This is a genomic window from Amycolatopsis sp. NPDC058278 (assembly GCF_042881395.1).
Taxonomy (GTDB): Bacteria; Actinomycetota; Actinomycetes; order Mycobacteriales; family Pseudonocardiaceae; genus Amycolatopsis.
In genome coordinates, this window is sequence record NZ_JBHVXZ010000023.1 from 1 (window position 1) to 56,123 (window position 56,123).

Annotated in this window: 51 protein-coding genes; 29 read left to right on the top strand and 22 right to left on the bottom strand. The window is 71.8% G+C overall.

Features of this window, described 5'->3' with window-relative positions; genetic code table 11:
- Positions 1-118: 118 nt before the first annotated feature.
- Positions 119-997 (bottom strand): dihydropteroate synthase, encoded by an 879-nt coding sequence (gene folP / locus ACFVYA_RS14460; RefSeq protein ID WP_387045127.1) that lies wholly within the window; start codon positions 995-997, stop codon positions 119-121.
- 94 nt (positions 998-1,091) lie between these two features.
- Here folP and ACFVYA_RS14465 point away from each other — a divergent pair, with 94 nt between their 5' ends.
- The gene (locus ACFVYA_RS14465; protein WP_387045129.1) at positions 1,092-1,739 is read left to right on the top strand and encodes a rhomboid family intramembrane serine protease; all 648 of its coding nucleotides are present in this window, start codon (positions 1,092-1,094) and stop codon (positions 1,737-1,739) included.
- Here the strand turns inward: ACFVYA_RS14465 and ACFVYA_RS14470 are convergent.
- The gene (locus ACFVYA_RS14470) at positions 1,732-2,235 is read right to left on the bottom strand and encodes a YceI family protein (protein ID WP_387045130.1); all 504 of its coding nucleotides are present in this window, start codon (positions 2,233-2,235) and stop codon (positions 1,732-1,734) included. The two genes, ACFVYA_RS14465 and ACFVYA_RS14470, sit on opposite strands and share 8 nt — an antisense overlap.
- A complete protein-coding gene (locus ACFVYA_RS14475) occupies positions 2,232-2,789 on the bottom strand; it encodes a hypothetical protein (RefSeq protein ID WP_387045132.1) in 558 nt (185 codons plus the stop codon). The genes ACFVYA_RS14470 and ACFVYA_RS14475 overlap by 4 nt, the downstream gene beginning before the upstream one ends.
- Before the next feature lie 121 nt (positions 2,790-2,910).
- On the opposite strand from ACFVYA_RS14475, the gene ACFVYA_RS14480 reads away from it, so the two are divergent.
- Complete coding sequence (locus tag ACFVYA_RS14480) at positions 2,911-5,688, top strand: ATP-binding protein (protein ID WP_387045133.1); 2,778 nt, start codon at positions 2,911-2,913, stop codon at positions 5,686-5,688.
- Between the two features lie 87 nt (positions 5,689-5,775).
- Complete coding sequence (locus tag ACFVYA_RS14485; RefSeq protein ID WP_387045135.1) at positions 5,776-6,567, top strand: trypsin-like serine peptidase; 792 nt, start codon at positions 5,776-5,778, stop codon at positions 6,565-6,567.
- A gap of 88 nt (positions 6,568-6,655) precedes the next feature.
- Here the strand turns inward: ACFVYA_RS14485 and ACFVYA_RS14490 are convergent, their stop codons facing one another.
- Complete coding sequence (locus ACFVYA_RS14490) at positions 6,656-7,483, bottom strand: DUF11 domain-containing protein (protein ID WP_387045136.1); 828 nt, start codon at positions 7,481-7,483, stop codon at positions 6,656-6,658.
- A 177-nt stretch (positions 7,484-7,660) separates the two neighbouring features.
- Positions 7,661-8,302 carry a TetR/AcrR family transcriptional regulator gene (locus ACFVYA_RS14495; protein WP_387045138.1) on the bottom strand — a complete coding sequence of 214 codons (642 nt, stop codon included), beginning with the start codon at positions 8,300-8,302 and terminating at the stop codon, positions 7,661-7,663.
- Positions 8,303-8,387: 85 nt separating this feature from the next.
- Here ACFVYA_RS14495 and ACFVYA_RS14500 point away from each other — a divergent pair, with 85 nt between their 5' ends.
- From ACFVYA_RS14500 to ACFVYA_RS14515, 4 genes are all read left to right on the top strand, one after another.
- Positions 8,388-10,094, top strand: coding sequence for a TIGR03086 family metal-binding protein (locus ACFVYA_RS14500; RefSeq protein ID WP_387045139.1), 1,707 nt, complete (start codon positions 8,388-8,390; stop codon positions 10,092-10,094).
- 173 nt (positions 10,095-10,267) lie between these two features.
- Positions 10,268-10,849 carry a TetR/AcrR family transcriptional regulator gene (locus ACFVYA_RS14505; RefSeq protein WP_387045141.1) on the top strand — a complete coding sequence of 194 codons (582 nt, stop codon included), beginning with the start codon at positions 10,268-10,270 and terminating at the stop codon, positions 10,847-10,849.
- Positions 10,850-10,869: 20 nt separating this feature from the next.
- Positions 10,870-12,042 carry a Glu/Leu/Phe/Val dehydrogenase dimerization domain-containing protein gene (locus ACFVYA_RS14510; RefSeq protein ID WP_285988691.1) on the top strand — a complete coding sequence of 391 codons (1,173 nt, stop codon included), beginning with the start codon at positions 10,870-10,872 and terminating at the stop codon, positions 12,040-12,042.
- A gap of 58 nt (positions 12,043-12,100) precedes the next feature.
- The gene (locus tag ACFVYA_RS14515) at positions 12,101-13,129 is read left to right on the top strand and encodes an LLM class flavin-dependent oxidoreductase (protein WP_387045143.1); all 1,029 of its coding nucleotides are present in this window, start codon (positions 12,101-12,103) and stop codon (positions 13,127-13,129) included.
- On the opposite strand, the gene kstD is transcribed toward ACFVYA_RS14515, so the two are convergent.
- Positions 13,126-14,850 carry a 3-oxosteroid 1-dehydrogenase gene (gene kstD / locus ACFVYA_RS14520; RefSeq protein WP_387045145.1) on the bottom strand — a complete coding sequence of 575 codons (1,725 nt, stop codon included), beginning with the start codon at positions 14,848-14,850 and terminating at the stop codon, positions 13,126-13,128. The genes ACFVYA_RS14515 and kstD overlap by 4 nt on opposite strands.
- Positions 14,851-15,131: 281 nt before the next feature.
- Positions 15,132-15,626 (bottom strand): cytochrome P450, encoded by a 495-nt coding sequence (locus tag ACFVYA_RS14525; RefSeq protein ID WP_387045147.1) that lies wholly within the window; start codon positions 15,624-15,626, stop codon positions 15,132-15,134.
- Between the two features lie 190 nt (positions 15,627-15,816).
- On the opposite strand from ACFVYA_RS14525, the gene ACFVYA_RS14530 reads away from it, so the two are divergent.
- Entirely contained in the window at positions 15,817-16,518 is a 702-nt protein-coding gene (locus ACFVYA_RS14530) for an SDR family NAD(P)-dependent oxidoreductase (RefSeq protein ID WP_387045276.1), read from the top strand.
- On the opposite strand, the gene ACFVYA_RS14535 is transcribed toward ACFVYA_RS14530, so the two are convergent.
- Positions 16,515-17,795, bottom strand: coding sequence for a 6-phospho-beta-glucosidase (locus ACFVYA_RS14535; protein ID WP_387045149.1), 1,281 nt, complete (start codon positions 17,793-17,795; stop codon positions 16,515-16,517). The two genes, ACFVYA_RS14530 and ACFVYA_RS14535, sit on opposite strands and share 4 nt — an antisense overlap.
- Before the next feature lie 220 nt (positions 17,796-18,015).
- On the opposite strand from ACFVYA_RS14535, the gene ACFVYA_RS14540 reads away from it, so the two are divergent.
- Positions 18,016-19,041, top strand: coding sequence for a carbohydrate kinase family protein (locus ACFVYA_RS14540; protein WP_285988686.1), 1,026 nt, complete (start codon positions 18,016-18,018; stop codon positions 19,039-19,041).
- A gap of 41 nt (positions 19,042-19,082) precedes the next feature.
- On the opposite strand, the gene ACFVYA_RS14545 is transcribed toward ACFVYA_RS14540, so the two are convergent.
- Both ACFVYA_RS14545 and ACFVYA_RS14550 read right to left on the bottom strand, forming a co-directional pair.
- Positions 19,083-21,134, bottom strand: a complete 2,052-nt coding sequence (locus ACFVYA_RS14545; protein WP_387045151.1) for a PQQ-dependent sugar dehydrogenase — start codon at positions 21,132-21,134, stop codon at positions 19,083-19,085.
- Positions 21,135-21,201: 67 nt separating this feature from the next.
- Positions 21,202-22,071: an alpha/beta fold hydrolase gene (locus ACFVYA_RS14550; protein ID WP_285988684.1), complete on the bottom strand. Its 870-nt coding sequence runs from the start codon at positions 22,069-22,071 to the stop codon at positions 21,202-21,204.
- Positions 22,072-22,145: 74 nt separating this feature from the next.
- On the opposite strand from ACFVYA_RS14550, the gene ACFVYA_RS14555 reads away from it, so the two are divergent.
- On the top strand, positions 22,146-22,736 hold the full coding sequence (locus ACFVYA_RS14555; RefSeq protein ID WP_387045153.1) for a CGNR zinc finger domain-containing protein: 591 nt from the start codon (positions 22,146-22,148) through the stop codon (positions 22,734-22,736).
- Between the two features lie 22 nt (positions 22,737-22,758).
- Here the strand turns inward: ACFVYA_RS14555 and ACFVYA_RS14560 are convergent, their stop codons facing one another.
- From ACFVYA_RS14560 to ACFVYA_RS14580, 5 genes are all read right to left on the bottom strand, one after another.
- Complete coding sequence (locus tag ACFVYA_RS14560; protein WP_387045155.1) at positions 22,759-23,514, bottom strand: SDR family NAD(P)-dependent oxidoreductase; 756 nt, start codon at positions 23,512-23,514, stop codon at positions 22,759-22,761.
- Between the two features lie 57 nt (positions 23,515-23,571).
- Positions 23,572-24,399: a hypothetical protein gene (locus ACFVYA_RS14565; protein WP_387045156.1), complete on the bottom strand. Its 828-nt coding sequence runs from the start codon at positions 24,397-24,399 to the stop codon at positions 23,572-23,574.
- Positions 24,400-24,408: 9 nt separating this feature from the next.
- Positions 24,409-25,392: an aspartate--tRNA(Asn) ligase gene (gene aspS, locus ACFVYA_RS14570; RefSeq protein ID WP_387045277.1), complete on the bottom strand. Its 984-nt coding sequence runs from the start codon at positions 25,390-25,392 to the stop codon at positions 24,409-24,411.
- A gap of 224 nt (positions 25,393-25,616) precedes the next feature.
- Entirely contained in the window at positions 25,617-26,816 is a 1,200-nt protein-coding gene (locus tag ACFVYA_RS14575; RefSeq protein ID WP_387045159.1) for a cytochrome P450, read from the bottom strand.
- A 96-nt stretch (positions 26,817-26,912) separates the two neighbouring features.
- Positions 26,913-27,641, bottom strand: a complete 729-nt coding sequence (locus ACFVYA_RS14580) for an SDR family oxidoreductase (RefSeq protein ID WP_387045161.1) — start codon at positions 27,639-27,641, stop codon at positions 26,913-26,915.
- Between the two features lie 169 nt (positions 27,642-27,810).
- On the opposite strand from ACFVYA_RS14580, the gene ACFVYA_RS14585 reads away from it, so the two are divergent.
- Together ACFVYA_RS14585 and ACFVYA_RS14590 are read left to right on the top strand one after the other, a co-directional pair.
- Positions 27,811-29,382 carry a discoidin domain-containing protein gene (locus tag ACFVYA_RS14585; RefSeq protein ID WP_387045163.1) on the top strand — a complete coding sequence of 524 codons (1,572 nt, stop codon included), beginning with the start codon at positions 27,811-27,813 and terminating at the stop codon, positions 29,380-29,382.
- 77 nt (positions 29,383-29,459) lie between these two features.
- On the top strand, positions 29,460-30,083 hold the full coding sequence (locus ACFVYA_RS14590) for an SAM-dependent methyltransferase (RefSeq protein ID WP_387045164.1): 624 nt from the start codon (positions 29,460-29,462) through the stop codon (positions 30,081-30,083).
- Positions 30,084-30,139: 56 nt separating this feature from the next.
- Here ACFVYA_RS14590 and ACFVYA_RS14595 read toward each other — a convergent pair whose 3' ends face one another.
- Both ACFVYA_RS14595 and ACFVYA_RS14600 read right to left on the bottom strand, forming a co-directional pair.
- Positions 30,140-31,156, bottom strand: a complete 1,017-nt coding sequence (locus ACFVYA_RS14595) for a S1 family peptidase (protein ID WP_387045166.1) — start codon at positions 31,154-31,156, stop codon at positions 30,140-30,142.
- Between the two features lie 153 nt (positions 31,157-31,309).
- Complete coding sequence (locus ACFVYA_RS14600; RefSeq protein ID WP_387045168.1) at positions 31,310-31,606, bottom strand: GNAT family N-acetyltransferase; 297 nt, start codon at positions 31,604-31,606, stop codon at positions 31,310-31,312.
- A gap of 201 nt (positions 31,607-31,807) precedes the next feature.
- On the opposite strand from ACFVYA_RS14600, the gene ACFVYA_RS14605 reads away from it, so the two are divergent.
- Genes ACFVYA_RS14605 through ACFVYA_RS14630 form a run of 6 tightly spaced genes read left to right on the top strand, consistent with a single transcriptional unit; the run spans position 31,808 to position 38,532 of the window.
- Positions 31,808-33,985, top strand: a complete 2,178-nt coding sequence (locus ACFVYA_RS14605) for a germacradienol/geosmin synthase (RefSeq protein ID WP_387045279.1) — start codon at positions 31,808-31,810, stop codon at positions 33,983-33,985.
- 60 nt (positions 33,986-34,045) lie between these two features.
- On the top strand, positions 34,046-34,837 hold the full coding sequence (locus ACFVYA_RS14610) for an MBL fold metallo-hydrolase (RefSeq protein WP_387045170.1): 792 nt from the start codon (positions 34,046-34,048) through the stop codon (positions 34,835-34,837).
- A complete protein-coding gene (locus ACFVYA_RS14615) occupies positions 34,834-35,433 on the top strand; it encodes a DedA family protein (RefSeq protein WP_285988676.1) in 600 nt (199 codons plus the stop codon). The genes ACFVYA_RS14610 and ACFVYA_RS14615 overlap by 4 nt, the downstream gene beginning before the upstream one ends.
- The gene (locus ACFVYA_RS14620; protein WP_387045172.1) at positions 35,430-37,553 is read left to right on the top strand and encodes a phage holin family protein; all 2,124 of its coding nucleotides are present in this window, start codon (positions 35,430-35,432) and stop codon (positions 37,551-37,553) included. The genes ACFVYA_RS14615 and ACFVYA_RS14620 overlap by 4 nt, the downstream gene beginning before the upstream one ends.
- Complete coding sequence (locus ACFVYA_RS14625) at positions 37,550-37,780, top strand: ferrous iron transport protein A (RefSeq protein WP_285988675.1); 231 nt, start codon at positions 37,550-37,552, stop codon at positions 37,778-37,780. The genes ACFVYA_RS14620 and ACFVYA_RS14625 overlap by 4 nt, the downstream gene beginning before the upstream one ends.
- A complete protein-coding gene (locus ACFVYA_RS14630; protein ID WP_387045174.1) occupies positions 37,777-38,532 on the top strand; it encodes a methyltransferase domain-containing protein in 756 nt (251 codons plus the stop codon). The genes ACFVYA_RS14625 and ACFVYA_RS14630 overlap by 4 nt, the downstream gene beginning before the upstream one ends.
- 72 nt (positions 38,533-38,604) lie before the next feature.
- On the opposite strand, the gene ACFVYA_RS14635 is transcribed toward ACFVYA_RS14630, so the two are convergent.
- Together ACFVYA_RS14635 and ACFVYA_RS14640 are read right to left on the bottom strand one after the other, a co-directional pair.
- Positions 38,605-39,129, bottom strand: coding sequence for a hypothetical protein (locus tag ACFVYA_RS14635; RefSeq protein WP_387045176.1), 525 nt, complete (start codon positions 39,127-39,129; stop codon positions 38,605-38,607).
- A 99-nt stretch (positions 39,130-39,228) separates the two neighbouring features.
- Positions 39,229-40,023, bottom strand: a complete 795-nt coding sequence (locus tag ACFVYA_RS14640) for a TetR/AcrR family transcriptional regulator (RefSeq protein ID WP_387045178.1) — start codon at positions 40,021-40,023, stop codon at positions 39,229-39,231.
- Between the two features lie 76 nt (positions 40,024-40,099).
- Between ACFVYA_RS14640 and ACFVYA_RS14645 the strand changes: the two genes are divergently transcribed.
- From ACFVYA_RS14645 to ACFVYA_RS14660, 4 genes are read left to right on the top strand one after another with little or no spacing between them, the layout of a single operon-like run.
- Positions 40,100-42,373: an ATP-binding cassette domain-containing protein gene (locus ACFVYA_RS14645; RefSeq protein ID WP_387045181.1), complete on the top strand. Its 2,274-nt coding sequence runs from the start codon at positions 40,100-40,102 to the stop codon at positions 42,371-42,373.
- Positions 42,370-43,194 carry a siderophore-interacting protein gene (locus tag ACFVYA_RS14650; protein ID WP_387045183.1) on the top strand — a complete coding sequence of 275 codons (825 nt, stop codon included), beginning with the start codon at positions 42,370-42,372 and terminating at the stop codon, positions 43,192-43,194. The genes ACFVYA_RS14645 and ACFVYA_RS14650 overlap by 4 nt, the downstream gene beginning before the upstream one ends.
- Positions 43,179-44,051, top strand: coding sequence for a phosphotransferase family protein (locus ACFVYA_RS14655; RefSeq protein ID WP_387045185.1), 873 nt, complete (start codon positions 43,179-43,181; stop codon positions 44,049-44,051). Before ACFVYA_RS14650 ends, ACFVYA_RS14655 begins: the two co-directional genes overlap by 16 nt.
- Positions 44,052-44,105: 54 nt before the next feature.
- Positions 44,106-44,309, top strand: coding sequence for a hypothetical protein (locus ACFVYA_RS14660; RefSeq protein ID WP_387045187.1), 204 nt, complete (start codon positions 44,106-44,108; stop codon positions 44,307-44,309).
- A gap of 397 nt (positions 44,310-44,706) precedes the next feature.
- Here the strand turns inward: ACFVYA_RS14660 and ACFVYA_RS14665 are convergent, their stop codons facing one another.
- Both ACFVYA_RS14665 and ACFVYA_RS14670 read right to left on the bottom strand, forming a co-directional pair.
- Complete coding sequence (locus tag ACFVYA_RS14665) at positions 44,707-45,309, bottom strand: TetR/AcrR family transcriptional regulator (protein ID WP_285988669.1); 603 nt, start codon at positions 45,307-45,309, stop codon at positions 44,707-44,709.
- Positions 45,310-45,391: 82 nt separating this feature from the next.
- Positions 45,392-46,096: an SDR family oxidoreductase gene (locus ACFVYA_RS14670; protein ID WP_387045189.1), complete on the bottom strand. Its 705-nt coding sequence runs from the start codon at positions 46,094-46,096 to the stop codon at positions 45,392-45,394.
- Between the two features lie 101 nt (positions 46,097-46,197).
- On the opposite strand from ACFVYA_RS14670, the gene ACFVYA_RS14675 reads away from it, so the two are divergent.
- Together ACFVYA_RS14675 and ACFVYA_RS14680 are read left to right on the top strand one after the other, a co-directional pair.
- Positions 46,198-46,689: a winged helix-turn-helix transcriptional regulator gene (locus ACFVYA_RS14675; protein WP_387045191.1), complete on the top strand. Its 492-nt coding sequence runs from the start codon at positions 46,198-46,200 to the stop codon at positions 46,687-46,689.
- A gap of 53 nt (positions 46,690-46,742) precedes the next feature.
- Positions 46,743-47,900: an AAA family ATPase gene (locus ACFVYA_RS14680; RefSeq protein WP_285988666.1), complete on the top strand. Its 1,158-nt coding sequence runs from the start codon at positions 46,743-46,745 to the stop codon at positions 47,898-47,900.
- 4 nt (positions 47,901-47,904) lie between these two features.
- Here ACFVYA_RS14680 and ACFVYA_RS14685 read toward each other — a convergent pair whose 3' ends face one another.
- Positions 47,905-48,909: a LacI family DNA-binding transcriptional regulator gene (locus ACFVYA_RS14685; protein ID WP_387045193.1), complete on the bottom strand. Its 1,005-nt coding sequence runs from the start codon at positions 48,907-48,909 to the stop codon at positions 47,905-47,907.
- A 153-nt stretch (positions 48,910-49,062) separates the two neighbouring features.
- On the opposite strand from ACFVYA_RS14685, the gene ACFVYA_RS14690 reads away from it, so the two are divergent.
- The 5 genes from ACFVYA_RS14690 to ACFVYA_RS14710 are packed head-to-tail and all read left to right on the top strand — an operon-like array spanning position 49,063 to position 56,103.
- Positions 49,063-50,142 carry an ABC transporter substrate-binding protein gene (locus ACFVYA_RS14690; RefSeq protein WP_387045195.1) on the top strand — a complete coding sequence of 360 codons (1,080 nt, stop codon included), beginning with the start codon at positions 49,063-49,065 and terminating at the stop codon, positions 50,140-50,142.
- Positions 50,139-51,707 (top strand): sugar ABC transporter ATP-binding protein, encoded by a 1,569-nt coding sequence (locus tag ACFVYA_RS14695; protein WP_387045196.1) that lies wholly within the window; start codon positions 50,139-50,141, stop codon positions 51,705-51,707. Before ACFVYA_RS14690 ends, ACFVYA_RS14695 begins: the two co-directional genes overlap by 4 nt.
- Positions 51,688-52,638 carry an ABC transporter permease gene (locus ACFVYA_RS14700; protein ID WP_387045197.1) on the top strand — a complete coding sequence of 317 codons (951 nt, stop codon included), beginning with the start codon at positions 51,688-51,690 and terminating at the stop codon, positions 52,636-52,638. Before ACFVYA_RS14695 ends, ACFVYA_RS14700 begins: the two co-directional genes overlap by 20 nt.
- Positions 52,635-53,615 carry an ABC transporter permease gene (locus ACFVYA_RS14705; protein ID WP_285988661.1) on the top strand — a complete coding sequence of 327 codons (981 nt, stop codon included), beginning with the start codon at positions 52,635-52,637 and terminating at the stop codon, positions 53,613-53,615. Before ACFVYA_RS14700 ends, ACFVYA_RS14705 begins: the two co-directional genes overlap by 4 nt.
- Before the next feature lie 28 nt (positions 53,616-53,643).
- Positions 53,644-56,103 carry a LamG-like jellyroll fold domain-containing protein gene (locus ACFVYA_RS14710; RefSeq protein WP_387045200.1) on the top strand — a complete coding sequence of 820 codons (2,460 nt, stop codon included), beginning with the start codon at positions 53,644-53,646 and terminating at the stop codon, positions 56,101-56,103.
- Positions 56,104-56,123 lie beyond the last annotated feature (20 nt).

Here is a 56,123-nt window from a genome sequence, read left to right on the forward strand (position 1 = left end):
GGGCCCGCAAGCTTCCGCTGCCCCCCACGCTGCGCTGTGGGTTGCGGGCCCGGCTCAAAGTGATTTTTGGGCCTCAGGCGACGGGATGACCACCCGCTCCTTGGTTTGGGGTGCGGGCTCAATCCACTGTGGACGTCAGCTCCGCTACCGCTTCCACTGCTTCGCGGGTCTCGTGGATGTTGTGCGCGCGGAAGATCGCCGCGCCCGCGTGGGCCGCTATCGCCGTGGCCGCCAGGGTGCCCGATAGGCGGTCGTGGGCTTCGACGTCCAGGGTTTCGCCGATGAGGTCCTTGTTCGACAGCGCCACCAGTACTGGCCAGCCGGTCGCCACCAGGCGGTCGAAGTGGCGGAGGAGCTCGAGGCCGTGCCGGGTGCTCTTGCCGAAGTCGAAGGTCGGGTCGATGAGCACGCCGCCGCGCGGCACTCCGGCCGCGACCGTGCGCTCGGCCGCCGCCGTCAGCTCGGCGATCACGTCCGCGACGACGTCGTCGTAACGGGGCCAGAACGGCCGCTCGGGGGTCGGCGCCGGGTACGGGTCGGTGCGCACCGGCATGCCTCCGACGTGGGAGCAGACGTACCCCGTGCCGAACTCGGCCGCGACCTCGACCAGCTTCGGGTCGGCGCCCGCCCAGGTGTCGTTGAGCAGGTCGGCGCCCGCTTCGCAGACCTGGCGGCCGACCTCGTGGCGCCAGGTGTCGACGCTGATGACCAGGTCCGGGTGGCGGCGGCGGACCTCGGCGACGAACGGCACCACCCGCCTGCTCTCCTCGTCGACGTCGACCTCGGGGCCCTCGCCCGCCTTGACCCCGCCGATGTCCACGATGTCGGCGCCCGCGGCGACCGCCCGGTCCACCGCCTCCAGGGCCGCGGTGCCGGCGAAGGTCGCGCCCTTGTCGTAGAACGAGTCGGGCGTGCGGTTGACGATGGCCATGACCAGGGCGCGGTCGCCGGGCATGCGGCGGCCCCGGAAGACCATCTCCGGCCGGTGTGACGTCATGCTCCCAACCCTGCCAGGTCACGGCTGGGTCCGGAACGCCGCGTCCGGGCCGTGCACCGGGTTATCCTCGGGCACAACCGAGCAGGGGGACGCGATGAACGAGGGCCCGGTCCGCAGCGACGCCGAGGCGATGATCGCCGAGGCCAAGAAAGCCCTGTGGGTGATGGTCGGCCTGCTGGCCGTGCTGTGGGTGGTCCAGCTGGTCAACGCCCCCACCGGCTACGACCTGAGCCGGGAGTTCGGCATCGAGGCGCGCGACCCGGCGTCACTGCCGGAAATCCTCAGCTCGCCCTTCCTGCACTACGGCTGGAGCCACCTCGAAGGCAACTCCGGGCCCCTGTTCGTGTTCGGCTTCCTCGCCGCCTACCGCGGGGTGAAGAAGTGGCTCGGCGTCAGCCTGCTGATCATCCTCGCCAGCGGCCTCGGCGTCTGGTTCATCTCGCCGGCGAACTCGGTCACCGTCGGCGCCAGCGGCCTGGTCTTCGGCTACTTCGGCTACATCATCGTGCGCGGGCTCTTCGACCGGCACCTGATCGACATCGTGATCGGGCTGGTGATGGCGTTGTGCTTCGCCTACCAGTTCACGTCCCTGCTGCCGAGCCAGGAAGGGGTCAGCTGGCAGGGCCACCTCTTCGGGTTCGCCGGCGGCATCGTCGGCGGCTGGCTGTTCCGCGACCGGCGGCCCAAGGCGGTCGCCGCCCCCGACCCGGCGACCGCCCTGCTCCCCAAGGACTTCAGCTAGGCGGCTCGAGCTCCGCCTCGACGACGATCCGGACGTACCGGCCGATCATCGGCCGGGGCGCCCGCATGCCGAGCGGGGCGCGGTCCAGCGTCCCGGTGGCGCGGACCCGGGTGGCGCCCTCGGGGACAACGGTCAGCGTCAGCGGGCACGACGTCCCGCGCAGCCGCAGCTCGCCGGTCACTTCCCAGCCCGCGTCCTGCCGCCGGGCACCGGTGGCCGTGAAGGTCATGGCCGGCTGGGCGCCGCTGTCCAGGAGGTTCGGCTTGCGCAGGTCGGCGTCGCGGCGCGCGTTCCGCGTGTCGAGCGCGCCGAGGTCCAGCTCCGCCCGGACGGTGATCACCGCGCCGTCGCGCACCTCGACGGTGCCCGTGCGGACCGGAATCGTGCCGCGCACCCGGTTGAAGCCGAAGTTGCGGACCTCGAAGGCGGCCGTCGTCCGTCCACTGCGGACGGTCCAGGTGCCGGTGCGCAGCGCGGGAGCGGTGTGCGGGCTCATCGCGCACCCGCCGGGGCCGGCAGGGCCGCGTGCCGGACGCGGTGCAGGTCGACCCGGTCCGGGCCGGGCAGCAGCGCGGGGTCCTCGCCGGGCAGCAGCTCGGTGGCCATGATCGCCTCCTGGACGGCTTCGATCGTCGTCAGCGACGCGGTGAACGCCACGACGACCAGGGAGCGGTCTTCGGCGATCAGGGCGTAGGTCGTGCCGACGCCCTCGACGCCCCGGACGGCGGGCCAGATGCGGTCGCGCCCCGCACGCTGCTCGGCGGCCGACTGGTCGGCCCCGCGCGGCCCGTCGAACCAGGTGAGCTGGGCGTAGGCGGCGGCGTCCGACGCCGACTGCACGTCGGCAACCCGGTAGACGCCGGTGTCGAGCCAGGTGGTCCCGGCCGGCCGCCGGGCCGCGGCCTCGTCCGCGGCCGCGGCGTCGGGCCAGAAGGTGACGACGGCGCCGGCCTGGCCGCCGAGCTGGGTGAGCGTGGCGGCGCCGAGGGCGCCCTCCGCAAGGTCGTGGGTTCCGAGCGGACTCCGGAACTGGTGGATGGTGGCGTGCATGGGATGCTCCTTTTCGCAGGTCAGCGCGTTGGGAGTCACTTTCGTCCCGGTCGGCGTACCGGGCATCAGTGCCAGTACGGAGAACAACGCGCAAACCTGACGCGGAGGGGATACTGCTCGGGTGACGCGCAGCGAACCGTTCGTCGGGCGGGCCGGTGCCGTGGCCGACCTGCGCGCGTGGCTCGCGGCGGCGGACGGCGGCACCGGCGCGCTGGTGCTCGTCGGCGGCCCGGCGGGCATCGGCAAGACCCGCCTGGCCGAGACGGTCACCGGCCCGGCCGCGGTCTGGGGCCGGTGCGTCGACGACCCGGGCGCGCCGCCGCTGTGGCCGTGGCGGCGGGTGCTGCGGGCACTGCCCGCGGCGGGCGCGGAGGTGGACCGGTCGCTGGCCGACCTCGACGACCGCGCCGGCGCCGACCTGGTCGCCGCCCGGTTCCGGTTCGTCGCGCTGGCCGCCGACGCGCTGGTCGCGGCGGCCGAGCCGGACGGCCTCGTCGTGGTCCTCGAAGACCTGCACTGGGCCGACGAGGCGTCGCTGCGGCTGCTGCGGCACCTGGCCGGGGAGATCCGCCGGTCGCGGCTCGCCGTGGTCGCGACCTACCGGGACACCGACGCGGCCGGCCCGCTCTTCGAGGCCCTGCCGGAGCTGCTGGGCCGGCCGGGAACGGAAAGCCTGCGGCCGGCGCCGCTGACCGAGCCCGACGTCCGGGCCTACCTCGCCGAGGCCGGCCGGGTGGGCGTCGACGCGCGCGACGCGCTGCGGCGCTCGGGCGGGAACCCGCTCTACCTCAAGGCGGTGGCCCGGTCTTCGGCGACCGGCGGCGGCGAAGCCGAGCTGCGGCACCTCGTCCGCACCACCGTCGCCGGGCTGGACGCCGGGGCGCGGGAGCTGCTGGCGATCGCCTCGGTCCTCGGTGAGGAGGTCGACGCGCACGTCGTCGCCGAGGTGGCCGCGCGGCCGGACGGCGACGTCGTCACGGCGCTCGACCGCGCGGTGCGCGCCGGGGTCCTGCGGCCCGCCGTCGCCGGCTCGCGGCGGTTCGCCCACGCCGTCGTGCGCGACGGGATCTACGCCGACCTCGACCAGGGCGTCCGCGAGGAGCTGCACGCCCGGACGGCGGCCGCGCTGGAGCACCGGGCCGAGCCGGGGGTGGTGGCCGGGCACTGGCTGCGGGCCACGGCGACCCCGGACGCCCTCGCCCGGGCCGCGGAGTGGGCCGAAACAGCGGCGCGGGACGCGACCCGCTCGCTCGCCTTCACCGAAGCCGCCCGGTTCCTCGCCCTGGCACTCGACTGCCGCCGCCGCGCGGGCACCCGCGACGGGCTCGCCGCCCTGCTCGTCGACCTCGCGACCGCGGAGTACCGGGCGGGCCGGTTCGCGCGCAGCTTCGGCCACGCGCGCGAGGCCGCGGAGCTGACGTCCGATCCGGCGCTCGCCGCGGCCGCGGCGCTCGTCGTCCGGGACACCGCCGCGCCCGGCCTGCTGCCGGAGATGGCCGCGCTCACGGCGGCCGCGCTGGCCGCGATCGGCCCCGACGCCGATCCGGCGGTGCGGGCGAAGCTGCTGGCCCAGTCGGCCTCGGTCGCGGCCGACAGCGGGAAGACCGGCGAGGCGGTGAAGACCGCCGACGAAGCCCTGGCCCTCGCGGAGGCCTCGGGTGACCAGGAGGCGCGCCTGGACGCCGTCCGCGCCCGGCTGAAGACCCGCCCGCGCGAGCTGCCGCTGGCCGAACGGCTGCGGTTCGGCGCGCTCGCCGTGTCCCTCGGCGGCCCCGCCCGGCCGCTCGTGGCGCTGTGGGGGCACAAGTGGCGGATCGACGCGGCGTTCGAAGTCGGCACGATCCCGGTCGTCGAGACCGAGCTGACCGCGATCTCCGAGCTCGCGGCGACGACGCGGCTGCCGCTCGTCCGCTGGCACGAGCTGCGGCTGCGCGCGTCGGTGGCCGCCTACCGCGGCGCGTTCGCCGAGAGCCGCGAGCTGAACCGGCTCGCGGGCGAGCTCGCCGGGGCGGAACTGGCCGAGGACCGGTCCACGCTCGCGATGTCCTTCGCCTTCTCCCAGCAGCTGGCGGAGGTGGTCGGCGACCCGGCCGAGCTGCCCGACGGCTACGACGAGCTGCTGGCGATCGCGCCCCCGATCCCGATCACGATCGTCTCCCGGCCGCTCTGCGCCCTGGTCAGCGGCCGCCGCGACCAGGCGCGCGCCGGGTACGACGCCCTGCGCCCGCGCCTGCGTGACCCCGACTTCATCGGGCCCACACCGGGCATCGGCCCGAGCCTGCTGCCGCTGCTGGAGGCGTTCGAGGACCTCGAAACCGCGGAGTGGCTCGCGAACCGGTTGGCCGGCGAGCCGCCGTTCGGCTCGGGCGGGGCGGGCACCTTCTGCAGCGACTGCTCCAGCAGCTGGGCCGGCCGCCTGGCCGCGCTCCTGGGCCGGCACACCGAGGCCATCCCGCTGTTCGAGGCGGCGATCGCCTGGGACGCCCGGCTCGGCGCCCGGCCCTACGTCGTGCACAACCGGGTTCGCCTGGCGGCCGAGCTCGCCGCCTCGGGCGAGCCGGCCCGCGCGGAGCCCCTGGCCCGCCAGGCCGCCGACGAAGCCCGGCGGCTCGGCATGCCCGGCTGGCTCCGGGACGCCACCGCACTGCTCGACCGGGTGCGGACCGAGGCCGACCCGCTGACCGGCCGCGAGCGGGAGATCGTGGGCCTGGTGGCCGGCGCGCTGAGCAACCGCCAGATCGCCCACCGGCTGGTGCTGTCCGAGCGCACGGTGGAAAGCCACGTCCGCAGCGTCCTGGCCAAGCTGGGGCTGGCGAACCGGGCGGAGGTGACGGCGTGGGCGCACCGCCGCGGTCTCACGGTGCCGACCGGGGCCGGGGGCTTCCGGGACTCGTCGTGAGTCTGTGCGGCGCTGTGCGGTCGCTATGAGGTCGCTGTGCATCCGGCTGCACACGCTGCGGATGCGGCGGTGCTGTGGTGATCTGAAGTGGTGGCGATCAAGTTTCCTCGCACCGCACTGACGGCCGCGTCGGCGTTGCTGGTCATGGGGACCGGGCTGGTCCTCGGCACCGGCACGACCGCCGACGACGCCTACGCCGCGGGCGCGCCGATGCCGGTCACCACCGCGGCGCCCACTCCTGTCACCGCCCCGGTCTCCACGTCCGCCGCCTCACCCGCTCCGGCGAAATCCGCCGCCGCTTCCCCGGTCGGGGCGCTGTTCGCGGGCGGGAGCCACTTCTGCACGGCCAGCGTCGTGCATTCCACCGCCGGCGACCTCGTCCTGACCGCCGCGCACTGCGTCCGGAACGGCATGACCTTCGCCCCGGGCTACCACGACGGCGTCGCGCCGTTCGGGACGTGGACGGTGACGTCGGTGGCCGTCGCCGGCGGCTGGACGTCGTCGGCGGACCCGGATCTGGATTTCGCGTTCCTGACCGTCCGGCAGCCCGGCAACCCGGCCTCGCTGGAAAGCCTCACCGGCGCGAACGTGCTCGGCACGAATCGTGGATTCGAGCACCGGATCACCCTCACGGGCTACCCCGACACGACCGATTCCCCGGTCGTCTGCGACGGGAACACCACGCGTTCCGGCACTTATCAGCTGCGCGTGGCGTGCCCCGGTTTTCCGGACGGAACCAGCGGCGGGCCGTGGGTGACCGGCGGCGCGGTGATCGGCGTGATCGGCGGCTACCAGCTCGGCGGCGACACCCCGGACGTTTCCTACAGCGCGTATTTCGACGACGACATCGCGAAGCTGTACGCGTCGGTCACCGGCTAGATCACCGGCTGGATCACCGGCTGAAAACGCGAAACCGGGCCCGTGTCCCTGGCGGAGGACACGAGCCCGGTTCACCTCTCGCGAACCCTCAGCAGGTCACGATGAGCCCGGTGAGCGCCGAGCACGTCTTCGACGCGCTGTCGTTGGCGCTGTTGGGATCCGACGGCGAACTGGCCGTCCGCACGGCGGTCGTGGTGTACGAACCGATGGCGAGCAGGCCGCCGTTCACCGAGAACTTCGGCGTCGCCGAGGCGCCGCTGGCCAGCGAAGCGATGTCGCAGTTCACGGTCCGGGTGGTGCCGACGCGGACGCACCCGGCGCCACTGGCGAAGGAAAGACCGGCCGGATACGTTGCCACGACCCGGATTCCGGACGCGGCCGACGGGCCGTTGTTCGCGACGGTCAGCGTGTAGTCGATGCGCGCGTTCAGCCCGCCGTGCCCGGTCGCGGCGAGCGCGACCTTGACGTCGGCGTTGGTCGCCGGGTTGGCGATCGTGATGACCGGGCCGTCGAAGGTGTCGAAGGAGTAGTTGTCGCCGACGAACTGGTGCTGCAGCGTGAACTGCCCCGGCGCCGCGGTGTCCTTGACGCGCAGGGTCCACACCGTGGTCTTCGTGCCGCCGGCCTCGAGGTCGCCGAACGCGGCGCGGTAACTGCTCCCGGCCTGGAAGCAGCCGACCGCCGTCGTGTTGGTGCAGGACACGACGTCGACGACGTCGGTGATCGGGGTCGGCGAACCGTAAATGGCGCCCTTCGCGAAAGTCACCGTGAAATCGCGGTCGTTGTGAATGGTTTGCGTGACCGTGAATGTCTGTCCCGGCAGCACGGTGGTGGGACTGACTTCGACGGAACTGGTGGGCGTGTCCGCCTGTGCGGCCGGTGCGATGGCGATGAACGCCGTGGCCAGTGCGATCACCGCAGCCAGGATCGTGGTCTGTCGCCAGCTTCTTTGCATAGTCGTCATCTCGCTGTTCCAGTCCGGGGAATGCCGCTCTGACAGATCTTGCGTGGGTCTTTTCGGGCAGCCGACGCTGATCAGTCGTCGCGCTCCCGGAATTCGTTACCGCCATCCGGACGCGTTTCGGCGCCGCCGTCAGGCGGGACGCCAGCGGCCGTTCATCTCACCGGGACGCGGCGGCGGCCCCGGCAGATCCGGGCCTTTCGCCGACAACCCCTCGATGAGCAGCGCGAGGTACCGGTGGCGCAGCTCCGACGTCCGGCCTTCGTCGTCGACGCGGATGGCGGCACAGCACTCGAGGATCATGCCGATGTCTTCGGTGACGGCGTCCGGCCGCAGGCGCCCGGTTTCGTGCGCCCGCTCGACCAGTCGCTTCGTCAGCTCGCCCGCCCGCCGCGCGTCCTGGCCCATCTCGGGGGTCGGGGTGAACGTGCCGGCGAGGTGGACGGTCAGGGAATGCACGTCGAGTTCGACGACCCGGGCGAGGAATCCGGTCAGCGCCGCCCAGCCGTCCCGCTCCTCCGCGGCGGCTTCGGCTTCGCCGATGTACGTGAGGAGTCCGTCGTGGCAGATGCGGCAGAGCAGGGCTTCCTTGCTCGGGTACCGGCGGTAGAGCGCACTGATGCCGACCCCGGCGCGTTCGGCGACCTGGGCGATCGGCGCCTTCGGGTCGGCCAGGAAGACGTGGCGGGCGGCGTCGAGGATCACGAGGTTGTTGCGGGCGGCCTGGCCGCGGCGGCCGGGCAGGGCGGTCTCGGGCGTGGCTGTCTCGCGCATGGGCCGAGATTAGCACTGGAACGGATCGTTCCGGTCTGCTACAGTTCGGAACGAAGCATTCCGTTCCAGCCTGAAGGAGCCAGTCATGACGGTCCCCGCTCTCCGCCCGTTCCGCGTCGAGATCCCGCAGCCCGCCCTCGACGACCTGCAGAACCGCCTGCGCGGGGCGCTGTGGCCGGAGGAGCTGCCCGCGGAGTACGGCGTCACGAACGAGCGGGTCCGCGCGCTGGCCGAGTACTGGCTGGAGAAGTTCGACTGGCGGGCGTTCGAGGCCCGGCTCAACGCGCACCCGCAGTTCGTGACGGAGATCGACGGCGAGACCATCCACTTCCTGCACGTCCGCTCGTCGCGGGAGGACGCGACGCCGCTGGTGCTGACGCACGGCTGGCCGGGTTCGATCGTGGAGTACCTCGACGTGATCGGCCCGCTGACCGAGCCGGCGTCCGCCGACGAACCGGCGTTCCACCTGGTCATCCCGTCGCTGCCGGGCTTCGGCTTCTCCGGCCCGACCCGGTCGGCGGGCTGGGGCACGCAGCGCACGGCGGCGGCGTGGACCGAGCTGATGAGCCGTCTGGGTTACGAGAAGTACGGCGCGGTGGGCAACGACGCGGGATCGATGATCTCGCCGGAGATCGGCCGGCTCGCGCCGGAGAAGGTCATCGGCGTGCACGTCACCCAGCTGTTCGCGTTCCCGTCCGGCGACCCGGCCGAGATGGCGGACCTGAGCGAAGCCGACCAGGCCGCGCTCGCGCACCTGCAGTGGTTCTACGAGAACATGTTCTCCTTCAACACGTTGCACAGCCAGCAGCCGCACACGCTGGCGTTCGCGCTCGCGGACTCGCCGCTGGGCCTGCTGGCGTGGAACGCGCAGCTGTTCGGCGAGCACCTGGACCCGGAGTTCGTCCTGGCGAACGTGGCGCTGTACTGGCTGACCCGCACCGGCGGCTCGTCGATCCGCTTCTACTACGAGGACGCGCACACGACGTCGCACCCGGAGGGCCCGACGACGGTCCCGACGGGCCTGGCGATGTTCGCGGGTGACTTCCAGTCGATCAGGCGGTTCGCCGAGCGCGACCACGCGAACATCGTCAGCTGGAACAGCTACGACGTCGCGGCGAGCTCCGGCGGTCCCCGCGACGCGGCCGGCCACTACGCGGCCCACGAGGCCACGGACGTCCTGGTGGCCGACATCCGCCGGTTCTTCGCCGGCTTGCACCGCGGCTCGTCCTGGCCGGTCCTGGCGGCGGCCCACGAGGCCCTGCGGTCGGCGATCGCGGGCGTGACGGACTGGTCGGCCCCGACGCCGTGCGCGGAGTGGAACGTGACGCAGGTCCTCCAGCACGCGGCGGGCGACCAGCTGGGCTACGCGGCGACGATCACCGGCTCGGGCGGCCCGGACTTCAACCCGTTCGCCCCGTCGGGCGAGCTCCCGGCCCCGGCGGCGGAGTACCTGGAGCCCACCCTGGCGGCATCGGCGGCGGCGTTCGCCACGGTGGCCCTCGACGCGCCGTCGGTCCCGACACCCCTGCCGCAGGGAGCCCTCCCGGCCCCGGTGGCGGTGGGAGCGGCAGCCTTGGACGCGGCGGTCCACGCGTGGGACATCGCGAGGGCGGCGGGCCAGGAGTCCCCGCTGACCCCGGAGCTGGCCGCCCGGTTGCTCCCGGTGGCCCACCAGCTGGCGGAGCCCCTGCGCGGCTTCGCGTACGCCCCGGCCCTGGAGGCGTCGGCCGACGACGACGCGGTGGCGACCTTGCTCCGGTACCTGGGCCGCAACCCGGAGTGGACCGCCTGAGACAGGGACGTGAGTGCCGGGCGCCGCGGCCCCGGCACTCACGCATGCGCGCCCCGAGTACGCCGTAACCCCCTCGATCAGGCCTCTCACCTGCGGTCCTGACTGTCCGCACAGGCCGAGGAACCCACATTCGGCGCCTCCCGCCGGCCCAGTCGCCTCGGTACGGTGGCCGCATGATGCGGAAGGCCGTTGCCGTGCGGCGGGAGGAGATCGTGCGGGCCGCGCTCGCGCAGATTCGCTCCCGGGGCATCTCCGGTGTGCGGGCCGCCGATGTCGCTCACTCCCTCGATGTCAGCACCGCGCTGATCTTCTACCACTTCGGCACCCTCGAAACGCTCGTCATCGAAGCCTTCCGGCAGGCCGCCGAGCACGAACTGACCAAGCTGAACGACGAGCTCGGCAAAAGCGGCCCCGCCGACAAGCGGCTCCGCGCCGTCCTCGCCCTGTACGGGCCCTCGCACCACGACAACTGGCAGCTGTGGATCGAAGCCGGCGCGGCGGCCATGCGGGATGCCGCCCTGCGGGCCGTGCTGCAGCGGCTGGACCTGCGGTGGCGGGACGCCGTCGTGGCGCTGATCGCGGAGGGTGTCGGGGCCGGGACCTTCCGGTGCCCCGATCCGCACGGCGCCGCGTGGCGGCTGACCGCGCTGCTCGACGGGCTCGCCGTCCAGGTCGTCGCCCGGCAGGGCACCGTCACCACCGGGGACTGCGACCGGTGGGTCGAGCAGGCGATGGCGCACGAGCTCGGATGTTGACCGGGGGATCAGGAGGGGCGATGACCGAAACAGCCTTGCTCGAAGTGGCGTGGACCGACCCCGTCACCGGGTGCCGCGGGTACCTGGTGATCGACCGGCTCGTGCGCGGCGTGGCCAGCGGGGGCCTGCGGATGCGCCGCGGCTGCTCGCTGTTCGAGGTCCGCGGCCTGGCCAGGGGCATGACGCTCAAAGAAGGCCTCAACTACGACCCCGACGGCCGGTACGTCCCCCTCGGCGGCGCCAAGGGCGGCATCGACTTCGACCCCTACGACGAGCGCGCCCGCGACGTCGTCGCCCGGTACCTGCACGCCATGCGGCCGCTCATCGAGCAGTACTGGACCATGGGCGAGGACCTGGGCCTGCGGCGGGACGTCATCGACGGCGTCATCGCCGAAATCGGCCTGCTCAGCCCGGTGCAGGCGATCTACCCGCTGCTCGAAGACCGCGACGCGGCGACCGCCCGGCTGGCGGAGGCCTTCCGCATCGAGGTCGGCGGGCTGGGGCTCGACGAGCTCGTCGGCGGCCTCGGCGTCGCGCAGGCCACGCTCACCGGGCTCGAGATGCTCGGCCTCCACAACCAGCCGAACCGCGTCGTGCTGCAGGGCTTCGGCGCGATGGGCGGGGCCACCGCCCGCTTCCTCGCCGACGCCGGGCTGCGCGTGGTCGGCGTCTCGGACGTCCGCGGGGTCGTCGCCAACCCGGCCGGGCTCGACGTCGAAAACCTGCTCCGGCACCGAGACCGCTTCGGCGGCATCGACCGCGACAACCTCAAGCCCGGCGACGAGCTCCTGCCGCCGGAAGCCTGGCTGGACGTGCCGGCCGAGGTGCTGGTGCCCGCGGCGATCTCCTACTGCGTCGACGCCGACAACCAGGCCAAGATCGGCGCGAAGCTCATCGTCGAGGCCGCGAACCTGCCGGTCACGCCGGACGCCGAAGAACTCCTCGACGCCCGCGGCATCCGCGTGGTGCCGGACTTCGTCGCCAACTCGGCGACCAACTCCTGGTGGTGGTGGACGCTGTTCGGCGACGTCGGCGCGGACGCCGAGGAAGCCTTCGGCAAGGTCCGCACCCGGATGCGCGCGCTGGTGACGAGCATGTTCGAGGTCGCCACCCTGGACGGCCTGAGCCTGCGCGCCGCCGCGCTGCGGCTGTCGGAGAAGAACCTCGAGGCCATCCAAGCCCGCTTCGGCTGAGGGCTGAGCGGTCGAGGACCGGGGGAACGAATCCGCCCCGCAAGTAGTTGAGCGTTGTATGAAACTCGGCATCTACAGCTTCGGCGACCGCGCGCCGGACCCGCACACCGGCGAACAGCCCACCGTCGCGCAGACGCTGGCCAACACCCTCGAGCGGATCAAGCTGGCCGACGAGCTGGGCCTCGGGTTCTACGGCCTCGGCGAGCACCACCTCGACCAGTACGCGATCTCCAACCCGGGCACCGTGCTGGCCGCCGCCGCGAGCGTCACCGACCAGATCACCTTGAGCTCCGCCGTGACCGTGCTGAGCACCGAGGACCCGGTCCGCGTCTACCAGCAGTTCACCACGCTCGACCAGCTGAGCCACGGCCGCGCCGAGCTGCTCGCCGGGCGCGGGTCGTTCACCGAGTCGTTCCCGCTGTTCGGCAACGACCTCGGCGACTACGACGAGCTCTTCGACGAGAAGCTCGCCCTGCTCCTGCGCATCGACCGCGAAGATCCGCTCACCTGGTCCGGCCGGTTCCGCCCGCCGCTGGAGAACGCGCGGATCCTGCCCCGGCCGTACGGAAAGCGCCTGCGCATCTCGATCGGCACCGGTGGCAACCCCGAGTCGTCGATCCGCGCCGGGCTGCTCGGCCTGCCGGTGGTGTACGCGGTGATCGGCGGGCAGCCCGAGCGCTTCGCCCCGCTGGTCGACCTCTACCGCCAGGCCGGCGAGGCCGGCGAACAGGACCCCGCGGACCTGCACGTCACCATGAGCGCGATCGGCTTCATCGCCGAGAAGTCCCAGGACGCCAAGGAAACGTTCTACCCGTACTGGCTGGAGACGATGAAGTACGGCGCCCGCGCCCGCGGCTGGGCGATCCCGACCCGTGCCGAGTACGACGAGTACACCCGCGACGCGCAGGCGCTGTTCGTCGGCAGCCCCCAGGAGATCGCCGAGCGCCTGATCGCGGTCGGCAAGCTCACCGGTGCGGACCGGTACGCCATGCAGATGGACTGGTCCGGCGTCCCGCACGCCGAGGTCATGCGGGCCATCGAACTCCTCGGCACCGAGGTGCTTCCGCTGGTGGAAAAGGAGTTCTAGACGTCGTTCGCGGCGATGTAGCCGAACGTCATCGCGGGGCCGATCGTCGACCCCGCGCCGGCGTAGCTGTGGCCCATCACCGCCGCGCTGGCGTTGCCGGCCGCGTACAGGCCGCGGATCACCGAGCCGTCCGGGCGCAGCACCCGCGCCCGGGCGTCCGTGCGCATGCCACCCTTCGTGCCGAGGTCCCCGGGAACCAGCCGCAGCGCGTAGTACGGCGCCGCCCACAACGGCGCCAGGCAGGAGTTCGGCGTCACCGAGGGATCCGTGTAGTAGTGGTCGTACGCGCTCGCGCCGCGCCGGAATTCGGGGTCGGCGCCGGACCGGGCGAAGCCGTTGAAGCGGTCCACAGTGGATTTCAACGCGGCCGGCGGCACGCCGATCTGCGCGCCGAGCTCCTGGACGGTCGACGCCTTGAAGACCGCGCCCGCGGCGTACCAGGCGTCCGGGAACGGCAGCAGCGGCGCGATGTCGCGGAACAGGTACCGGTTGCGGTAGTTCTGGTCGACGATCAGCCACGCCGGGATGTCCGGCGCCGACGGGTTCTTGTCGTACATCGTGTGCACGACGTCGCTGTAGGGCGCGGCCTCGTTGACGAACCGCTGCCCGGCCTGGTTCACGATCAGCCCGCCGGGGAGAGTCCGTTCGGCCAGGCAGAAGTACGGGTCGCCCGGCGTCGGGATGGCCGGGCCCCACCAGGCGTCCTCCATCAGGTCGAGGGCGGCGCCGGCGCGCTGCCCGGCGCGGTGTCCGTCGCCGGTGTTCTCCTTCGCGCCGACCGTCCAGTCGGTGCCGATCGGCTGCCGCTGGTACTGCGCGCGCATCGCCGCGTTGTGCTCGAACCCGCCGGAGCCGACGATCACACCGCGCCGCGCCCGCACCAGCCCCTGCGGCGTCACGACACCGGTGACGGCGCCGCCTTCGACGTTCAGGTCGACGAGCGGGGTGTTGAGCAACACCGGGACGTTCGCGCGCTGGAGGCCGACGCGCAGGCCGGCGGCGAGCGACTGCCCCATGGTGAGCGGCTTCTGCCCGGCCAGTGCGGCGGCCGTGCCGCGGGCGAGGCACTCGGCGGCGACCGCGGCCCCCTTGGCGTTCACCAAGGCGAGGTTCAGCCACTTGTAGTCCGCGCTGAAGACGACGAGCCCGGGTGGCGTGGCGAGGTAGGGCGGGTTCAGGTTGGCCAGCTCGGCCCCCAGCAGGTGCCCGTCGAACTGGTCCGGCTCGATCGACCGGCCGTTCGGCAGCCCGCCCGGCAGCTCCGGGTAGTAGTCGCTGTAGCCCTCCATGAAGCGGAACCGCAGCGGGCTGTTCGCCAAGACGAAGGCGATCATCGCCGGGCCGTTGCGCAGGAAGGCTTCCTGCCGCGCGGCCGGGACATCCGGGCCGACGACGGCGGCGAGGTACTGCGCGGCCTTCGCGGGCGTGTCCGGCACCCCGGCGGCGAGCAGGACCGGGTTGTTGGGGATCCAGATGCCGGCGCCGGACCGGGCCGCGGAGCCGCCGAACGTCGGCGCCTTCTCGAGCACGACGACGCTCAGCCCGCGTTTGGCGGCGGTCAGCGCCGCGGTCATGCCCGCCGCCCCGGAGCCGACCACGACGACGTCGTACTCCGCCGACGGCGCCGCGGCGGCCGGGGTGGCCAGCCCCGCCGTCACGACGAGGCCTGCGCCCGCGGCCGTACCGCGGAGGAGCTGGCGGCGGGTCAGGTCGGCATCCATGGCGACTCCTCGCTCGCGGGAACGGCGAGGGCCATGATTTCCGGCGCGCGGCAGAACTGGAACAGGTTCTACCCGAGTGGAGCAGTCGCGACGGGCGCCGCTCGGCCGATGGCGCCAAGGGGAACCGGCATTCGGCCCAGGTGCACAGGAGGCCGAGCCACGCCCCCGGCCCACCGGATCCGCCGCCGGGAGCGCGGGCGCCTCGCGGCGGCCGGCCGCCCGCTCAGGCGACCCAGGTCACCGGCCCCTCGCGGCGCCCGGCCGCCGACTCACGCCCCAAATCACCGCACCTCGCGGCGCCCGGCCGCCGACTCAGGCCCCCAGGTCACCGGCACCTCCTCGGGGCCGCGCACCGACAGCGGCGGCCGCCAGGTGATCGTCTCCGCCGGGACCGCCAGTTCCAGGCCGGGCAGCCGGTCCCCCAGCGCCCGCAGTGCGATCTCCCCCTCCAGCCGGGCCAGCGCCGCACCGAGGCAGAAGTGGATGCCGTGCCCGAAGCCGAGCTGCGGGGCGCCCTTCCGGCGGATGTCGAACTCGGTCGCCGCCGGGAACACGTTCTCGTCCCGGTTCACCGCCCCGACGTGGGCCAGGACCGCCTCGCCGCGCCGCACCAGCACCCCGCCCAGCGCCACGTCCTCCAGCGCCACGCGCAGCAGGGAGGAGTCCACCGGGCCGTGCCAGCACAGCAGGACGACCCCGCACGAGAAGTCTCCCGGCTCGATCAGGCGCGGCGCGCCGGGTACAGCAGGTTGCGGGACGTCGTCGTAGCGCGTCACCAGCCAGCCTTCGTGGCCACTCGGGAACGCGATCCGGACGCCGGGATCCGCCCGGACGGCCGCACGATCGGAGCCAATCGTGATCCATTGTGGACAGTGCCGGCCGAGGGAAAAGTTGACGGCACACTCAACTTGTGACTAAGTTGAGGAAGTTCTCAATTTATTCGAGAAGGAGGTTCCCTTGCCGAAAGTGCTCGCCGTCCTGGGCGTCGGTCCCGGGCTCGGCCTGTCGATCGCCCACCGCTTCGGCCGCGAAGGCTTCACGACGGCGCTGGTTTCCCGCACCGACGCCCGGCACGCGTCGTACCGCGCGTCCCTGGCCGGGATCGATGCCCGCACCTACACGGCCGACGTGACCGACGAAGCCCAGCTCCGCGACGTGCTCGTCCGCATCACCGCCGACGCCGGCGAGATCGACACGGTGTACTTCGGGCCGGCCGACGCCACGTCCGGGCCGGGCATCACGCCGCTCCCCGAAGCCGGCGCGGGCACCCTCCGCGCGTCGTTCGACGCCGCCGTGGTCCCGGCGGCGAACCTCGTCGAAGCGGTGCTCCCGGGCCTGCTGGCGCGCGGTTCGGGTTCGCTGCTCTTCGCCGGCGGCCTGAGCGGCAAGTACCCGATGCCGATGCTCGGCAGCCTCGCCCCGGCGTCGGCGGCACTGCGGATGTACGTGCTCACGCTGCACGCGGCCCTGCGGGAGAAGGGCGTCCACGCCGGACTCCTGGCCATCGGCGGCCTCATCGAGCGCGGCGACATCCACCGCGTGTTCACCTCGCAGGACCACGGCTTCACCGTGGGCACGCTCGATCCGGACGACATCGCCGAGAAGGCGTGGGAGCTCCGCACGGAGCGGGAAGCCGAAGCGGAGTTCAACGCGATGGCGGCGGTCTAGGCGAGGTAGGCGAGTTCCGGGTGCGCGGCGACGTAGGCGTCGAGCAGCCGCCGGGCGACCGGCACCGAGGCGACCAGCGGGTGCAGCGCGAACGCCCGCAGCGCCGCCGCCCGGGAACCCGTCGTCGCCGCCTCGATCGTCGCCCGCTCGACCGCCTTGACCGTCGTCACCAGGCCCAGCGCGTGGTCCGCCAGCGGCGCCACGCCGAGCGGGCGGGCGCCGTCCGCGCCGACCGCGCACGGGACTTCGACGATCGCGTCACCCGGCACGCCCGGAAGTGCGGAACCGTTGCGGACGTTGAGGATCAGCGTCGTGCGTTCGCCGTGCGCGAGGGCGCGCATCAAGGCCAGTGCGACCTTCTCGTAGCCGCCGCCCTCGAGGTCGTCACGCTCCCCTTCGCGCGTCTCGGCCATGTACGTCGCTTCACGCTCGAGGCGCGTGCGTTCCCACGACGCCAGCGAAGGTTCCGCGTAGAAACCGCGTTGCTGCTCCAGGAGGAACGCCCCGCGCGACTCCGCGCCGGCGGCCTCGCGGGCGAAGTAGTAATAGTGCAGGTACTCGTTGGGCACCGCGCCCAGCGTGCGCAGCCAGTCCGCGCCGAAGAGCTTGCCCTCCTCGAACGACTCGCACGCGGCGGTGTCGGCGAGCAGCCGCGGCAGGACGTCCTCGCCGCCGACGCGGACCGAGCGGAGCCAGCCGAGGTGGTTGAGCCCCGCGTAGTCGAACCGTGCCGCCGCCGCGTCGATCCCCAGGGCCCGGGCGACGCGGCGGCACAGCCCGGCCGGGGAATCGCAGATGCCGATCACCCGGCCGCCGAGGTGCGCGGCCATCGCTTCGGTGACCATCCCGGCGGGGTTGGTGAAGTTGATGACCCACGCACGCGGCGCCAGCTCACCGATCAGCCGCGCGAGGGCGACCGCGACCGGGACCGTCCGCAGCCCGTAGGCGATCCCGCCCGCGCCGGCCGTTTCCTGCCCCAGCACGCCTTCCGCGTGCGCGACCTGCTCGTCCAGCCGGCGGCCGCGCAGGCCGCCGACGCGGATGGCCGAAAACACGAAGTCCACATCGGACACCGCGGCGGCCAGGTCGGTGGTGGTGCGCACCCGCGGCGCGTTCGCCGCGCCGCCGGCCTGCTCGGCCAGGACCCGTTCGATCGCCGCGAGGCGACCGGCGTCGACGTCGTGCAGGACGAGCTCGGTGACTTCGCCGCCGGCCAGCAGTGCCCCGTGCACCAGCGGCACGCGGAAACCGCCGCCGCCGAGGATCGCCAGCCTCATCGCAAGGCACTTTGCTCGATCGGAGGACACATCAGGTGTTCCGGGGGTCCGGGTGGCGGAGCCCCCGGCCCGGAGCGAAGCTCCGGATGACAGCCGGGCCGCATCCGGCGACCATAGCAGCCGGGAGCACGCAATCCGCGGCTCGACCGGCCGGCCTCTTGCGAATCTCGCGCCGCTGACGCAGGCTCGGGCCACCGTTGCGTGATCCGTGGAGGCGCCCGTGCCGGCTGAGCCCGCACCCGAAATCGATGTCTTCCTGTCCGGCCTGCTGTTCTTCGACCTGGTCTTCACCGGGCTCGAACACCCGCCGGCCCCGGGCACCGAGGTGTGGACGGGCGGCATGGGCTCGGGACCGGGCGGGATCGCGAACTTCGCGGTCGCGCTGAGCCGCCTCGGCCTGCGCACGTCCTTGGCGGCGGCGTTCGGCACCGACGTCTACGGGCGCTACTGCTGGGACGTGCTGGCCCGCCAGGAGCACATCGACCTGTCACGGTCGCGGCGGTTCCCGGAGTGGCACTCGCCGGTGACGGTCTCGCTGGCTTACGCGGGCGACCGCGCGATGGTCACCCACGGCCACCCGCCACCCGTCCCGGTCGCGGAACTCGCCGGTTCGCCGCCGTCGAGCCGGGCGACGGTGGCGCACATCGGCCTCGACACGGCCGAGTGGGTCCACACCGCACACCAGTCGGGCAGCCTCGTGTTCGCCGACGTCGGCTGGGACCCGTCCGAGGCCTGGTCGCCGGCGCTGCTGGAGCAGCTGGCGTGCTGCCACGCCTTCCTGCCGAACGAAGTCGAAGCCCTGCGCTACACCCGCACGGACACCGCCGAAGCGGCGCTGGCCAGGCTGGCGGACCTGGTCCCGATCGCGGTGATCACCCGCGGCGGCGAGGGCGTGCTGGCGGTGGACGGGACGACCGGCGAGACGGCGGCGGTCCCGGCGCTCCCGGTCGACGTGCTGGACGCCACGGGTGCGGGCGACGTGTTCGGCGCCGGTTTCGTGGCCGCGACGCTGACGGGCTGGCCCCTGGTGGAGCGCCTCCGGTTCGCGTGCCTGACGGCGAGCCTGTCGGTGCAGCACTTCGGCGGCGCGCTGGCGGCCCCGGGCTGGCACGAGATCGCCCAGTGGCACGCGCGGACCCGCAGCCCGGAGTACGCGTTCCTGGACGAAGTGCTGCCGTCGGAGACGGTGGCGGGGATCCGCCGCGGCCCGGTGACCCTCGGCTTCGGCGACGACGGCTGGCGCTGACCGGGGACCGCGATCTCCGTCGGTCCCCGGTCAGCGCGGCCTCACCCCACCGACACCCGCAGGATCTTGTTGTGGCTGTTGTGCGGCGTGCTGTCCTTGTCACCGTCCACACTGGTCGCCAGCCACAGCTGCCCGTCCGGAGCGGGCTCGACCGTGCGGAGCCGCCCGTACGTGCCGTTGAAGAACGTCCGGAAGTTCGTCAGCGAGCTGCCGCTGATCACCGCGCGGTAGAGCCGCGCCCCGCGCTGGCAGGCCACGTAAAGCGCGTCACGGATGATCGTGATGCCGCTGCACGAGCCCTGCGCCACCGGGTACGTCTTCTTCGGCGCGATGAACCCGTCGCACGAACCCGACGTCCCCTCGCAGGAGGGCCAGCCGTAGTTGCCGCCCTTCACGATCAGGTTCGTCTCGTCCATGATGCTGTTGCCGAACTCCTGCTCCCACAGCCTGCCCTGCGAGTCGAACGCCAGGCCCTGGACGTTCCGGTGGCCGTAGCTCCACACCGCGTTGTGGAACGGGTTGTCCGCCGGGATCGTGCCGTCCGGGTTGATCCGCAGTACCTTTCCGTTGGGGCTGCTGGTGTTCGGGGCGTTGCTGCTGTTCTGCGCGTCACCCGTGCCCGCGAACAGGTACCGGCCGTCCGGGCTGAACCGCAGCCGGCCACCGTTGTGGAACTTGTTGCGCGCGATGCCGGTCAGCAGGATCTGCTCGGTGCTCGTGGTCAGCGAGTCGGCGGCCGGGTCGTACTTGATCCGCACGATCCGGTTGTCGTTCGGCGAAGTGTGCATGATGTACAGCCAGTGGTCGGACGCGAACGACACCGGGTTGATCTCCAGCCCGGTCAGCCCGCCTTCGCCGTCGGTGCTCTGGACGTTCGGCACGGTTCCGATCGTCTTCTTGGCGCCGGTCTTCGGGTCGAGGTGGACGATGGCGTGCGCGTCGCGCTGGTTGTAGAGGATCGTGCCGTCCGGCAGGGTCACCAGGCCCCACACGACGTCGTCGTCGGTGCCGACCTGCGTGGCGCCGCAGACACCCTGCGACGGCGTGCAGTTCGAGCCACCGGTGGTGGTGACGTCCAGGACCGGCGTGCTCGGCTCGCTGAGGTTGCCGTTCCCGTCGAAAGCCCGCACCTGCAGGTGGTACGCCGTGTTCGGGGTCAGGCCGCCGAGCGTGGTGCTCGCCGTGTCCGACGTCCCGATCTGCGTGCCGCCGTCGTAGATCCGGTAGCCGACGACGCCGGCTTCGTCGGTCGACGCCGTCCACGCGAGGCCGATCGACGTGCTGTCGACCGCGGTCGTGTGCAGGTTCGACGGCGCCGACGGCGGCGTGTGGTCGTCGGACGGCGGCGTCTTCACCTGCAGCGTCCCGCTGGCCTGCGAGACGTTCCCGGCCGCGTCCCGGGCGTTGACGTAGAAGCCGTAGCTGCCGTTCGGGCCGAGGTTGCCGCAGGTCGCCGTCAGCGCGCCGGTCGTGCTGGCGCAGAGCTGGCCGTCGCGGTAGACGTCGTAGCCCGTGACGCCGACGTCGTCGGTGGCCGCGGTCCACTCGATCGTGGCGCTGATGGGCGTGACCCCGGCGAGCGTCGGCGTGCCGGGCGGCGACGGCGGCCGGACGTCGCCGGCCGAGCCGTAGACGCCGAATTCCTGCAGCGAGTAGCCCTTCGACGCGTCGGTGCGGCAGCGTTTGGTGCCGTAGACCCGGACGTACCGGCCGGTGCCGTCGAGCGAGGTCAGGTCCTCGACGCCGCCCTTGCCCGCGTCCGTCGAGTAGATCTTCGTCCAGGTGACGTGGTCGGCCGAGGTGTCGATTTCGTAGGCGGTGGCACAGGAAGCGTCCCACTGCAGCCGGACGCGGCTGACGTGCACCGCCGCGCCGAGGTCGACGTACATCCACTGTGGATCGACGCCCGCCGCGCTGGCCCAGCGGGTCGCGCTGTCGCCGTCGACCGCGTTCGCCGCCGGGCAGCAGCCACCCGACGACGACGCCGTCACCGGCTTACCTTGGGAGAGCAAGGGATCCGCGGCCGCCGCCGGGGTGATCGCCGCGGCGGCGAGCGCGAGCGCGATCGCCCCCGCCCGAATCAGTCGACTCATACCGTCCTCCATGGCTGATGACGACGGCGGAGTGCGAATCGACCCTACGAGCGCGCCGGACCGGTGGTCAACTGGCGTCCCGGTCAACGGGCAGCACCCGTCCGAGGAACCCCCGGATGTACCCGGCGATGGCGTCCAAGTGCGTCTCGAGCGCGAAATGCCCGGAATCGAGCAGGTGGATTTCGGCGTCGGGCAGGTCGCGGGCGTACGCGCGGGCGCCGTCGGCGACGAAGATTTCGTCGTTGCCGCCCCAGACCGCGAGCAGCGGGACCCGGCTGGTCCGGAAGTACTCGTGGAACTTCGGGTACCAGCCGATGTTGTGGTGGTAGTCGGCGAGCAGCGCCTGCTGGATCGCCGCGGCGCCGGGGCGGTCCAGCAGCGCCTGGTCGTGGATCCAGACGTCCGGGCTGACCAGCGACGGGTCGGGCACGCCGTCGAGGTACTGCGCCCGGGTGGCCTCGAGGGTGACCATGCCGCGCAGGTCGTCCTCGGACAGCGTGCCGGCGGCGAGCTTCTGCGGCAGCCCGGCGCCCAGACCGTCGACGTAGGCGTTGCCGTTCTGCGTGACGATCGCGGTCACCCGATCGGGGTGCGCGGCCGCGATCCGGAGGCCCACCGGGGCACCGAAGTCCTGGATGTAGAGCGCGAAGCGGCCGAGGCCGATCTGGTCGAGCAGGCCGAGCGTGAGTTCGGCGAGCGCGTCGAAGGTGTAGGTGAAGTCGCTGGTGGGCGGCGCATCGGACGCGCCCGCGCCGAGGTAGTCCGGCGCGATGACGTGGTAGCGGTCGGCCAGCGCCGGGATGAGGTGCCGGAACATGTGCGAGCTCGTCGGGAAGCCGTGCAGCAGCACGATCGTGGGCGCCCCGGCGGGGCCGGCCTCCCGGTAGAACAGCCGGTGCCCGGCGACGGTGGCGTAGCGGTGGCGAACGGTGACCACAGCGGTCTCCTCTCATGGTTATTTTTTTATTTATCCATGAGATGGCGTAGGCTGTCAACGGTCGGGGACACTTCGTGAACGGACTTCGGGAGGCGGACATGGTCACGGCGGCACCGGGCGAGGACCGCTCGCCGGCACTGGCACTGGTCAACACCCGGCGGCTGACCGCCGCCGGCCCGGTCGACGACCTCGCCTCCCCCGGCGCGGCCACGGACTGGCTGCGGCAGCACGGACTCGCGGCGGCCGTCTCCGGCACGGACGAGCTGGGCCGCCTGACGGACCTGCGCGCCGCGGTCCGCGAACTGCTGGCCGCGCTCGCGGACGGCCGCGCACCGGACGCCACCGCCGTGGAGACGGTGAACGCGGCCGCCCGCGCCGACGCGGCCGCGCCCCGGCTCACCTGGCGGGACGGGCCGGTGCGTGAATGGCACAGCACCCGGCCGGGCAGCGCCGACGCGGCGGTGGCGGCCTTGGCGCGGGACGCGATCGAGGTGGTCGGCGGCGAGCTGGGGCCGCTGGTGCGCCCGTGCGAGGCCCACGGCTGCATCCGGTACTACGTCCGCGAGCACGCCCGCCGCCGCTGGTGTTCGACAACCTGCGGCGACCGGGTACGGGCGGCCCGGCATCACCGGTTGGTGGTCGAACAGCGCGAGGGGTCCCGGTGAACCTGCGCCCGGCGCACCACCCCTAGTCGACCAACGCTCCGCAGCTGACGTTGACCGTTGCCGCCGTCATCGATGCCGCTCGGTCCGATGCCACGAAGGCCGCTACCGCGCCCACGTCGGCCAGCGTCGCCGCGCGGCCCACCATCGTCTTGGCCACGATGCTCTCCTCGATGGCGTCGCGGCCCGGGAAACCCGCCGGGAGCGTCTCCGGGATGCCGCCCGTCCGGAGCGTCACCGTGCGGATCCCGTGCGGGCCCAGCTCGGCCGCGAGCTGGCGGCGCATCGCCTCGAGCGCGTGGAACGCCACCTGCAGCCCGCCGACCGCGAACTCGCGCACCGGCTCAGCCGCGCCCCCGAAGAACAGGATCGCCCCGGACCTGCGCGCGATCATGTGCCGGGCCGCCGCGCGGGCGGTCAGGAACTGGGTGCGCACTGCCGTCACCACCGGGCGTTCGTAGTCCGCGAGCGCCATGTCCACCAGCGGCGTGCCCTGGACGTCGCCGTGGGCGATGAGGTTGACCGAGACGTCGATCCCGCCCTCGGCCGCCACCGCCGCGGCGTGCTCGTCCACCGCTCGCTCGTCGAGGGCGTCGACCGCCGCCGTCTCGGCCTGGCCGCCGGCCGCGCGGATGCGGTCGGCCACCTCGTCGAGCCGGGCCCTGGTCCGGCCGGCGAGGAACACTCGCGCGCCTTCCTCGGCGAAAGCGGTGGCGACGGCCGTGCCGATCCGGCCGGCGCCGCCGTAGACGATCGCGTTCTTGCCGGCGAGCAATGTCATGAAGTCCTCCCATGTCCGGTCACCCGTGCGTCGAACGGCCGGACCCGGAATCGACACTCAGGGCCGCGGGACTCCCACCGGGTTCGGCATGGTGACCAGCCCGCGGTCGATCACCGCCCGGCTCAGCGGCACCGCCAGCGCCAGCAGCCGCTCGACGTCGGCGCCCAGCGCCGCCACCGGCGCCGCCGCCAGCCGGTCCGTGTCGTCCTCGATCCCGCGGCGCAGGTCACGGCCCGCGTCGGTCAGGACGCCGTCGTCGTCGAGGAGCCCGCGGGCCCGCAGCCGGTCCACCGCCGCGTCCCACTGCGCGTCCGACCAGCCGCGATGGGGCTGGATGTCCGCGCGGGCGATCACTCCGTCACCGATGTGGGTGAGGGTCGTCTCCAAGCCGCTCAGCCCCGCGTGGACCGCCGCCAGGACGTGGCCGTCGCCGCGGTGTTCGCGCAGGATCGTCGCCGCCAGCCACAGCCGGGACAGCGGATCCGCCGGCTTCGGCACGCCCGCCCACGCCGCCGCGAGCGGGCGGCCGCCGAACTCGCACGCGTCCACTGCCCGCCAGAGCAGCGCGCTCAGCTCCGGGACGTCGTCCGCGACCGAGCGCAACGCCGACGCCACCGCCTCCATCCGGGACGCGACGACGGCCTCGGGCGAGGCGAACGACCACGCGTCGGGCAACGCCCGGGCCACCATCGCCGGCGCGAAGCCGAACAACATCGCCGTCGCCGGTTCGGGGCCGATCGGGCCCAGGGGCGCCAGCCGCCCCGCGAAGTACCCCATCCAGTAGCCGCGCAAGCCGGCCGCCTTCGCCGCTTCGGCCGTCTGGGGCGCGAAGTAGACGACGGCGTGCAACGGTTCCACGGCCGCCCAGAGGCGACGAGCTGTCATGGGCCCTCCTCACGGGGTCAGCCGGTGCAGGTCGCGCGGGAACAGCGTGACCTCCCGGACGTTCGCGACGCCGAGCAGCCGCGCGGTCCAGCGTTCCAGACCGATGGCGAAGCCGCCGTGGGGCGGCATGCCGTGCGCGAACGCCTGCAGGTAGCCGGCGTAGTCCGGCGCGGCGTCCCCCAGGACCGCGAGGTAGTCGGCGTACCGGTGGAGGCGCTGGCCGCCGGTCACCAGCTCGACACCGCGGAAGAGCAGGTCGAAGCTGTTCGAGTAGCCGGGCCGCGTGGGGTCCGGGTGGGTGTAGAACGGGCGTTTCGCCATCGGGTAGCCGGTCACGAACAGGAAGTCCGACCCGTGCTCGCGCCGCGCCCACTCCGACAGCACCCGCTCGTGCGCGGGCGCGAGGTCCGGCTCGTCCGGGTCCGCCGCCACGAGGGTCAACGCGTCCGCGAAGTGGATCTCCGGGATTTCGGCGGGCACGGTGACCAGCGCCGGGTCCGCCATCCCGGCGAGGACTTGGCGCAGCACGGCCATGACGTCGCGGTGGTCCCGGATGAACCCCAGTTCGACGTCGAGGCTGGTGTACTGCGCGAGGTGCCGGGCGGTGTCGTGCGGCTCGGCGCGGAAGACCGGGCCGACCTCGTAGACGCGTTCGAAGACGCCGACGAGCGCCTGCTTGAACAACTGCGGCGACTGCGCGAGGTAGGCCCGGCGGCCGAAGTAGTCGATGCCGAAGACGTTCGCGCCGGATTCGGTCGCTGACGCCACGATCTTCGGCGTGTGCACCTCGGTGAAGCCGAGTGCGTCCAAAGTGGACCGGAAGCCGCGGACGGCCGCCGCGGCAATGGCGAAGCGTTCCTTCAGCGCAGGATGGCGCAGGGCGACGGGGGCGTGGTCGAGAATCGTCGGCAGCGACGCCGTGACGGCGGGCCGGTAGAGGTCGAACGGCGGTTTCACCGCCTCCGCCAGCGTCTCCACCACGGGCTCGGTCAGCCGGAAGGCGGCCTCATCGCGGCCCGGTGACGGGGGCCGGCCGGCGGGGCATGGGGCGCGGGCGCCGTTCCTCCCCGCACTCCGGAGGGTCTTCGCCGCCGGGCACGGGACCGCCTTCCCAGCTGCCGGCGGCTCTCTGGACCCGTGCGGTCCCGGGACTACTCGTCTCCATCAGCGCGTTGCCGATCACGGTAACGGCCGAGCCGGGAAGACGCTTCCGATTTTCACCCCCAGGCGACCGGCAGCTCCCGGACCCCGTACACGAGCGTGTTGTGCTTGTACTCCAGCTCCTCCCGCGGCACCGCCGGCCGCAGGTCGGGCACCCGGCGGAACAACCCGGTCAACGCTTCCTGCAGCTCCACCCGCGCCAGCTGCTGCCCGACGCACTGGTGCGCCCCGAACCCGAACGCCACGTGCGTCCGCGGCGACTCACGGTCGAAGTCGAGCTCGTCCGCGTCCGGGAACACCGACTCGTCGCGGTTGGCCGAGTTCAGCGCGGCCACGAGCCACTCGCCCGCCCGAACCGACCGGGAGCCGACCTGGACGTCCGAAGTCGCGTACCGCAGCACACCCCACTGCACCACCGACAGGTACCGCAGCAGTTCCTCCACCGCCCGCTCCGGTGCGGCGAGCACCGCCTCGCGCTGTTCCGGGTGTTCCAGCAGCACCAACGTGCTCAACGCGATCATGTTGGCCGTCGTCTCGTGGCCGGCCACCAGGAGGCTGAGCCCGAGCACGACCAGCTCCTCCATCGTCAGCGGGTCGCCGGCACCGGCGACCGAAAGCCTGCTGAACAGATCGTCCTGCGGATTCCGCTGCTTCGCGGTGAACAACTCGGCCAAATAGCCGGAAAGCGCGTCGTACGCCTGCTCGCCTTCCTCCCGCGTCGCGTCGGTGCTGACGAGCGTCGTGCTCTGCCGCTGGAAGTGGGCGCGGTCGGCGTACGGGACGCCGAGCAGCTCGCAGATCACCAGCGACGGGATCGGCAACGCGAAGTCCTGCACCAGATCCGCGCGGCCCGGCTTGACGAGCATCGCGTCGAGGTGGCTCTCCACCAGCTCCTTGACGTACCCGCGCAGCGCCTCCACGCGCCGCACCGTGAACTCCGCGATCACCTTCTTCCGCAGCCGCGAATGGGCCGCGCCGTCGAGCTGGATGATCGAACCCGGGCTCACTTCGAAGTCGAGGTCGGCGTTCGGGTTCGCGTGCACCGAAGACGCGCCGCGCGAGCTCATCGTGCGGTCGGCGAGCACCGCGCGGACGTCGGCGTAGCGCGTCACCAGCCAGGCGTCCATGCCCGCCGGGCACCGCACCTTCGACGTGGGCGCGGTTTCCCGGAGGGTGGCGTAGTTCCCGGGCGGGTCGAACGGGCAGCCGGCGGGCCGGGTCGTCGGGAGGGCCGGGGTTGCGGGTGCGGCCGTCACGGCGGATCACCTCTCTCTTCCGGTGGTCTGTTCTTTCCACCATGGAGAGGACCGCGGCCGCCGTGGGGCGGCCGCCCCACTTGCGACCCGGATGGCCTAGCGAGCGCCGTACGCGCCGCCGTTCACGTGCACGACCTGGCCCGTGAGGTGCGCGGCTCCCGGATCGGCCAGGAACCGCACGGTGTCCGCGATTTCTTCCGGACGGCCGGCCCGCTGGTTGAACGCCACGGAGATCCGCGAGCTCAGCCATTCGTCGGTCAGCGTGCCGTGGAAGAACTCCGTGTCGAGGACGACACCCGGCGCCACGACGTTGGCCGTTCCCCCGGCCCCCAGTTGCCGCGCCAGGTCGGTGTTCCACGCCTCGATCGCCGCCTTCGCCGCGCCGTACGAGCCTGAGCCCTGTTTCGCCGCGATGGAACCGAGAGTCACAACGCGCACGTTGTCCGCGAAGCGCGGCTTCAGCGCCGCGGTGACGAGCACGGCGGAGAGGACGTTCGCCTCGAAGTTCGCCTGCCACGCGTCGGCGAGGCCCTTCAGGTCGCCGGCCGCGGGCGCTTCCCGGACCCGGTCGGTGTTGCTGCCGGCGTTGTTGACCAGGACGTCCACCCGCGAAGGCAGCTCCGCCAGTGCGGCCTGCACCGCCGCCGGGTCGCTCGCGTCGAAGGCCACCGCCCGCGCGCCGATCTTCTCCGCCGCCGCTTCGAGGACGTCCTTGCGCCGCCCGGTGACGGTCACCCGCTCGCCCGCCGCCGCGAACCGGGCGGCGATCGCCAGCCCGATGCCGGTGCCGCCGCCGGTGACCACGATTTCCCGCTGTTCGCTCATGGCGTCATCTTCGCCGAGGAAAGTCCTTTCCCACCGGATTTTCCCGCCGAGTGGGACACGAACCCACTTCGTTAGGAAACTTTACGAATAGGTCTTGACGAGCCGTCACTCCCCGGCGAACCTGGACGCACGCCGCAGTCATCGTCCGCCCAGTCCCCTCGGAGGCAGCATGACCCGGCGCGCGCTCGTGCTCGTCGTGACCCTGTTCCTCGCCCTGGCCACCGCGCTGACCGGCGCGGGCACGGCGAGCGCGGCCACGACCCAGCCGACGTTCCTCACCTTCTACGGCTGGTGGGACAACACCCCGCCCGGCGGGGACATCTCCTACCCGCAGATCCACGACACCGCGGGCGGCAAAGGCACCTACGCCGACCCGATCACCTTCGCCACCAGCAGCGACGAACTCAAGCCCGGCACCAAGGTCTGGGTGCCGCGGGTGAAGAAGTACTTCATCATGGAGGACGGCTGCGACGAGTGTTCCGACGACTGGAACAGCCAGGGCCCGAACGGCGGCCCCGGCCTGCGCCACATCGACCTCTGGCTCGGCGGCAAGGGCGGCAGCGCCTTCGACGCGATCGACTGCGAAGACGCGCTCACGCACTACAACGCCGACAACACGCCGGTCATGGAACCGGTCGTCGTCGACCCGCCCTCGGACGAGCCGTACGACGCCACACCGATCTTCAACACGAGCACCGGTGCGTGCTGGGGCGGCGCGCGGCCGAACACCACGGCCGGCCAGTACCGCAACAACTCCACCGGCACCTGCCTGGCCGCCCCGGGCAGCGGCACCACGCTGAAAGTGGCGGCCTGCACCGGCGGCGCCGACCAGCGGTTCACCTTCCACGGCGCGTTCCTCGTGATCGACGACAAGTGCGCGGGCATCTCCGGCAGCTCGATCGTGCTGCAGACCTGCACCGGCGGCCCGGCCCAGCAGTGGTCGATCAACCCCGACGGGACCATCTCCGACATCCAGTCCAGCAGCAAGTGCTTCCGCGCCTCGGGCACCACGCTGACCGCGGGCAGCTGCTCCGGCACCGCCGCCCGCTGGACGTTCACGGCGGCCGCCACCTCGGGCTTGAGCGTGACGCCGTCCTCGGTGACGGTCGCGCCGGGCGGCTCGGCGACGGCCACCGTGGCCTCCACCGACGCTGTGTCGCTCTCCGCGAGCGGCGTTCCCGCGGGCGTGACCGTCTCCTTCTCCCCCACGTCGGTGCCCGCCGGCGGGACCTCGACCGTCACGGTCGCCGCCGCGGCCGGCGCGGCCCCCGGCTCGGCGACGATCACCCTCACCGGTGGGACGAAGACGGCTTCGCTGGGTGTCACGGTGACCGGCGGCCCGGAAGTGCTGCTGTCCCAGGGAAAACCGGCGACGGCGTCCTCCACCGAATCGTCCTCCTACCCGGCGAGCGCCGCCGTGGACGGCAACCTGACGAGCACGCGGTGGGCGTCCAAGGAGGGCACCGACCCGCAGTGGCTGCGCGTCGACCTCGGCGCGGCGAAGGCCGTCACGCACGTCAAGCTGAGCTGGGAAGCCGCGTACGGGAAGGCGTACAGCATCCAGACGTCGGCCGACGGCACGACCTGGACGACGATCTACAGCACCACGACGGGCAACGGCGGCACGGACGACCTCACCGGGCTGGCCGGCACCGGCCGGTACGTGCGGATGAACGGCGTCACGCGCGGCACGTCGTACGGCTACTCGCTGTACGAGCTACAGGTGTTCGGCACCGCCTGAGTTGCCATTCCGGCAACGAGGTTTGCCTTCTCAGGGACGTTGTCCGCATGCTCGGAGGACGTCCTTGAGGAGGAACCATGCCGCACGACCACCCGATGACCGTCGACGAGATGCTCAAGCAGGACTTCTGGGAAGCGATGTACCAGCGTGACGAGCACCGGATCTGGAGCGGGAACGTCAACGTCAACCTGCGCACCGAGGTCGAGGGCCTGAAACCCGGGCACGCCCTCGACCTCGGCAGCGGCGAAGGCGGCGACGCGATCTGGCTCGCGAAGCAGGGCTGGACGGTCGACGGCGTCGACATCTCGACCACCGCGCTCGCCCGCGCGGAAGAAGCCGGCGCCGAGGCGGGCGTGACGGTGAACTGGCTGCACCGCAACATCCTCGAGTGGCGGCCGCAAGCGCAGTACGACCTGGTCTCGGCGCAGTACATGCACCTCCCGCCGGACCTGCGCCGCGACGTCTTCACGGCGGCCGCGGCGGCGATCCGGCCCGGCGGTTCGCTGCTGGTGGTCGGGCACTCGCCGAAGGCCATGCGGGAGTTCGACGGCCAGAAGCCGCCGCAGGAGCTGTACTTCGAGCCCGAGGAGATCACCACCTACCTCGGCGACCCGTGGCAGTGGGTGGTCGAGACGTGCGAGACGCGCGGCGAGGGCCACCACACCGACGCCGTCTACCGCGCGCGGCGGCTCGAAGCGTGACGGAACGAGGGCCCGCTCACCTCCCCCGACGGAAGTGAGCGGGCCCTCGCCCCGGCTCAGGCGAGCTCGAGGCCGTAGGCCTGCAGCTCGAGGGTGAGCGGGTAGAAGTAGCTGGTCACGGTGTCGCCGCCGGACAGCGTGCCGAGGCCCTTCGAGCCGTCGTACGCCGGGCCGCCGGAGTCGCCGTGATCGGTGTGCGCGGTGGTGCCGAACTCGTGGTTGAGCACGCCGACGTCGAAGTTGACCGACTCGTCGACCGAGGTCACCTCACCGCTGCCGCCGCCGGTGGTCGAGCCCTGCTTCTGCATCTGCTCGCCGACGGTCGGCGTCGCCGCGCCGGTGATCTGCTGGCCGGTGTTGATCTGGCCGGGGCCGGTGCCGTTCGGGCGGGTCAGCAGGCCGGAGTCGGCCCCGGGGCAGTCGCTTTCGACGACCTGCGCGCCCGAGACGTCGCCACCGGACCAGGTGCCGCCGAGGTTGGTGCAGTGGCCCGCGGTGAGCAGGAACGGCGAGCCGCCGCGCGTCACGTTGAAGCCGAGCGAGCAGCGGCCCTGGCTGTTCTGGATCGCGTCGCCGCCGGAGATGTACAGCTCCAGCTTGCCGGTGCGGTGCTCGACGCGGACGCTGTCGCCGTACTGCGCGGCGGCCGCGGCGACCTTGCCGGCGGTCTCCTTGCTGGCCGCGTCGTAGACCTTCACCACGACCTGGTTGGTCTTGGTGTCGATGCCCCAGGCGGTCTGCGGCACGTTCTTCACCGCGTCCAGCTGGTTCTTGACGCCGGTGAGCGCGGCGAAGGTGTGCTTGACCTTCTTCGCGGTGAAGCCGGCGGCCTGCACCTGCTGCATCGCGGCGTCGTCGACGACGTTCACGACGGCCTTGCCGTTTTCGAGGTAAACGCCGCCGGACGCGGCGCCCAGTGCGTTCGCCACCTGGGTGGCACCGGTGATCGCGCGGGCCTGCAGCTCAGCGAAGGCCAGCGGGGCCGCGGTGGCCGCCGAGGCGCAAACGCCGCTGGTCAGCGCGGCGGCCGACAAGACGGCGAGGGTCTTGAAGGCGGTCTTCCGGGGAGTCATCAACTTCCTCCAGGGTGGGGCGTTCGAAGCCGGTGCCGACACTTTCGTTGCCAGGCAACCAACGCACTACCGACGAAGGTTGGTTAATAACCAAGGGATTCGGACATACCGCTCAGATCACCCGGACGGCCCAACGTTCGTAGGGCTTCCGGCCTACTCGCGCCGCCAGCGGACGTGGTCTTCGTACCCCGGGTTCTTCCTCAGGTAGCCGGCGATGAACGGGCAGACCGGCACGATCGTCCCGCCGTGGGCGACGACGTCGTCGAGCGCCCCCGCCGCCAGTACCTTGCCGAGGCCCTGCCCGGAGAAGGCGTCGTCGATCTCGGTGTGGGTGAACACCGTGAGGTCGCCGCGGCGGTCGTACTGGGCGATCCCCGCCAGCTTCTCGCCCGCCCACAGCTCGTAGCGGTCCTCGTCCGGGTTGTCGACCACCCGGTTTTCGTCGGTCATCTGCTCTCCTCGCTCGGGGACTTCCACCATCGTGCGACGGCCCGCCACCGCGCGCCGATCGGGCCGGAACGCCGCTGGGCCGGCCGGGGGAAGCGCTCGTCCCGTTCGTGTGCTTCCCGGCTGTTCCCCTTGGCGGACACCACGGCCGGCTGGTTGCCTCGCGGTGTGCCTGAACAGCCGTTCGTCCTCCCCGAGTTCTACATGCCCTACCCGGCGCGGCTGAACCCGCACCTGGACCGGGCGCGCGAGCACAGCAAGGCGTGGGCGCGCGAGCAGGACATGATCGACGTGCCGCAGCACGGCACGGTGATCTGGACCGAGCGCGACCTCGACTCCCACGACTACGCGCTGCTCTGCGCCTACACCCACCCCGACGCCGGCGCCGGCGAGCTCGACCTCATCACCGACTGGTACGTCTGGGTGTTCTACTTCGACGACCACTTCCTCGAGCTCTACAAGCGCACCGGCGACATCGACAGCGCACGCACCTACCTCGACCGGCTCGAGAAGTTCATGCCGGTCGAAGGGGACATCACCGCGACGCCGGAAAACCCGGTCGAGCGCGGCCTCACCGACCTGTGGAACCGGACGGTCCCGCACCGGTCGGCCGGCTGGCGGCGCCGGTTCGCCGACAGCACGAAGGCGCTGCTGGACGAGTCGCTGTGGGAGCTGGCCAACATCAACGAGGGCCGGCTGGCCAACCCGATCGAGTACGTCGAGATGCGGCGGAAGGTCGGCGGCGCACCGTGGTCGGCGAACCTGGTCGAGCACTCCGTGCACGCCGAGGTGCCCGACGCGATCGCCGCGTCCCGGCCGATGGAAGTGCTGCGCGACTGCTTCGCCGACGGCGTCCACCTGCGCAACGACCTGTTCTCCTACCAGCGCGAGGTGCAGGACGAGGGCGAGCTGTCCAACGGCGTGCTCGTGTTCGAGAAGTTCCTCGGGCTGGGCACGCAGGAGGCCGCCGACGCGGTCAACGACCTGATCACCTCCCGGCTGCACCAGTTCGAGCACACCGCGCTCACCGAGGTGCCCGAGCTGCTCGACGACCACTGCGTCGACCCGGCCGCGCGGGCGGCGACGTTCGCCTACGTCAAGGGCCTGCAGGACTGGCAGTCCGGTGGGCACGAATGGCACCTGCGGTCCAGCCGGTACATGAACGAAGGCGCCTTGGCCGACCGGGGCGGCCCGGACCTGGGCGGCGCGAACGGGCTGGGCACCTCGGCGGCACGCATCTTCGCGTCGGTGCTCGCCACCGCACCGCAACGGCTCCGGGCGTACGGTTCGACGCCGTTCCGCGCGGTGGACGTGCCGCGGCCGTCGATCGGCGTGCCGTTCCCGCTGCGGCTCAGCCCGCACCTCGCCGCGTGCCGGGTCCGCAACGTCGACTGGGCGCGGCGCACCGGCTTCCTCGACGGCGTGGTGTGGGACGAGCGGAAGCTGCGCGCCGCCGACCTGCCGCTGTGCGCGGCGGGCATCCACCCGGACGCGACGGCCGACGCCCTCGACGTCACCAGCGACTGGCTGACCTGGGGCACCTACGCCGACGACTACTACCCGGTGGTGTTCGGCGCGACGCGCGACCTCGCGGGTGCGAAGGCGGCCACTCTCCGCCTGTCGGCGTTCATGCCGGTGAACGATTCGCCGATGCCGACGCCGGCGACGGCGCTGGAAGCGGGCCTGGCCGACCTCTGGCCGCGGACCACGGCGGGCATGACCCCGGACAACCGGCGCACGGTGCGCCGCGCGGTCGAATCGATGACGTCGAGCTGGCTCTGGGAGCTGGCGAACCAGGCGCAGAACCGCATCCCGGACCCGATCGACTACGTCGAGATGCGGCGCCGGACGTTCGGTTCGGACCTCACGATGAGCCTCTCGCGGTTCTCGCACGGCCGTTCGGTGCCGCCCGCCCTGTACCGCACCCGGCCGGTGCAGGCGATCGAGCACTCGGCGACGGATGTGGCGTGCCTGATCAACGACCTGTACTCCTACCGCAAGGAGATCCAGTACGAAGGCGAGCTGCACAACGCGGTGCTGGTGGTGCGGAACTTCCTGGACTGCACCGAGGAGCGCGCGTTCGCGGTGGTGACCGACCTGCTGCACGCCCGGCTGGCGGAGTTCGAGCACGCGGCGGCGATCGAACTGCCGGCGCTGGTGCGCGACTACGCCATCGAGCCGGCCATCGAGGAGATGCTGCTCGGCTACGTCCAGGAGTTCCGCGACTGGATCGCCGGAATCCTGAACTGGCACGAGAACGTGGGCCGCTACACCGAGCCGGAGCTGCGCTACCACCCGGCGGCGGCTTCGGTGTTCGGCGGCCCGACCGGCATCGGCACGTCGTCGCTGCGCATCTCGTCCCTGCTCCCCGCGGGTCACTGAGCCGCGTTGCCCTGGCCACTCCGCCGGGCGTCCGGCGCCGGCGGAGGTGATACTCGGGGCGTGAGCGGCTTCAGCCTGCGATTCCTCGGCCATTCGACCATCCGCCTGGACCTCGGCGGCCGGGTCGTGCTGACCGATCCGGTGCTCACCGCGCGGGTCGGCGGGCTCGTCCGGGTCGTGCCCGTGCCGGCGCCCGAAAGCTACGCCGACGTCGACCTCGTCCTGCTTTCCCACCTGCACGGCGACCACCTGCACCTGCCGTCGCTGCGGCTGCTCGGCGAAGACACCCGGATCGTCGTGCCCCGCGGCGCCGGGACGTGGCTGCGCAGGAAGGGCTTCGAGCGCGTCGAGGAGATCTCGCCCGGGGAGACGCTCACCGACGGCGGCCTGACCGTCACCGCCACCGAAGCCGTCCACTCCGGACACCGGTGGGGGCCGCGCCTGACCCACGGACCGCAGAGCCCCGCGCTCGGGCACCTGATCGAAAGCGACGGCAAGCGGATCTACAACGCGGGCGACACCGACCTCTTCGACGGCATGCACGGCCTCGGCCCGGTCGACGTCGCCCTACTGCCCGTCTGGGGCTGGGGACCGAACCTCGGCCCCGGGCACCTCGATCCCGCCCGCGCCGCGCGGGCCGCCGGGCTGGTTCAAGCCCGGGCGGCCGTCCCCGTGCACTGGGGCACGCTCGCCCTCCCCGGCGTCAGGCGCACCGCCCGGATGCGGCGCCTGCTCGCCGATCCGCCGCGGGTGTTCGCCGCCGAAGTGAAAGCCGCCGGAGGGGCCACCGACGTCCTGTTCACCGAGCCCGGCGCCGACGTCGCCCTGCCCTCGCCGAAGGACCGCGCGTGAACTGGACCGACCCGGCCGCGATCGGGTACCCGGCCGTGTTCGGCGGCGTGCTGCTCGGGTCGATCATCCCGATCGTGCCGACCGGCGCGGTCGTCGGCGCCGCGGCCGCCGTCGCGACGACGACCGGCCACCTGTCCCTGCCGCTGGTGATCGTCCTCGCCACCCTCGGCGCCTACGTCGGCGACGTCGTGACGTTCGGGATCCCGCGCCTGGGCAGCGAAGCCGCGTTCCGCTGGATCAGCCGCCGCCAGCCCGCCGAACGGCTCGAGAAGGCCCGCGAGCAGTTCGCCCGCCGTGGCTGGCAGCTCGTGGTGATCGGCCGGCTCGTCCCGGCCGGCCGCATCCCGGTGCTGCTCGCCGCGGCCGCGTTGGGCTACCCGTGGCGGCGCCTGCTGCCCGCCGCGCTCGGCGCGTGCGTCCTCTGGGCGAGCGCGTACGCCCTGCTCGGCATCCTCAGCGGCGGCCTCTTCGACTCGCCCCTCGTCGCGACGCTGCTGGCGACGGTGCTCGTCCTGCTGGTCACCGTGCTGGCCAGCCTGATCGCCCGGTGGCGCCGCAAGACCCCGGCGGCGGCGCAAGACAAGGAGCCGGTGTGACGACGTCAGCGCCGAAGGGCAGGCTGCTGCGCGGCGGCCGGGCCGCCGCCCGCGCGGTGGGCGTGTGGATCGCGGTGACCGGCGCGCTGCGCCTGCTCGACGTGCTCCTTCCCGGGTTCCGGATGACGCACTGGTGGCAGCCGACGGTCTGCGCGCTGCTGCTCGGGCTGCTCGCCGCCGTGGTCTGGCCACTGGTCATGCGGATCGCCTACCCGCTGGCGTTCTTCACCTTCGGCGTCTTCGGGTTCCTGCTGCTGGGCGCCGGGACCCTCGCCGTGTTCCGGACCGTGCCCGGCGTCGAGGTCGCGGGGTTCCGGACCGCGGTGATCGTCACGCTCGGCATGGCCGCCGTCGGCGCGCTCATCTCGAGCCTGCTCGCCGTCGACGAAGACGAGATCTTCTTCCGCCGCGCCGCCCGGCGCCGCCGCCGGCACAGCCTCGCCGCCAAGGCCGCGGACCAGCCACCGGGCGTGCTGTTCCTGCAGATCGACGGCCTCGGCTACGACACCGTCCGCCGCGCGATCCGCGACGGCGACATGCCGACCTTCGCCGCGTGGCTCGCCGAGGACAGCCACACGCTCACCCGGTGGCACACCGACTGGAGCTCGCAGACCGGGGCGAGCGTCTGCGGCATCCTGCACGGCTCCAACCACGACATCCTCGGCTTCCGCTGGTACGAAAAGGACCGCGACCACGTGATGGCGTGCGCGCACCCGGCCGACGCGGCCGAGATCGAGCGGCGGCACTCCGACGGGCGCGGCCTCCTGTCCGGCGACGGCACGAGCCGCGGCAACCTGTTCTCCGGCGACGCCGCCCACGTCAGCCTCACCATGAGCTCGATCCCGGTGCTGGTCCCGAAAAGGCTGCTGCGCCGGCACCGCGACCGGTTCGGCGCGGGCTATTACGCCTACTTCGCGAACCCGGTCAACGCGCTGCGCACGTTCGCCGTCGCGCTCGTCGACGTCTTCCGCGAAATCAGCGCGTCGGTGCGGCAGCGCCGCGCCGGCGTGGTGCCGCGGATCCCGCGCGGCGGCTGGTATCCCCTGGCCCGGCCGGGCACGACGGTGATCGCGCGCGACGTCGTCGTCTCCGCGATCCTCGGCGACATGCTGGCCGGGCGGCCGGTCGTGTACGCGGACTTCCTCGGCTACGACGAGGTCGCGCACCACTCCGGCATCGAGCGGTTCGACACGCTGTCGGTGCTGCGCTCGATCGACCAGCAGATCGCGCGGCTGCACCGGGCGAGCCGGCTGGCTCCGCGCCGCTACCACGTCGTGGCGCTGTCGGACCACGGCCAGACCCAGGGCCAGGCGTTCTCGCAGCGGTTCGGCGAGACGATCGAGGCGTACATCGGCCGGTTGTGCGGTGGTTCGCCGTCGCCGACGGCGGCGTCTTCGGGGAAGCGGCGCCAGGCCGAGAGCTGGCAGATCAACGCGGCCCTGGCCGAGGCGACGAAGAGCGGCGGCCTGATCGCGCGCCGGCTGCGCGCCCGCGTCGAGGACGCGGAGTGCGCCGAGGACCGCCCGCGCACGACGTCCGGCTCTCCGGGCGCGGTCACCCGCGTGGCGCCCGGCGTGGTGGTGGTCGTGTCCGGGCACCTCGCGATGGTGTCGTTCACCGAGCACGAAGGCCGCGTCGAGCTGGAGACGATCGAGCGGGAGTTCCCGGACCTGCTGCCGTCCCTGGTGGACCACCCCGGCGCCGGCTTCCTGCTGGTCCGCAGCCGCGAGTTCGGCCCGGTGGTCCTGGGCCGCGACGGCCTGCACCGCTTGAAAACGGGCGTCGTCATCGGCGAGGACCCGCTGGCGCCGTACGGCCCGCACGCCGCGGGCCTGATCCGCCGGGTGGACACGTTCCCGCACTGCGCGGACGTGATGATCAACAGCCGCTACGACCCGGATTCGGACCAGGCGTCGCCGTTCGAGACGCACGTGGGCTCGCACGGCGGCCTCGGCGGGCCGCAGCAGCGCGGTTTCGTGGTGCACCCGCGCGAGCTGCGGGTCACGGGCGAGGTCGTCGGGGCGGAGGCCCTGCACCGGGTGTTCCGCGGCTGGCTGACAGAGTTGGGCCACGCCGAGCCGGCGGGTGCCGGGGCCTCGGTTTCGGAGGTGGTGGCGTGAAACTGCTGCGGGACCTGCCGCTGGGGACGCGAGTCGTGGTGCGCTACCGCATCGAGGGCGGCTTCACCGACGCGCTCGGCGATTTGGTGGCGCGCGACGAGGACTCCTGCACGGTGGAAACCCGGCGCGGGCCGGTCGTGGTGGCGTTCGACGCCGTCGCGCTGGCCAAGCCGGTGCCCCCGCCGCCGGTGCGGAAACCCGGTGGCGGTCCGCCGCCGGCTTTGTGACCATCGGAGGCGTGTTCGAGGACTTGGTGGCCGAAGCGGCGGCGGTGTCCGTTGACGGCTGGGACTTCTCCTGGCTCGACGGCCGGGCCACCGAGGCCCGCCCTTCATGGGGCTACCAGCGCCTCTTGGGCTCCCGTCTCGGTGTCGCGCAGGCGGCGCTCGACCTGGAAACCGGCGGCGGCGAAGTCCTCGGCGGCTGCCCCGCCCTGCCGCCGCTGATGGCCGCGACCGAGTCCTGGCCACCGAACATCGCGAAGGCATCGGCTCGGCTGCGGCCCCGCAGGGTCCGGATCGTGGCCACCGCCGGCTTCCCCTTCCGCGACGCCGTGTTCGACCTCGTCAGCAGCCGCCACCCCGTGACGACTTCGTGGTCCGAAATCGCCCGCGTCCTGCGCTCCGGCGGAACGTACTTTTCCCAGCAGGTCGGCCCGGCGAGCGTGTTCGAGCTGGTGGAGTTCTTCCTCGGCCCGCAGCCTGACGAAGGCCGCAACAGCCGCCACCCGGACCACGCCGTGGCGGCGGCCACCCGCGCGGGCCTGGAGGTCGTCGACCTGCGCTCGGAATCGCTGCGCACGGAGTTCTTCGACATCGGCGCGGTGGTGTACTTCCTGCGCAAGGTGATCTGGATGGTCCCGGGGTTCACGGTGGAGCGGTACCGGGACAAGCTGCGGCAGCTGCACGAGAAGATCGACCGCGACGGCCCGTTCGTCGCCCACACGACCCGGTTCCTCATCGAGGCCCGGAAGCCTTGACGATCGCCGCCTCGACGCCGCGCTGGTCGCCTGTACGAGGAGCTCAGGTCACCTTCCAATGCCTCCTCCTCATCATTTGATCTCCTGCCTACCCTCGTTCTGCAACCGCGAAATCTCTTCGTGCGCCGTGAACTGGACTTCGCCGAGCGCATCAATAGCCGAGTCGGCGAAGCGTAGCTCGATTTCACACGCCTCACCCTGCTTCTTTTCAAGCGCAGCACCATGCAGAAGACCCTGGTACCGCTGAAGCTCATCGGTGGCTGCACCGACCACCTTTGCCATCTCCGAAGAGCCTTGCACCTGCACCAATGCCTGAGCCCCCATGGCGCGTGACCTCGCGACCAGCAAGTCCACCGCGGATGGCTGCGCCGCATCCTTGCCAGTCAAATCATCGTGCCAGGCGACCAGGACATTCATCCAGTTCCAGAGCGCGACTACCGCCTCGGTGTACGCCGCGGTCCGCTTGTCGGCGATGCGATCTTGACGCCCCCATTTCTGCTTGATCTTTTCCTTTTTGAGATCGCGCCACCCGGAGATCAATTGCGCCCCCCAGGCGGCAGCGAGCGTCGCTATTACCGTTAACCAAGTCGGGGTCATGAGGAGCGAGGGTACAGCCAGGAAATTCGACAATCAACATCATCAAGAAACTTGGTTTCAGTGGATCGAAAACCGCACATCAAGCGCGGTCCTCGAACCTCAGCCCGAAGCCTTGACGATCGCCGCCTCGACGCCGTCCAGCACCAACTCCAACCCCGCCTCGAACGACAGCCGCGCCTCCCGCTCGAGGTAAGGCTCATCGGAACCCGACGCCTCGTACTCACCCTCCTCCCCCAACCGGGCCACCGTCGGGAACCGGGCCGGCAGATCCGGTGCCAGCTCCCCCAGCAGCGCCGACCGCGCGGACCACCAGTCCTCTTCGGACTGTCCCGTCTCGTGGGCCGCCTGGCGGGACTCCGCCGCCGCCTGGACCGAGCCGCGGACGATGTTGAACAACGCGGCCACCACCCACCGCACGCGGGACAACGGCAGCCCGGTCGACGCCAGGACGGAAAGCAGCGTCTCCTGGACGTGGAACTCCCCCGGCCCCAGCACCGGCCGCGCGGGCGAGACCTGCAGCAGCCACGGGTGCCGCAGGTGCAGGTCCCACAGCGAACCGGCCAAGGCCAGCGCCGCCGGGCGCCAACCGGAAGAGACCGGGAACGACGCGGGCAGCTCGCCCAGCGTCCGGTCGTACATGAGGTCGACCAGCTCGGTCTTGCCCGGCACGTAGGTGTACAACGCCATCGCCGTGCGGCCGAGGCGCTCCCCGACCGCGCGCATCGACAGCGCCGCCATGCCCTCGGCGTCCGCGATCTCGATCGCCGCCGCGACGATCGCCTCGACGGACAAGCCCGGCTTGGGCCCCGGGCCGGTGCGCGGCGCCACCACGCGCGGCCCCCACAGCAGTTCCATGGACCGGCGGGCGTCGCCCTGGCCCGCGAAGACGACCACCTTGCCGACTCCTTACACCATAAAGTAATGTACGATGGACAATCACTTTACAGCCTAAAGTATCAAGAAGGACGGTATGACCTCACCCAGGCGGGCCGCCGACACCCACGACGTGATCGAGGTCCGGGGAGCCCGGGAGAACAACCTGACCGGCATCGACCTCGACATCCCGAAGCGCCGGCTCACGGTGTTCACCGGCGTCTCCGGCTCCGGCAAGTCGTCCCTGGTCTTCGGCACCATCGCGGCCGAGTCCCAGCGGCTGATCAACGAGACCTACAGCGCCTTCCTCCAGTCCTTCATGCCGAGCTTGTCCCGCCCGGACGTCGACCTGCTGGAGAACCTGAGCGCGGCCATCGTCGTCGACCAGGAGCGGATGGGGGCCAACTCGCGCTCCACGGTCGGCACCGCGACCGACGCCTACGCGATGCTGCGGATCGCTTTCTCGCGGCTCGGCGAACCCCACGTCGGCACGTCCGGCGCGTTCAGCTTCAACCTGCCCGAGGGCATGTGCCCGGCCTGCGAAGGCCTCGGCCGGGTGTCCGACCTCGACGTCCACGCCCTGCTCGACTTCGACCGCTCGCTCAACGAAGGCGCGGTGCTCGTCCCCGGCTGGACGCCGGACAACTGGTACGTGCAGATCTACGCGTCTTCCGGCTTCTTCGACCCGGACGCCAGGATCCGCGACTTCACGCCCGAGCAGCTCGACGACCTGCTGCACAAGGGTCCGTGCAAGGTGAAGGTCGGCAAGCAGAACCTCACCTACGAAGGCCTCGCGGTGAAGGTCAAGCGGCTCTACCTGCAGAAGGACACCGAGACGCTGCAGTCGCACCTGCGTGCGTTCGTCGAGAAGGCCGCCACGTTCAAGACCTGCGGCGAGTGCGGCGGTGCCCGGCTCAACCAGGCCGCACTGTCGGCCGAGATCGAGGGCCGGAACATCGCCGACTGCGCCGCGATGCAGATCAGCGACCTCGCCGAGTTCGTCCGGAGCCTCGACGCGCCGTCGATCCGGCCGCTGCTGGGCAACCTGCGCGACACCCTCGACTCGCTCGTCGAGATCGGCCTCGGCTACCTCTCGCTCGACCGCGAGTCCGCGACGCTCTCGGGCGGCGAGGCGCAGCGCGTGAAGATGGTGCGCCACCTAGGGTCCAGCCTCACCGACGTCACCTACGTCTTCGACGAGCCGACCGTCGGTCTGCACCCGCACGACATCGAGCGGATGAACAACCTGCTGCTCTGCCTGCGGGACAAGGGGAACACGATCCTGGTCGTCGAGCACAAGCCGGAGACCATCCGGATCGCCGACCACGTCGTCGACCTCGGCCCCGGCGCGGGCACCGTGGGCGGGCGGCTCTGCTACACCGGCAGCGTCGACGGCCTGCGCGCGTCCGGCACGCTCACCGGCCGCCACCTCGACCACCGGGTCACGCTTCGCGCGCAACCCCGCACTCCGGCCGGGCACGTCTCGATCACCGGCGCGAAGCTGCACAACCTGCGTGACGTCAGCGTCGACGTCCCGCTCGGCGTGCTGACCGTGGTCACCGGGGTGGCCGGGTCCGGGAAGTCGTCGCTGATCCACGGCTCGCTGGCCAACCGCGACGGCGTCGTCGTGGTCGACCAGTCGGCGATCCGCGGGTCCCGGCGCTCCAATCCGGCGACCTACACCGGCCTGCTCGACCCGATCCGGACGGCGTTCGCCAAGGCCAACGGCGTCAAGGCGAGCCTGTTCAGCGCCAACTCCGAGGGCGCCTGCCCGGGGTGCAAGGGCCTCGGCGTGATCTACACGGACTTGGCGATGATGGCCGGCGTCGCGTCGGTCTGCGAAGAGTGCGAGGGAAAGCGGTTCACGCCCAAGGTGCTCACCTTCGAGCTGCGCGGCAAGAACATCAGCGAGGTCCTGGCGATGTCCGTCGCCGAAGCCCGGGAGTTCTTCGCCACGGGCAACGCGCGGACGGTCCTCGACCGGCTCGCCGACGTCGGCCTCGGCTACCTGACGCTCGGGCAGCCGCTGACCACGCTTTCCGGCGGCGAGCGGCAGCGGCTCAAGCTGGCGATCCGGATGGCGGAGAAGGGCTCGACGTACATCCTCGACGAGCCGACGACCGGGTTGCACCTCGCCGACGTCGACCAGCTGCTCGCGTTGCTCGACCGGATCGTCGACGCCGGCAACACGGTGATCGTCATCGAGCACCACCAGGCCGTGATGGCCCACGCCGACTGGCTGATCGACCTCGGCCCCGGCGCCGGCCACGACGGCGGCCGGGTCGTCTTCGAAGGCACACCGGCCGCGCTCGGGGCCGACGCCTCCACCCTCACCGCCCGGCACCTGCGCGAATACCTGGGGAAGCCGTGAAGCCCACCGGTCTGCTCGAAGTGACGGGGGTGCGGCCCGTGACCCCGCGCACCGTGCGCGTCACGTTCACCGGCGACGGCCTCGGCGAGCTCGAGCCGTGGCCGGACCAGCAGCTCAAGCTCCTGTTCCCGCCACCGGGCCGCCCGGTGCGGCTGCCGTCGGCCGACGACGACGTCATGCGCTGGTACCAGGCGTACCTGGCGATCCCCGAGGACGAGCGCCCGGTGATGCGCAGCTACACCGTGCGCGGGCGCGATCCGGGCCGGGCGGCGATCGACGTCGACTTCGTGCTGCACCCCGGTCCGGCGGGACCGGCCACGGCGTGGGCGATCCGAGCCGCGCCGGGTGACGTCCTCGGCCGCTACGGCCCGGACGCGGCCTACCGCCGCCCACTGTCCACAGCGGACACGCTGCTGTGCGCGGGCGACGAGACGGCGATCCCCGCCATGGCATCGATTCTGTCCGAAGTGGACAACGCCGTGGTGTTCGTCGAGGTCGCGGACGCGGCGGAGGAGCAGCCGCTGCCCGGCGATGTGCACTGGCTGCACCGGGACGGTGCCGGGCACGGCAGCACGCTGGTCGAAGCCGTGCGCACCGCGAAGCTCCCCGCCGGTTCGGTGGCGGCGTGGCTGGCCGGCGAGGCTTCGACGGTCCGGGCGTTGCGCCGCCACCTCGTCGGCGAGCGCGGCTGGGCCAAGAGCGTCATCGAGTTCACCGGCTACTGGCGGCGCAGCCTGACCCAGGACGACGCCCCGACGCCGGATGACCTGGCCGACGCGGCGGAAAAGCTGGAAGACTCCACGGGGTGGAAGGGGAACTGACGGCCGCGGGCATCGACCCGGCTTCGGTGGTGTCGGCCGAGGACCTCGGCGGCGGAACGTACAACCGCGCCGTCCGGTTGCGGCTGGCGGACGGACGGCGGCTGGTCCTCAAGATCGCGCCGTCCGCGCCCGGCCTCACCTACGAGCACGATCTGCTGGCGACGGAGGCGGAGTACTACCGCCTGGCTTCCGGGCCGCTGCCGTCGGTGGTGGGTGCGGGGCCGGGGTTCCTGCTGATGACGGAGGTGCCGGGCGAGCCGTGGAACCGGACGCCCGGCACCGGCCCGCACCTGCGCACGGAACTGGGCGCGATCGTGGCGGGCCTGCACGAGACGACCGGCGACGGGTTCGGCTACCCCCAGGACCCGCTGCACCCGACGTGGCCGGCGGCGTTCGCGGCGATGGTGGACGCGGTGCTCGCGGACGCCGTCCGGTACGGCGTGCACCTCCCCCGCCCGGCGGCGGAGATCGCCCACCTCGTCCGCCGCCACGAGCCGCTGCTGGAGCTGGTCACGACGCCGGTGCTGGTCCACTTCGACCTGTGGAAGGGCAACATCCTGCTCGACGGCGACCGGGTGTCGGGCATCATCGACGCCGAGCGAGCGTTCTGGGGCGACCCGGTGGCGGAGTTCGTGTCGCTGACGCTGCTCCACGACCTGGACGCACCCCTGCTGGAGGGCTACGGCCGGGCCCGCTTCGACGCACCGGCTCGCCGGCGGCTGACGTTGTACCGGGTGTACCTGGGCTTGATCATGCTGGTGGAGATGGTGCCGCGGAAGGACACGAACGCCGACCGGGAGCGATTCGTCTCGGCGTGGCTGGCGGAGAACCTCGACGCGGCCCAGCGGGCGTTGTAATCACGTCGCATATCTGCCAGCCCGCGCCACCCGCGCCCGGTTAAGGTCGCGGGCATGCCGAGCCGCGACATCGTCGAGAACGCCTGGAAAGCCTTCGCCAGCCACGACGCGGACCGGATTCCCGCCGTCTTCACCGAGGACGCCGAATGGCTGGCGCCGCCGGGCAACGCCACCGCGCTCGACGGGCTCATCCACCGCGTCCGCGAGTACATGGACACCGCCCGCGGTCACCGCATGGTTTTCGGCGAGACGACCTGAGCACGCGCTCTCGGTGGAGCAGCCGCCGGCCTGGTGAACTCGATACCGTGGCCTCCGTGCGCTCCGAAATCGTGGTCCCGCTGGTCATCCGCGACCTCACCGAAGCCGACCTGCCCGAATGCGGCTGGTCGGGCTCCCGGCTGCACCTCGAACACGTGGCCCGGGAGCTCCGCCGGGACGACGCCGACTACCTCGTCGCGTGCGCGGCGCGGTCCGGGCTGCCCGTCGGCAAAGGACTGATCGACTACCGGAAGGCAGCCGGGGCGGGCACCATCGGGCAGCTGGCCGTGCACCCGGCGCTGCAGTCGTGCGGGATCGGCACCGCTCTGGGACGAAGAAGCTCCCGACGGCTCGATCCGCCGCTACGAGACCACCTGCGTCCTCATGCGAAAGGCGATCACGCGAAGACCAGCGACACCAGCTCGTCCACGAACGGCTCCACCAGCTCCGCCCCCGTCCGGTTGAGCACGCTGTGGAACAACGCCACCCGCCCGTGCGCGCCCACGAACACGACCGCCGCCGCGCGGCCCGGGGTCACCCGCAGCGGGTGACCGGCCTCGACGCAGCGCTCGAAGCCCGCGGCCAGCCGGTCGATCACGTCCAGCAGCGGGCCCTCCGCGCGGGCGTCCGGGTCCGGCCGCGAGGCTCCGTTGGCCAGCATCAGGCGATAATGGCCCGGATTCTCCATGGCGAACACGCAGTACGCGTGAATCTGCGCCCGGACCCGGCCGACGACGTCGGTTTCGCCGAGTGACTCCTCCGCCGCGCGCATCGAATCCCGCAGCCGAGCGTATTCGTGGTCGAGCAATCCGCGGACCAATTCCGCACGATCGGAGAAATGCTGGTAGATGCTCGCCGGGGCGATGCCGACGGCCCGGGCGACGCCGCGGATCGTCAGCCCGTCCTCGCCGCCGAGCTCGGCGAGCAACCGGCCGGCCGCGGCCAGGATCTCGCCGCGCAACCGTTCGCCTTCGCCCCAGCGGTTTCTCGTTCGGCCCATTCCGGCTTCGCCGTGTTCCGCCACCCGCCTATTCATACGCCCGCGGCAGGCACCGCCGTATTCCGGGGTCCGGAAAACGCCTTCAGGAAACCAGTGCGGGGTACAGCCCGGCGAGATCACCGGAGAGCCCGGCCCGCACGTTCCGGCTGACGTCGTCGGCGAGCACCTCGAAACGGCCTTCCTCGACGCCGTCCAAAGCGAGCCCCGCCACGACCGCCGGGTCGATCTTCGGGCCGTCGACGTGCTTGGCCATGTCGGTGTCCATGTACCCGACGTGCAGCGCCGTCACCTGCGTCTTCTGGGGCGCCAGTTCCTGGCGCAGCGCGTTGGTCAGCGACCAGGCCGCGGACTTCGCCGCGGAGTACGCCGCCACCTGCGGGGCGGTGAACCAGGAAAGCACCGACAGCACGTTGAGCACCGCGCCACCGCCGTTGCGCTCGAGGACCGGCGCGAACTCGCGCGTCACCGCCAGCGTGCCGAAGTAGTGCGTGTCCATCTCCAGCCGGATGTCCTCGATGGACCCGCCCAGCAAGGACGCCCCGGTCGACGAACCGGCGTTGTTCACCAGCAGCGTGACGTCGCCCGCCACGGCAGCGGCTTCCCGGATGGACTCCGGATCGGTCACGTCGAGACGCAGCGGGACCACCCCCGGCAGGTCGATCGACTCGGGATTCCGCGCCGCGGCGTAGACCTTGGCCGCGCCCCGCTCCAGCAGCGCCGCCGCGAACCGCCGGCCCAGGCCCCGGTTCGCTCCGGTGACCAGCGCCACCGCACCCGTGATGTCCATGACGAACTCCTCTCACACCTGACTTGCTCATTGCAAGCTAGCTGTTCCCGACCCTACGGGGTAAACTTGCTCCCAGCAAGTCAGGTCGAAGGGATCACACGATGAGCCGTCGCATCACCTGGGCGGACGCCGCCTGCCCGATCGCCCGCGCCGCCGACGTCCTCGGCGAGCCGTGGACGCTGCTGATCCTGCGCAACGCCACCGCGGGCACCACCCGGTTCGAGGACTTCCGCACCCAGCTCGGCATCGCCGACAACGTGCTGACCACCCGGCTGGCCAAGCTCGTCGACCGCGGCCTGCTGACGAAGCTGCCCTACCGCGACGGCGGCCGCACCCGCCACGAGTACCGCCTCACCCAGGCCGGCTCGGACGCCCTGCCGGTGCTGCACGCCCTCGGCGCGTGGGGTGACACGCACACGGCATCGGAAGCCGGCCCCGGCCCGATGACGCTGGTCCACACCCGCTGCGGGCAGCTCACCCGGCCGGGCGCGAAGTGCGACGCCTGCGGGAAACCCCTGGCCAGGGGCGATCTCGCGTGGCGCGGATCTTGGCTCGGCGAGGGCGAAATCCCCCTGGCGGATCCGGTCGGCTGAGCCGCAGGGCCTCAAGCCGCCCCGAGGCGGCCTTGGAGCGCTAGGTTCGGGGCATGCTCACCACGCTGGCCGTCGAGAACTACCGCTCGCTGCGAGACCTGGTGCTGCCGCTGTCCGGCCTGACCGTCGTCACCGGGCCGAACGGCAGCGGCAAGTCGAGCCTGTACCGGGCCCTGCGGTTGCTGGCGGACGCCTCACGCAACGGTGCCGTGGCGGCGCTGGCGCGAGAAGGCGGACTGCCGTCGACGCTGTGGGCCGGCCCGGAGAACGGCGTGCGACGGGGGACGACGCGGGTTCAGGGCAAGGTGCACACGAAGGCCGTCGGGCTGCGGCTCGGCTTCGCGGGCGACGAGTTCGGCTACGCGCTGGACTTGGGGCTGCCCGTCCCGGGCAGAGGGACGCTGTTCAACCTCGACCCGGAGTTCAAGCGGGAGGCGGTGTGGTCGGGGCCGTACCTCCGGCCGGCGGCGTTGCTGGCGGACCGGGCGGGGCCGTCGGTGCGCACGCGTGTTTCTTCCGGGGCGTGGGGTGACGACCGGTTCAAGATCCGGCTGACGGACAGCATGCTGAGCGAGTTCGCGGATCCGCGGGCGTGCCCGGAGCTGCTGGTGCTGCGGGAGCGCATCCGGTCGTGGCGGTTCTACGACCACTTCCGCACGGACGCGGACTCCCCGGCCCGCCAGTCCCGCGTCGGCACCCGCACCCCGGTGCTGTCCCACGACGGCGCCGACCTCGCGGCGGCCCTGCAGACGATCATCGAGGTGGGCCGCGAAGCGGACCTCGCGGAAGCGGTCGACGCGGCGTTCCCCGGCTCGGCCTTGGAGGTGCGCTCCCAGGACGGTCTGCTGTCGGTCGAGTTCCGCCAGCACGGCCTGTTGCGGCCGCTGTCGGCGGCGGAACTGTCGGACGGCACGCTGCGGTTCCTGCTGTGGGTGGCGGCCCTGCTGACCCCGCGCCCACCGGAGCTGCTGGTGCTGAACGAGCCCGAGACCAGCCTCCACCCGGACCTCCTCCCGGCGCTGGCGGTTTTGATCGCGACGGCGGCGAAGGAGACTCAGCTCGTGGTGGTGTCCCACGCCCAGCCCCTGATCCGCGCCCTCGCGGAGGTGGCCGACGTGGGCACGGTCGAGCTGGAGAAGGAGTACGGCGAGACGAAGGTGGCCGGCCAGGGCCGGCTGGACCGTCCGTCGTGGCACTGGCCGGCCCGCTGACCGGTCAGCGGCCGCGGGTGCTTTCGCGGATCTCCAGCGCGAACGGCGTCTGGATGTCCTGCGGCGGGGACGTCTTGTCTCCCGTGATCCGGCGGTGCACGAGGTCCACCGCCGCCTCGGCCAGTGCCGTCTTGTCCGGCGCGATCGTCGTCAGCGACGGCAGCGAGAATGCGCTCTCTTCGTTGTTGTCGAACCCCACGATCGCCACGTCCTCCGGCACCCGCAGCCCCAGCTCGGCCACCGCGCGCAGCGCGCCGACGGCCAGCAGGTCGTTGAAGCAGAACACCGCGTCCGGCGGCGAAGGCAGCGCCAGCAACGACTTCATCGCCGCCGAGCCCACCGACCGGTGCCACTTCTCCGCCGGGGCCACCAAAGTGTCCGAATAGGACAAACCGGCCTCCGCGAGCGCCGACCGGTACCCGGCCAGCCGCTGCGACGACGTCCCGCGCTCCGGGTTGCGCCCGATCGCCGCGATGCGCTTGCGGCCCAGTGCGGCCAGGTGCGACACCGCCGTGCGCGCCGCCAGGACGTTGTCGATCGCCACGTGGTCGATCGGCACGTCCACTGCGTGCTCACCCAGCATGACCAGCGGGATTCCGCCCGGATCGGTCGGGAAGTCCGGCGCCTCCAGTGCTTCCGGGTGCACCAGGGCGCCGTCGACCAGGTGGGGCCCCAGCGACGAAAGCGTCTCCCGCTCCCGTGACCGCGTCCCCTGCGTCTGTTCGATCAGGACGCTCCAGCCGCGCTTCTGCGCCGCGGTGATCACCAGGCCGGCCAGCTCGCCGAAGTACGGGATCGACAGCTCCGGCACCATCAGCGCCAGGAACCCGGTGCGGCCGCGGCGGAGGTTGCGGGCTCCGACGTTCGGCCGGTACCCGGTCGCCGCCAGGGCTTCCTCGACGCGCCGGCGGTTCTCCGGCTTGACGAAGGCGTAGCCGTTCACGACGTTCGACACCGTCTTCACCGAAACTCCGGCAAGCGTGGCGACGTCCTTGAGCGTCACGGTCACAGGCGGTCCCTTCAGAGAGTGAGCACGAAGTGTAGCGAGCGGCCGCCGGTTTACAACGTTGTTCCAACGATGTAAAAAGTACCTCAAGGCTCCCGTGGTGACCCCGATCACCCCGGCGAGCGGGCCACCAACGACGCTGCCCGAGGAGTCGCCGTGCTCTTGTCCTCCCGTCCCCGACTGGTTCTGGTCACCGCGGCCGCCGCCGCGCTGACCCTCACCTCCTGCACCAGCAGGGAAGAATCCCCCGCGGCCCCGTCGAGCGGCGGTGGGCCGGCCGCCAGCGCCCAGTCCGCCGCGCCGTCCGCCGACGGCTGCACGCTCGAGAAGACCGGTTACCCCAAGGTCGACCTGAAGACGGCGGTGGTCGGTTTCTCACAGTCCGAAAAGGAGGCCAATCCCTTCCGGATCACCGAGACCCAGTCCATCCGCGACGAAGCCGCGAAGCTCGGCATCGCGAGCGACAAGCTGCTGGTCACCAACGCCCAGAACGACCTGAACCGGCAGATCAGCGACATCAAGTCGATGCTCGACCGCGGCGCCCAGCTGCTGATCGTCGCGCCGCTGAACTCCGACGGCCTCCAGCCGGCCCTCGACGCGGCGAAGGCCAAAAAGGTCCCGGTCGTCACCATCGACCGCAAGGTGACGTCGCAGCCGTGCACCGACTACCTGACTTTCATCGGCTCCAACTTCGTCGAGCAGGGCAAGCGCGCCGCCCAGGCGATGGCGAAGTCGACCGGCGGCACCGGCAAGGTGGCGATCCTGCTCGGCTCGTCCGGCAACAACGTCACCACCGACCGCACCAAGGGCTTCAAGGACGAGCTCGCGAAGACGCCGGGCCTGTCCGTGGTCGCCGAGCAGACCGGCGAGTTCGACCGGTCCAAGGGCCAGGCCGTGATGGAGCAGCTCATCCAGAGCCACCCGGACATCACCGCCGTATACGCCGAGAACGACGAAATGGGCGTCGGCGCGGTCAACGCGCTCAAGACGGCCGGCAAGACCCCGGGCAAGGACGTCAAGATCGTCTCCATCGACGGCACCCGCAACGCCGTGCAGCTCATCGTCGACGGCAGCTACAACGCCGTGATCGAGTCCAACCCGCGCTTCGGCCCGCTGGCCTTCCAGACGCTGCAGAAGTTCGAGAGCGGCGAGCCGATCCCGGCGAGCATCGTGATCACCGACGACCAGTACGACGAGACCAACGCCGCGCAGAAGGTCGGGAACTCCTACAAATGACGGCAGCCACCGACGAGGACGTCGCCATGACGACCGCACCGGTGCTCGAGGTGGCCGGGGTGACCAAGCGGTTCCCCGGCACCCTCGCGCTCGACGACGTCAGCTTCGCGCTGCGGCCGGGCGAGGTGCACGCGCTGGTCGGCGAGAACGGCGCCGGCAAGTCCACGCTGATCAAGGTGCTCACCGGTGTCTACCGGCCCGACGAAGGCGAGGTCCGCCACCTCGGCGAGCCGGTGACGTTCAAGCGGCCGATCGACGCGCAGCGCGCCGGGATCTCCACGATCTACCAGGAGGTCAACCTCGTCCCGCTGATGAGCATCGCCGGCAACGTCTTCCTCGGCCGCGAGCCGCGCACGAAGACCGGGCTGGTGGACTGGTCCAGGATGTACGCCGACAGCCGCGAGCTGCTCAAGGGCTACGGCATCGACGACGACGTCAAGCGCCCGCTGCACACCCTGGGCGTCGGCGCGCAGCAGATGGTCGCACTCGCCCGCGCGGTCTCGACCGACGCGAAGGTCGTCATCATGGACGAGCCGACGTCGTCGCTCGAGCCGCGCGAGGTGGAGACGCTCTTCGAAGTGCTGAACCGGCTGCACGCCGAAGGCATCGCGATCGTCTACGTCAGCCACCGGATGGACGAGCTGTACCGGGTGTGTGACAGCGTCACCGTCCTGCGCGACGGCCGGGTCGTCCACAGCGGACCGCTGAAGCCGCTGCCGCGCATCGAGCTCGTGTCGCTGATGCTCGGCCGCGAGATCCGCCAGATCCGCGAAGAGGGCGTCACGGCGTTCGGCGAAGAGCACGAGGTCGAGCGCGAGCCGCTGCTCAAGGCCGAAGGCCTCTCCGGCCTGCGGAAGCTGCACGACGTCTCGGTGAGCATCCGGCCCGGTGAGGTCGTCGGCCTGGCCGGCCTGCTCGGCTCCGGCCGCAGCGAGACGGCCCGGGCCATCGTCGGCGCGTTCCCCCTCGACGGCGGCAGCGTGCTGCTGGCCGGAAAACCGCTGAAGAGGGGCAAGATCGCCCAAGCCGTGCGGGCCGGGATCGCGCTGCTGGCCGAGGACCGCAAGACCGACGGCATCATCCCGAACCTGTCCGTGCGCGAGAACATCGTGCTCGCCGCGCTGCCGGGACTCTCGCCGTTCGGCCTGGTCAGCAGGGCCAGGCAGGACCGGATCGTCAAGATCTTCATGGACCGCCTGCGGATCAAGGCCGCCAGTCCCGAGCAGAAGGTGTCGGAGCTGTCCGGCGGCAACCAGCAGAAGGTGCTCCTCGCCCGCTGGCTCGCCACCGGCCCGAAGATCCTCCTGCTCGACGAGCCGACCCGCGGCATCGACGTCGGCGCCAAGGCCGAGGTCCAGGCGCTGATCGACGAACTCGCGCAGGAAGGGCTGGGCGTCCTGCTTATCTCGTCCGAACTGGAGGAACTGATCGACGGCTCCGACCGCGTGGTCGTGCTGCGCGACGGCTCGGCCGTCGGGGAGCTGACCGGCGACCGCATCACCGAGGAAAACGTACTGACGGCCATCGCAGCGGAGGGTGACAACGATGTCCACCGCCACCCTTGAGCGCGCGAAGGTCACCGCGTGGCTGCAGGACTACGGCGTCTACCTGGCCGTCGTCGTGCTGCTGCTGTTCAACGTGGTGTTCACCGAGAACTTCCTGTCCGCGGCCAACTTCCGCACCCAGCTGGTGCAGGCGGCGCCGGTCTGCATCGTCGCGCTCGGCATGGCGCTGGTGATCGGCACCGAGGGCATCGACCTCTCGGTCGGCTCGGTGATGTCGATCGCCGCCGCGCTCATCCCCCTCTACCTGGGGGCGGGACCGATGAAGGCGATCATCGTGGCCGTCCTCGCCGGGATCGTGTCCGGCTTGTTCAGCGGCTACCTGGTGGCCTACCTGGGCATCCAGCCGATCATCGCAACGCTGGCGCTGCTGGTCGGCGGCCGCGGGCTCGCCCTGGTCATCGCCCACGGCCAGCTCGTCCAGCTGCACAACCGCGACTTCCTGCAGCTGGGCACCGGGGACGTCCTCGGCGTCCCGGTCATGGTCGTCGTCGCGGGCGTGCTGTCCGTGCTGGCCGGGCTGGTCGTGCAGCGCACGACGTTCGGGCGGCACCTGGTCGCCGTCGGCGGCAACCGCGCGGCGAGCTCCCTGGCCGGGCTGCCGGTGAAACGCGTGCTCGTCGGCGTCTACGTCATCTCGGGGGCACTGGCCGCGGTGGCCGGCGTGCTGGCGACGTCGAGGCTGGGCGCCAGCGACCCGAACGACCTCGGGCTCTTGATGGAGCTGTCCGCGATCACCGCGGTCGTCGTCGGCGGCACGCCGCTGACCGGCGGCCGGATCCGCGTGCTCGGCACCGTGTTCGGCGCGCTGCTCATGCAGCTCGTGCACGCCACCCTGATCAAGCACAACCTGCCGGACTCGACCGCGCAGATGGTCCAGGCGGCCATCATCGTCGTCGCGGTCTACGTCGCGCGCGAGCGGAGCAGCAGATGACCGCCACCACCACCGAACCCGCCGCGCGCAACGCCGCGTTCGCCGGAGTCCTGCAGCGGCAGGGCGCGGCCGTCGTGCTCGTGCTCGGCATCGCCGCCGCGTGGTTCGCCTTCCCGCGCTTCGGATCCGCGGACAACCTGCGCGACCTGGCGCTGCAGAGCTCGTTCCTCGCGGTGATCGCGCTCGGCATGACGTTCGTGATCATCTCCGGCGGCATCGACCTCTCGGTCGGCTCGAACTACGCCCTCGGTGGCGTGCTCGCCGCGTACGGCGCGCAGTACGGGCTGGTCGTGGCGATCCTGTTGCCGCTGGCGGTGTGTTCGCTGATCGGGTTCGTCAACGGCCTGCTCATCGCCCGCACCGGGATGGCGCCGTTCATCGTGACGCTGGCGTCGCTGCTGTTCGCCAGGGGGCTCCTGCTGGCCCTGACCTCCGAGGGCGCGACGACGTACAAAGTGGACGCCGGCTCGGCGTTCCTCTGGCTCGGCCAGGGCACGGTCTTCGGCATCGGCGTCCCGGTCTACCTGACGCTCGTCCTGTTCGCGCTCGGCGGCCTCCTGCTGCGCCGCACGCGCTTCGGCCAGTCGGTGTTCGCCATCGGCGGTGCCGAGCAGTCGGCGCTGCTGATGGGGCTTCCGGTCGCCCGCACCAAGATCAGCCTCTACACGCTCAGCGGCGCGCTCGCCGGCGTCGCGGGCATCCTCACCGCCGCGTACCTGCAGTCCGGCGTCACGGTGATCGGCGTCGGCACCGAACTCGACGCGATCTCCGTCGTCGTCATCGGCGGCACGCTGCTCACCGGCGGCGCCGGGACGATCATCGGCACGCTCGTCGGCGTGCTGCTGCGCACGCTGATCCAGAACGTCATCAACCAGATCGGCACCCTCGACTCCAACTACCAGACCGTGGTGAGCGGCGCCTTCCTGCTCGTCGTCGTGGTGATCCAGCGCCTGCTCGCGCGCTCCCGTACCCGCTGACCCCTGTCCCCTACCAGGAGGTTCAACGATGTTCCGCCCCGCCCGACTGGCTGCCGTGCTGGCACTGGTCCTCACCGGACTCGCGGTCCCCGCCGCGCACGCCGAGTCCCCACCGCAGTGGCAGCGGCTCACCCCGCCGCTGTCCACCCCGTGGACGAAGGACGTCTCCCCCGCCAACGCCCTCCCCGACTACCCCCGGCCCCAGCTGACCCGTGACAAGTGGCAGAACCTCAACGGCGTCTGGGAGTTCTCCTCGGCCAAGCCCGGCGAGGCCGCCCCGGTCGGCCGGTCCCTGGGAGAGCGCATTCTCGTGCCGTACCCGGTCGAGTCCGCGCTGTCCGGGATCATGCGCCACGAGACGAACATGTGGTACCGGCGGACGTTCCAGCTGCCGCGCGACTGGCGGGGGCAGCGGATCCTGCTGCACTTCCAGGCCGTCGACTACGACACCACGGTCATCGTCAACGGCAAGACCGTCAGCCGCCACACCGGCGGCTACGACGCCTTCTCGGCCGACGTCACCGACGCACTGACCACCGCACGCGACCAGGAGCTGATCGTCGGCGTCGCCGATCCGAACGACCAGGGCGGTCAGCCGATCGGCAAGCAGCGCCAGCCCGGTGACGGCATCTTCTACACGCCGTCGTCGGGCATCTGGCAGACCGTCTGGATGGAGCCGGTGGCGGCCGCGCGCATCGACCGCCTGGACGTCACGCCGGACCTCGGTTCCGTGACGGTGAACGCCGTCGTCGGCGGGCCGGTGAAGCAGCGCGTCGAAGCGGTGGCCTACGACCACGGCCGCCCGGTCGGGCGCGTCACGGGCGACGCGAACAAGCCGTTGAAGCTCAAGGTGGACCGGCCGCACCTGTGGTCCCCGGACGACCCGTTCCTCTACGACCTGCGGGTGAAGCTCGTCCCCTCGGGCGACGAGGTCGGCTCGTACTTCGGGCTGCGCACGATCGGCCTCGGCAAGACCGCCGACGGCAAGCAGCGGATGCTGCTCAACGGCAAGTTCGTCATGCAGGTCGGCCCGCTCGACCAGGGCTTCTGGCCGGACGGCATCTACACCGCGCCGACCGACGCCGCGCTGAAGTTCGACCTGGAACAGGAGAAGGCACTCGGCTTCAACATGGTGCGCAAGCACATCAAGGTCGAGCCGGACCGCTGGTACTACTACGCCGACAAACTGGGCCTCATGGTGTGGCAGGACATGCCGGCGATGAAGGACGACGTCGAGCCGTCGGCGGCTTCGCGGGTCAACTTCGAGTCCGAGATGAAGCGGATGATCGACCAGCACCGCAGCTTCCCGTCGATCGTGAGCTGGGTGCCGTTCAACGAAGGCTGGGGCGACTACGAGGTCGGCCGCATCGCCGATCTCGTCAAGTCCTGGGACCCGACGCGGCTGGTGAACGCCGAGTCCGGCGTCAACTGCTGCCGGTCCGAACCGGACAGCGGCAAGGGTGACATCTACGACGACCACACCTACACCGGCCCGGGCACGCCGACGCAGACCGGCCCGCGCGCGGCGGTCGACGGCGAGTACGGCGGCCTCGGCCTCAAGGTCGCCGGGCACGAGTTCGACGCGGCGGGCAGCTTCGCCTACGAAATGGAGCCCGACAGCGCGACGCTGACCCGGCGGTACGGCGAACTCCAGCAGCGCCTGCTGCTGGTCGCCCGGCGCTGCGGGGTGTCCGCGGGTGTCTACACGCAGACCACCGACGTCGAGAAGGAGGTCAACGGCTTCTTCACCTACGACCGGCAGGTGAAGAAGATGGACTTCGCGGCGGTCCGCGCGGCGAACCTCGCGGTGATCAAGGGTGCCACCGGCGCACCCGTGTCCGGTCCCTCGGTGCCGGCCGGAACGCCCGGGATCGACGGCATCGCGGCGTACCCCTTCGACGAGAACACCGGCACTTCGGCGAAAGACATCGTGGGCAGCCACGACGCCACGCTCGTCGGCGGCGCGGCCTGGACCGCGGGCAAGAACGGCTCGGCGCTGGCGGTGAACGGGTCGGGCCAGTACGCCGACACGGGTGCCGCGCTGGTGAACACCGAAGGCAGCTACAGCGCGGCGGCGTGGGTGAAGTTCAACGCCGTGGGTGACGGCTTCCAGACCGTGGTGAGCCAGGACGGCGACAGCAACAGCGCGTTCTTCCTGCAGTACTCGGGCGCGGACCACCGGCTGGCGATGAGCTTCGTGGGCACGCGGGCCCTGGCGCCCACCGCGCCGGAGCCGAACCGCTGGTACCACGTCGTCGGCGTCCGCGACGCGGCATCGGGCACGCTGAAGCTGTACGTCGACGGCCAATTGGCGGCGACGAAGAGCGTCTGCCTCGGCGAAGCATCGACGGGCCACACGGTGATCGGCCGCGGCAAGTACGGCGGCGGCCCGGTCGACTACCTCAACGGGGCGGTCGACCAGGTCCACGTCTACGACCGGGCGCTGTCCGACGCGGACGTGAGCGCGTTGTACAGCAGCGGCAAGTAGCGATTCGCCGGAATGGCCGC

Excerpts from the sequence above, each read along its gene's own strand:
- folP (WP_387045127.1), bottom strand. The coding sequence starts at position 997 with ATGACGTCACACCGGCCGGAGATGGTCTTCCGGGGCCGCCGCATGCCC.
- ACFVYA_RS14465 (WP_387045129.1), top strand. The coding sequence starts at position 1,092 with ATGAACGAGGGCCCGGTCCGCAGCGACGCCGAGGCGATGATCGCCGAG.
- ACFVYA_RS14470 (WP_387045130.1), bottom strand. The coding sequence starts at position 2,235 with ATGAGCCCGCACACCGCTCCCGCGCTGCGCACCGGCACCTGGACCGTC.
- ACFVYA_RS14475 (WP_387045132.1), bottom strand. The coding sequence starts at position 2,789 with ATGCACGCCACCATCCACCAGTTCCGGAGTCCGCTCGGAACCCACGAC.
- ACFVYA_RS14495 (WP_387045138.1), bottom strand. The coding sequence starts at position 8,302 with ATGCGCGAGACAGCCACGCCCGAGACCGCCCTGCCCGGCCGCCGCGGC.
- ACFVYA_RS14500 (WP_387045139.1), top strand. The coding sequence starts at position 8,388 with ATGACGGTCCCCGCTCTCCGCCCGTTCCGCGTCGAGATCCCGCAGCCC.
- ACFVYA_RS14505 (WP_387045141.1), top strand. The coding sequence starts at position 10,268 with ATGATGCGGAAGGCCGTTGCCGTGCGGCGGGAGGAGATCGTGCGGGCC.
- ACFVYA_RS14510 (WP_285988691.1), top strand. The coding sequence starts at position 10,870 with ATGACCGAAACAGCCTTGCTCGAAGTGGCGTGGACCGACCCCGTCACC.
- ACFVYA_RS14515 (WP_387045143.1), top strand. The coding sequence starts at position 12,101 with ATGAAACTCGGCATCTACAGCTTCGGCGACCGCGCGCCGGACCCGCAC.
- kstD (WP_387045145.1), bottom strand. The coding sequence starts at position 14,850 with ATGGATGCCGACCTGACCCGCCGCCAGCTCCTCCGCGGTACGGCCGCG.
- ACFVYA_RS14535 (WP_387045149.1), bottom strand. The coding sequence starts at position 17,795 with ATGAGGCTGGCGATCCTCGGCGGCGGCGGTTTCCGCGTGCCGCTGGTG.
- ACFVYA_RS14545 (WP_387045151.1), bottom strand. The coding sequence starts at position 21,134 with ATGAGTCGACTGATTCGGGCGGGGGCGATCGCGCTCGCGCTCGCCGCC.
- ACFVYA_RS14560 (WP_387045155.1), bottom strand. The coding sequence starts at position 23,514 with ATGACATTGCTCGCCGGCAAGAACGCGATCGTCTACGGCGGCGCCGGC.
- ACFVYA_RS14565 (WP_387045156.1), bottom strand. The coding sequence starts at position 24,399 with ATGACAGCTCGTCGCCTCTGGGCGGCCGTGGAACCGTTGCACGCCGTC.
- ACFVYA_RS14580 (WP_387045161.1), bottom strand. The coding sequence starts at position 27,641 with ATGAGCGAACAGCGGGAAATCGTGGTCACCGGCGGCGGCACCGGCATC.
- ACFVYA_RS14585 (WP_387045163.1), top strand. The coding sequence starts at position 27,811 with ATGACCCGGCGCGCGCTCGTGCTCGTCGTGACCCTGTTCCTCGCCCTG.
- ACFVYA_RS14590 (WP_387045164.1), top strand. The coding sequence starts at position 29,460 with ATGCCGCACGACCACCCGATGACCGTCGACGAGATGCTCAAGCAGGAC.
- ACFVYA_RS14595 (WP_387045166.1), bottom strand. The coding sequence starts at position 31,156 with ATGACTCCCCGGAAGACCGCCTTCAAGACCCTCGCCGTCTTGTCGGCC.
- ACFVYA_RS14600 (WP_387045168.1), bottom strand. The coding sequence starts at position 31,606 with ATGACCGACGAAAACCGGGTGGTCGACAACCCGGACGAGGACCGCTAC.
- ACFVYA_RS14605 (WP_387045279.1), top strand. The coding sequence starts at position 31,808 with ATGCCCTACCCGGCGCGGCTGAACCCGCACCTGGACCGGGCGCGCGAG.
- ACFVYA_RS14635 (WP_387045176.1), bottom strand. The coding sequence starts at position 39,129 with ATGACCCCGACTTGGTTAACGGTAATAGCGACGCTCGCTGCCGCCTGG.
- ACFVYA_RS14645 (WP_387045181.1), top strand. The coding sequence starts at position 40,100 with ATGACCTCACCCAGGCGGGCCGCCGACACCCACGACGTGATCGAGGTC.
- ACFVYA_RS14660 (WP_387045187.1), top strand. The coding sequence starts at position 44,106 with ATGCCGAGCCGCGACATCGTCGAGAACGCCTGGAAAGCCTTCGCCAGC.
- ACFVYA_RS14665 (WP_285988669.1), bottom strand. The coding sequence starts at position 45,309 with ATGGGCCGAACGAGAAACCGCTGGGGCGAAGGCGAACGGTTGCGCGGC.
- ACFVYA_RS14670 (WP_387045189.1), bottom strand. The coding sequence starts at position 46,096 with ATGGACATCACGGGTGCGGTGGCGCTGGTCACCGGAGCGAACCGGGGC.
- ACFVYA_RS14675 (WP_387045191.1), top strand. The coding sequence starts at position 46,198 with ATGAGCCGTCGCATCACCTGGGCGGACGCCGCCTGCCCGATCGCCCGC.
- ACFVYA_RS14680 (WP_285988666.1), top strand. The coding sequence starts at position 46,743 with ATGCTCACCACGCTGGCCGTCGAGAACTACCGCTCGCTGCGAGACCTG.
- ACFVYA_RS14695 (WP_387045196.1), top strand. The coding sequence starts at position 50,139 with ATGACGGCAGCCACCGACGAGGACGTCGCCATGACGACCGCACCGGTG.
- ACFVYA_RS14700 (WP_387045197.1), top strand. The coding sequence starts at position 51,688 with ATGTCCACCGCCACCCTTGAGCGCGCGAAGGTCACCGCGTGGCTGCAG.
- ACFVYA_RS14705 (WP_285988661.1), top strand. The coding sequence starts at position 52,635 with ATGACCGCCACCACCACCGAACCCGCCGCGCGCAACGCCGCGTTCGCC.
- ACFVYA_RS14710 (WP_387045200.1), top strand. The coding sequence starts at position 53,644 with ATGTTCCGCCCCGCCCGACTGGCTGCCGTGCTGGCACTGGTCCTCACC.